Annotated in this window: 52 protein-coding genes and 1 pseudogene (1 of these 53 running past the window's edge); 28 read left to right on the top strand and 25 right to left on the bottom strand. The window is 69.3% G+C overall.

The genetic code is table 11. The features are described from left to right. The 6 genes in view from ACYVIP_RS20630 to ACYVIP_RS20605 are tightly spaced (each overlapping or abutting the next) and all read right to left on the bottom strand, a layout consistent with a single transcriptional unit that may run on beyond the window. Positions 1-433, bottom strand: the 5' end (the start) of a protein-coding gene (locus ACYVIP_RS20630; RefSeq protein WP_460398704.1) for a 4-hydroxybenzoate 3-monooxygenase. Its footprint begins 755 nt before the window's first position; 433 of the gene's 1,188 nt are visible here — the first part of the coding sequence; the start codon lies at positions 431-433; the stop codon falls past the left edge of the window. After that, positions 433-1,890, bottom strand: coding sequence for an aldehyde dehydrogenase family protein (locus tag ACYVIP_RS20625; RefSeq protein WP_460398702.1), 1,458 nt, complete (start codon positions 1,888-1,890; stop codon positions 433-435). The genes ACYVIP_RS20630 and ACYVIP_RS20625 overlap by 1 nt, the downstream gene beginning before the upstream one ends. Next, positions 1,887-2,666 (bottom strand): ABC transporter ATP-binding protein, encoded by a 780-nt coding sequence (locus ACYVIP_RS20620; protein ID WP_460398700.1) that lies wholly within the window; start codon positions 2,664-2,666, stop codon positions 1,887-1,889. The genes ACYVIP_RS20625 and ACYVIP_RS20620 overlap by 4 nt, the downstream gene beginning before the upstream one ends. Beyond that, positions 2,666-3,442 carry an ABC transporter permease gene (locus ACYVIP_RS20615; RefSeq protein ID WP_460398698.1) on the bottom strand — a complete coding sequence of 259 codons (777 nt, stop codon included), beginning with the start codon at positions 3,440-3,442 and terminating at the stop codon, positions 2,666-2,668. Before ACYVIP_RS20615 ends, ACYVIP_RS20620 begins: the two co-directional genes overlap by 1 nt. Then, a complete protein-coding gene (locus ACYVIP_RS20610; protein ID WP_460398696.1) occupies positions 3,439-4,203 on the bottom strand; it encodes an ABC transporter permease in 765 nt (254 codons plus the stop codon). The genes ACYVIP_RS20615 and ACYVIP_RS20610 overlap by 4 nt, the downstream gene beginning before the upstream one ends. Then, complete coding sequence (locus ACYVIP_RS20605; protein WP_460398694.1) at positions 4,200-5,150, bottom strand: ABC transporter substrate-binding protein; 951 nt, start codon at positions 5,148-5,150, stop codon at positions 4,200-4,202. Before ACYVIP_RS20605 ends, ACYVIP_RS20610 begins: the two co-directional genes overlap by 4 nt. 167 nt (positions 5,151-5,317) lie before the next feature. On the opposite strand from ACYVIP_RS20605, the gene ACYVIP_RS20600 reads away from it, so the two are divergent. Genes ACYVIP_RS20600 through ACYVIP_RS20580 form a run of 5 tightly spaced genes read left to right on the top strand, consistent with a single transcriptional unit; the run spans position 5,318 to position 8,874 of the window. Next, a complete protein-coding gene (locus tag ACYVIP_RS20600; RefSeq protein WP_460398692.1) occupies positions 5,318-6,115 on the top strand; it encodes a CoA transferase subunit A in 798 nt (265 codons plus the stop codon). Positions 6,116-6,135: 20 nt separating this feature from the next. Then, positions 6,136-6,867 carry a CoA-transferase subunit beta gene (locus tag ACYVIP_RS20595; RefSeq protein WP_460398733.1) on the top strand — a complete coding sequence of 244 codons (732 nt, stop codon included), beginning with the start codon at positions 6,136-6,138 and terminating at the stop codon, positions 6,865-6,867. Continuing rightward, positions 6,864-7,562 (top strand): protocatechuate 3,4-dioxygenase subunit beta, encoded by a 699-nt coding sequence (gene pcaH, locus ACYVIP_RS20590; RefSeq protein WP_460398690.1) that lies wholly within the window; start codon positions 6,864-6,866, stop codon positions 7,560-7,562. Before ACYVIP_RS20595 ends, pcaH begins: the two co-directional genes overlap by 4 nt. Then, on the top strand, positions 7,559-8,080 hold the full coding sequence (pcaG, locus tag ACYVIP_RS20585; protein WP_460398688.1) for a protocatechuate 3,4-dioxygenase subunit alpha: 522 nt from the start codon (positions 7,559-7,561) through the stop codon (positions 8,078-8,080). Before pcaH ends, pcaG begins: the two co-directional genes overlap by 4 nt. Before the next feature lie 14 nt (positions 8,081-8,094). Then, positions 8,095-8,874, top strand: a complete 780-nt coding sequence (locus ACYVIP_RS20580) for an IclR family transcriptional regulator domain-containing protein (RefSeq protein ID WP_460398686.1) — start codon at positions 8,095-8,097, stop codon at positions 8,872-8,874. Positions 8,875-9,009: 135 nt separating this feature from the next. Here ACYVIP_RS20580 and ACYVIP_RS20575 read toward each other — a convergent pair whose 3' ends face one another. The 3 genes from ACYVIP_RS20575 to ACYVIP_RS20565 form a co-directional block, all read right to left on the bottom strand. Next, positions 9,010-9,315 carry a hypothetical protein gene (locus tag ACYVIP_RS20575; protein WP_460398684.1) on the bottom strand — a complete coding sequence of 102 codons (306 nt, stop codon included), beginning with the start codon at positions 9,313-9,315 and terminating at the stop codon, positions 9,010-9,012. A 75-nt stretch (positions 9,316-9,390) separates the two neighbouring features. Further along, entirely contained in the window at positions 9,391-13,710 is a 4,320-nt protein-coding gene (locus ACYVIP_RS20570; protein ID WP_460398682.1) for an AAA domain-containing protein, read from the bottom strand. Between the two features lie 149 nt (positions 13,711-13,859). Further along, positions 13,860-14,801 (bottom strand): MBL fold metallo-hydrolase, encoded by a 942-nt coding sequence (locus tag ACYVIP_RS20565; protein WP_460398680.1) that lies wholly within the window; start codon positions 14,799-14,801, stop codon positions 13,860-13,862. Positions 14,802-14,942: 141 nt separating this feature from the next. Between ACYVIP_RS20565 and ACYVIP_RS20560 the strand changes: the two genes are divergently transcribed. The 4 genes from ACYVIP_RS20560 (at position 14,943) to ACYVIP_RS20545 (ending at position 17,953) form a co-directional block, all read left to right on the top strand. Continuing rightward, the gene (locus ACYVIP_RS20560; protein WP_460398678.1) at positions 14,943-16,082 is read left to right on the top strand and encodes a S1 family peptidase; all 1,140 of its coding nucleotides are present in this window, start codon (positions 14,943-14,945) and stop codon (positions 16,080-16,082) included. Between the two features lie 115 nt (positions 16,083-16,197). After that, the gene (locus ACYVIP_RS20555; protein ID WP_460398676.1) at positions 16,198-17,121 is read left to right on the top strand and encodes a helix-turn-helix domain-containing protein; all 924 of its coding nucleotides are present in this window, start codon (positions 16,198-16,200) and stop codon (positions 17,119-17,121) included. Positions 17,122-17,223: 102 nt separating this feature from the next. After that, a complete protein-coding gene (locus tag ACYVIP_RS20550; RefSeq protein ID WP_460398674.1) occupies positions 17,224-17,586 on the top strand; it encodes a DUF397 domain-containing protein in 363 nt (120 codons plus the stop codon). 31 nt (positions 17,587-17,617) lie between these two features. Next, entirely contained in the window at positions 17,618-17,953 is a 336-nt protein-coding gene (locus ACYVIP_RS20545; RefSeq protein WP_460398672.1) for a hypothetical protein, read from the top strand. Between the two features lie 135 nt (positions 17,954-18,088). On the opposite strand, the gene ACYVIP_RS20540 is transcribed toward ACYVIP_RS20545, so the two are convergent. After that, the gene (locus ACYVIP_RS20540; RefSeq protein WP_460398670.1) at positions 18,089-18,490 is read right to left on the bottom strand and encodes a rhodanese-like domain-containing protein; all 402 of its coding nucleotides are present in this window, start codon (positions 18,488-18,490) and stop codon (positions 18,089-18,091) included. Then, a complete protein-coding gene (locus ACYVIP_RS20535; protein ID WP_460398667.1) occupies positions 18,487-19,041 on the bottom strand; it encodes a cysteine dioxygenase in 555 nt (184 codons plus the stop codon). Before ACYVIP_RS20535 ends, ACYVIP_RS20540 begins: the two co-directional genes overlap by 4 nt. 245 nt (positions 19,042-19,286) lie before the next feature. On the opposite strand from ACYVIP_RS20535, the gene ACYVIP_RS20530 reads away from it, so the two are divergent. The 5 genes from ACYVIP_RS20530 to ACYVIP_RS20510 all read left to right on the top strand — a co-directional run bounded on the left by ACYVIP_RS20530 (position 19,287) and on the right by ACYVIP_RS20510 (position 25,371). Next, a complete protein-coding gene (locus tag ACYVIP_RS20530) occupies positions 19,287-19,679 on the top strand; it encodes a Na-translocating system protein MpsC family protein (protein WP_460398665.1) in 393 nt (130 codons plus the stop codon). Positions 19,680-19,767: 88 nt separating this feature from the next. Further along, positions 19,768-22,899, top strand: a complete 3,132-nt coding sequence (locus tag ACYVIP_RS20525) for an ATP-binding protein (protein WP_460398663.1) — start codon at positions 19,768-19,770, stop codon at positions 22,897-22,899. 78 nt (positions 22,900-22,977) lie between these two features. Next, entirely contained in the window at positions 22,978-23,535 is a 558-nt protein-coding gene (locus ACYVIP_RS20520) for an NADPH-dependent FMN reductase (RefSeq protein WP_460398661.1), read from the top strand. Between the two features lie 13 nt (positions 23,536-23,548). Beyond that, positions 23,549-24,526, top strand: a complete 978-nt coding sequence (locus ACYVIP_RS20515) for an ATP-binding cassette domain-containing protein (RefSeq protein WP_460398659.1) — start codon at positions 23,549-23,551, stop codon at positions 24,524-24,526. Then, on the top strand, positions 24,523-25,371 hold the full coding sequence (locus tag ACYVIP_RS20510) for an ABC transporter permease (protein WP_460398657.1): 849 nt from the start codon (positions 24,523-24,525) through the stop codon (positions 25,369-25,371). Before ACYVIP_RS20515 ends, ACYVIP_RS20510 begins: the two co-directional genes overlap by 4 nt. 118 nt (positions 25,372-25,489) lie before the next feature. Here the strand turns inward: ACYVIP_RS20510 and ACYVIP_RS20505 are convergent, their stop codons facing one another. From ACYVIP_RS20505 to thrC, 11 genes are read right to left on the bottom strand one after another with little or no spacing between them, the layout of a single operon-like run. Continuing rightward, positions 25,490-26,695, bottom strand: coding sequence for a cation:proton antiporter (locus ACYVIP_RS20505; protein WP_460398655.1), 1,206 nt, complete (start codon positions 26,693-26,695; stop codon positions 25,490-25,492). Beyond that, positions 26,692-27,411 (bottom strand): SDR family NAD(P)-dependent oxidoreductase, encoded by a 720-nt coding sequence (locus ACYVIP_RS20500; protein ID WP_460398653.1) that lies wholly within the window; start codon positions 27,409-27,411, stop codon positions 26,692-26,694. The genes ACYVIP_RS20505 and ACYVIP_RS20500 overlap by 4 nt, the downstream gene beginning before the upstream one ends. After that, a complete protein-coding gene (locus tag ACYVIP_RS20495; protein ID WP_460398651.1) occupies positions 27,408-28,514 on the bottom strand; it encodes a pyridoxal phosphate-dependent aminotransferase in 1,107 nt (368 codons plus the stop codon). The genes ACYVIP_RS20500 and ACYVIP_RS20495 overlap by 4 nt, the downstream gene beginning before the upstream one ends. Positions 28,515-28,526: 12 nt before the next feature. Further along, a complete protein-coding gene (locus ACYVIP_RS20490; RefSeq protein WP_460398649.1) occupies positions 28,527-29,798 on the bottom strand; it encodes an APC family permease in 1,272 nt (423 codons plus the stop codon). Continuing rightward, positions 29,795-31,186 carry an FAD-binding oxidoreductase gene (locus ACYVIP_RS20485; RefSeq protein WP_460398647.1) on the bottom strand — a complete coding sequence of 464 codons (1,392 nt, stop codon included), beginning with the start codon at positions 31,184-31,186 and terminating at the stop codon, positions 29,795-29,797. Before ACYVIP_RS20485 ends, ACYVIP_RS20490 begins: the two co-directional genes overlap by 4 nt. A gap of 7 nt (positions 31,187-31,193) precedes the next feature. Beyond that, positions 31,194-32,795 carry a thiamine pyrophosphate-dependent enzyme gene (locus tag ACYVIP_RS20480; protein WP_460398645.1) on the bottom strand — a complete coding sequence of 534 codons (1,602 nt, stop codon included), beginning with the start codon at positions 32,793-32,795 and terminating at the stop codon, positions 31,194-31,196. Beyond that, a complete protein-coding gene (locus ACYVIP_RS20475; protein WP_460398643.1) occupies positions 32,795-34,009 on the bottom strand; it encodes an ABC transporter substrate-binding protein in 1,215 nt (404 codons plus the stop codon). The genes ACYVIP_RS20480 and ACYVIP_RS20475 overlap by 1 nt, the downstream gene beginning before the upstream one ends. A 14-nt stretch (positions 34,010-34,023) precedes the next feature. Further along, the gene (locus ACYVIP_RS20470) at positions 34,024-35,136 is read right to left on the bottom strand and encodes a sulfotransferase family protein (RefSeq protein WP_460398640.1); all 1,113 of its coding nucleotides are present in this window, start codon (positions 35,134-35,136) and stop codon (positions 34,024-34,026) included. After that, positions 35,133-36,089 (bottom strand): D-2-hydroxyacid dehydrogenase, encoded by a 957-nt coding sequence (locus ACYVIP_RS20465; RefSeq protein WP_460398638.1) that lies wholly within the window; start codon positions 36,087-36,089, stop codon positions 35,133-35,135. Before ACYVIP_RS20465 ends, ACYVIP_RS20470 begins: the two co-directional genes overlap by 4 nt. Further along, on the bottom strand, positions 36,086-37,231 hold the full coding sequence (locus tag ACYVIP_RS20460) for a Glu/Leu/Phe/Val dehydrogenase dimerization domain-containing protein (RefSeq protein WP_460398636.1): 1,146 nt from the start codon (positions 37,229-37,231) through the stop codon (positions 36,086-36,088). Before ACYVIP_RS20460 ends, ACYVIP_RS20465 begins: the two co-directional genes overlap by 4 nt. Positions 37,232-37,247: 16 nt before the next feature. Beyond that, positions 37,248-38,519: a threonine synthase gene (gene thrC / locus ACYVIP_RS20455; RefSeq protein ID WP_460398634.1), complete on the bottom strand. Its 1,272-nt coding sequence runs from the start codon at positions 38,517-38,519 to the stop codon at positions 37,248-37,250. 354 nt (positions 38,520-38,873) lie between these two features. Between thrC and cysC the strand changes: the two genes are divergently transcribed. From cysC to ACYVIP_RS20440, 3 genes are read left to right on the top strand one after another with little or no spacing between them, the layout of a single operon-like run. After that, positions 38,874-39,662 (top strand): adenylyl-sulfate kinase, encoded by a 789-nt coding sequence (gene cysC, locus ACYVIP_RS20450; protein WP_460398632.1) that lies wholly within the window; start codon positions 38,874-38,876, stop codon positions 39,660-39,662. Beyond that, positions 39,643-40,545 (top strand): sulfate adenylyltransferase subunit CysD, encoded by a 903-nt coding sequence (gene cysD, locus ACYVIP_RS20445; protein ID WP_460398630.1) that lies wholly within the window; start codon positions 39,643-39,645, stop codon positions 40,543-40,545. The genes cysC and cysD overlap by 20 nt, the downstream gene beginning before the upstream one ends. Then, the gene (locus tag ACYVIP_RS20440) at positions 40,546-41,826 is read left to right on the top strand and encodes a sulfate adenylyltransferase subunit 1 (RefSeq protein ID WP_460398627.1); all 1,281 of its coding nucleotides are present in this window, start codon (positions 40,546-40,548) and stop codon (positions 41,824-41,826) included. Between the two features lie 51 nt (positions 41,827-41,877). Here ACYVIP_RS20440 and ACYVIP_RS20435 read toward each other — a convergent pair whose 3' ends face one another. Both ACYVIP_RS20435 and ACYVIP_RS20430 read right to left on the bottom strand, forming a co-directional pair. Continuing rightward, positions 41,878-42,423 (bottom strand): MOSC domain-containing protein, encoded by a 546-nt coding sequence (locus ACYVIP_RS20435; RefSeq protein WP_460398625.1) that lies wholly within the window; start codon positions 42,421-42,423, stop codon positions 41,878-41,880. A gap of 68 nt (positions 42,424-42,491) precedes the next feature. Beyond that, the gene (locus ACYVIP_RS20430; protein WP_460398623.1) at positions 42,492-43,478 is read right to left on the bottom strand and encodes a 2-dehydropantoate 2-reductase; all 987 of its coding nucleotides are present in this window, start codon (positions 43,476-43,478) and stop codon (positions 42,492-42,494) included. Positions 43,479-43,752: 274 nt separating this feature from the next. Here ACYVIP_RS20430 and ACYVIP_RS20425 point away from each other — a divergent pair, with 274 nt between their 5' ends. The 9 genes from ACYVIP_RS20425 (at position 43,753) to ACYVIP_RS20385 (ending at position 54,608) form a co-directional block, all read left to right on the top strand. Beyond that, positions 43,753-45,468 (top strand): thiamine pyrophosphate-binding protein, encoded by a 1,716-nt coding sequence (locus ACYVIP_RS20425; protein WP_460398621.1) that lies wholly within the window; start codon positions 43,753-43,755, stop codon positions 45,466-45,468. 11 nt (positions 45,469-45,479) lie between these two features. Next, positions 45,480-46,709, top strand: a complete 1,230-nt coding sequence (frc, locus tag ACYVIP_RS20420) for a formyl-CoA transferase (RefSeq protein ID WP_460398619.1) — start codon at positions 45,480-45,482, stop codon at positions 46,707-46,709. Positions 46,710-46,713: 4 nt separating this feature from the next. Continuing rightward, positions 46,714-48,861: an acetate--CoA ligase family protein gene (locus ACYVIP_RS20415; protein WP_460398617.1), complete on the top strand. Its 2,148-nt coding sequence runs from the start codon at positions 46,714-46,716 to the stop codon at positions 48,859-48,861. Between the two features lie 227 nt (positions 48,862-49,088). Continuing rightward, positions 49,089-50,495, top strand: a complete 1,407-nt coding sequence (locus tag ACYVIP_RS20410) for an Nramp family divalent metal transporter (RefSeq protein WP_460398615.1) — start codon at positions 49,089-49,091, stop codon at positions 50,493-50,495. A 12-nt stretch (positions 50,496-50,507) separates the two neighbouring features. After that, positions 50,508-51,158 (top strand): hypothetical protein, encoded by a 651-nt coding sequence (locus ACYVIP_RS20405; protein ID WP_460398613.1) that lies wholly within the window; start codon positions 50,508-50,510, stop codon positions 51,156-51,158. A 100-nt stretch (positions 51,159-51,258) separates the two neighbouring features. Further along, positions 51,259-52,251, top strand: coding sequence for a TerC family protein (locus tag ACYVIP_RS20400; protein WP_460398611.1), 993 nt, complete (start codon positions 51,259-51,261; stop codon positions 52,249-52,251). A gap of 251 nt (positions 52,252-52,502) precedes the next feature. Continuing rightward, positions 52,503-53,249, top strand: a complete 747-nt coding sequence (locus tag ACYVIP_RS20395) for a GntR family transcriptional regulator (protein WP_460398609.1) — start codon at positions 52,503-52,505, stop codon at positions 53,247-53,249. A 103-nt stretch (positions 53,250-53,352) separates the two neighbouring features. Next, the gene (locus ACYVIP_RS20390) at positions 53,353-53,520 is read left to right on the top strand and encodes a hypothetical protein (RefSeq protein WP_460398607.1); all 168 of its coding nucleotides are present in this window, start codon (positions 53,353-53,355) and stop codon (positions 53,518-53,520) included. A 137-nt stretch (positions 53,521-53,657) separates the two neighbouring features. Next, positions 53,658-54,608 carry an ABC transporter substrate-binding protein gene (locus ACYVIP_RS20385; protein WP_460398605.1) on the top strand — a complete coding sequence of 317 codons (951 nt, stop codon included), beginning with the start codon at positions 53,658-53,660 and terminating at the stop codon, positions 54,606-54,608. Here the strand turns inward: ACYVIP_RS20385 and ACYVIP_RS20380 are convergent, their stop codons facing one another. Further along, positions 54,609-55,952 carry an MFS transporter gene (locus ACYVIP_RS20380; protein ID WP_460398601.1) on the bottom strand — a complete coding sequence of 448 codons (1,344 nt, stop codon included), beginning with the start codon at positions 55,950-55,952 and terminating at the stop codon, positions 54,609-54,611. Between the two features lie 100 nt (positions 55,953-56,052). Here ACYVIP_RS20380 and ACYVIP_RS20375 point away from each other — a divergent pair, with 100 nt between their 5' ends. Together ACYVIP_RS20375 and ACYVIP_RS20370 are read left to right on the top strand one after the other, a co-directional pair. After that, positions 56,053-57,117, top strand: coding sequence for a succinate--CoA ligase subunit beta (locus tag ACYVIP_RS20375; RefSeq protein ID WP_460398599.1), 1,065 nt, complete (start codon positions 56,053-56,055; stop codon positions 57,115-57,117). A 1-nt stretch (position 57,118) separates the two neighbouring features. Further along, positions 57,119-57,374 (top strand): annotated as a pseudogene (locus ACYVIP_RS20370) (succinate--CoA ligase subunit alpha); the annotation flags it as partial.

Here is a 57,374-nt window from a genome sequence, read left to right as displayed (position 1 = left end):
CATTGTGGATATAACGGACGACCGGCGAGTCGGTGAGCCCGTTGACCGCCACCACGGGCGCGTCGAACAGCAGCGGCTCCCCGGTCGCCAGCCGGGCGGCGACCAGATCCCGGACCAGCTCGTGCTGGCCGTAGATGGTCAGCTCCCGGCCGGACAGCTCGGTGAGCGGGATCCGGTGCCCGACCCCGTCGAGCAGCAGCTCGACCCCGTGGTGGATCAGCCGTTCCCGGTGCAGCCGCTCGGCGAGCCCGACCCTGGTCAGCAGCTCGACGCTGCCCTGTTCGAGCACTCCGGCCCGGATCCGCCGCTCGATGTGCTCGCGGGACTGCCGTTCCAGCACCACCGAGTCGATGCCCCGCAGGTGCAGCAGGTGCGCGAGCAGCAGCCCGGCCGGGCCGGCGCCGATGATGGCCACCCGCGTGCGCGCGGTCATCAGAACGGGTACTCCGGGATGTCGGCACGCACGGTGATCCACCGCGAGTCGGTGAACGCGTCGATGTTCGCCGCGCCGCCGAACCTGGCGCCGGTGCCCGAGTCGAGCACGCCGCCGAACGGCGCGACGGCCTCGTCGTTCACCGTCTGGTCGTTGATGTGCGCGATGCCGGTCGGGATCCGCTCGGCCAGCGCGAGCCCGCGCATCGCGTCCCCGGTCAGGATCGACAGCGACAGCCCGTAGGCGCTGTCCGCCGCGAGCGCGACCGCCTCGTCGACCGAGGAGAACCGCACGACCGGCGCGACCGGGCCGAAGACCTCGTTGGCGTAGGCCGGCATGTCCGGCGTGACGTCGTCGAGCACGGTCGGCCGGTAGAACAGCTCCTCATAGGACCCACCGGCGACCAGTCGGGCGCCGGCGTCCACAGTGGAGGTGACCAGGCCGTGGACCTTGTCCCGCTGGCCGGCGTCGATCAGCGGGCCGAGCGCGACCTGGTCGACCGTCGGGTCGCCAACCGGCAGCGCCTTCGCGTGCGCGGCCAACGCCTCCACATAGGACGACGCGATCCGCTCGTGCACCAGGTGCCGGCCGGTGGTCATACAGATCTGTCCCTGGTGCAGATAGGAACCCCAGGCGGCGGCGGACACCGCGCGGTCGACGTCCACGTCGTCCAGCACCACCAGCGCCGAGTTGCCGCCGAGTTCGAGGTGCACCCGCTTGAGATGTCTGGCGGCCAGTTCGGCCACCGCGCGCCCGGTCGCGCTCGACCCGGTGAACGACACCACCCGCACCTGCGGCGCCTCGACCAGCGCGGCGCCGGCGTCCGCGCCGCCGGGTAACACGTGCAGCACGCCGGCCGGCAGCCCGGCCTCGGCCAGCAGCGCGGCGATCGCGAACCCGCCGCTGACCGGGGTGCGCTGGTCGGGTTTGAGCACCACCGCGTTGCCAAGCGCCAGCGCGGGCGCCACCGAGCGGATCGACAGGATCAGCGGCACGTTGAACGGCGAGATCACCCCGACCACCCCGACCGGCACCCGGCGCAGCATCGACAACCGGGGCTGGGTGGTGGCCAGCAGCTCACCCGGCGGCCGGGACGCGAGTGCCGCCGCCTCGTAACACTCCTGTGCGGCCACGTCGACGGCGAACGCGGCGAGTCCCGGCACCGCACCGGTCTCCCGGATCACCCAGCCGCGTAACTCCTCGGCGTGCTGCTCGATCAGCGCGCCCGCGCGGCGCAGCACCCCGGCCCGGTCGGCATAGCTCGCCGCGGCCCACTCCCGTTGCGCGGTCGCCGCGGCGACCGCGGCCCGGTCGACGTCGGTGGCGTCGGCCAGCCCGGTGGTGCCGAGCCGCTCGCCGGTCGCGGGGGCGAGAATCGGGTTACTGCCACCGTGTGCGGTGACCCATCCTCCACTGTAGACATTTCCGGCGAAGGCACTCGGATCGATGACGGTCACTGCGTCTTCCCTTCCAGCTTGGCCTTCTGGATCTGGGCGTACACCAGGCCGCGCAGCTCGGCGAACCGCGGATCGCCCCGGGTGGTCAGCTGGTCGCGCTCGGCCGGCAGGTCGATCGGCAGGTCCTGCGCGACCCTGGTCGGCGAGGACGTCAGCATGATCACCCGCTGGCTGAGGTAGACGGCCTCGTCGATGTCGTGGGTGACGAACACCAACGTCATGCCGAACCGCCGCCACACGTCCCGGATCAGGTCCTCGAGATCCGCGCGGGTCTGCGCGTCGACCGCGGCGAACGGCTCGTCCAGCAACAGAACCCGTGGCTGGTAGGCGATCGCGCGGGCGATCGCCACCCGCTGCTGCATGCCGCCGGACAGCTGCCACGGGTAGGCGCGGTGCGCGTCGGCGAGCCCGACCGCGTCCAGCGCCTCACCGACCAACTCCCGCCGCGCCGCCTTGGCGATCCCGGCCGCCCGCAACGGCAGGTCGACGTTGTCCGCGACCCGCAGCCACGGGAACAGGCTGCGGCCGTACTCCTGGAACACCACGGCGAGTCCGTCCGGCGGCCCGGTCACCGGCGCTCCGGACAGCGTCACCGTGCCCGAGGTCGGCGCCAGCAACCCGGCACAGCACCGCAGCAACGTCGTTTTGCCGCAACCGGACGGGCCGACCACGCAGACGAAGCTGCCGCCGTCGACCTCGAAGGTGAGGCCGCCGATCGCCTCGACCCGCCGCCCGCTGCTGTCATACACCTTGCGCAGCTCGTTGACCGCCAGCATCACCGCTCCCTCGGTACGGTCCGGCTGCCGTGGTACCAGCCGAGCACCCTGCGCTCCACGATCCGGAACAGCAGCGAGAGCAGCACACCGAGCAGTCCCAACAGGATCACCCCGCTCCACATCTGCGGGATCTTGAAGCCGTCCTTGAACTGGATCACCGTGTAGCCGAGTCCACTGCTGGCCGCGAACATCTCGCTGATCACCATCAGGATGATGCCGATCGACAGCGCCTGCCGCGCCCCGGTGACGATCTGCGGGCTGGCCGAGCGGATCATCAGGTGCCACCAGCGCAACCCGCCGCGGATGCGGTACGTGGCACAGGTGTCGGCGAGCACGCCGTCCACCGCGCGCACGCCGTCGACGGTGTTCAGCAGCACCGGCCACAGACAACCGGAGATGATCACCAACACCTTCATGGTGTCGCCGATGCCGGTGACCAGCATGAGGATCGGCACCAGTACCGGCGGTGGGATCGCGCGCAGGAACTCGAGCAGCGGCTCGGTCAGCAGACGCAGTGTCCGGTTCGCGCCGATCAGCAGACCGAGTCCGACGCCGAGCACCAGCGCGGCGGCGTAGCCGATGCCCAGGCGCGCGAGGCTGGGCAGCACGTCGTCGACCAGCCGCGCGGAGAACCAGGTCTGCGGGAACACCTCGACGATCCGCGACAGCGGCGGGAAGTAGAAGTCGGTGCTGCCGGCGCTGGCGAACCACCACCCAGCCACCAACAGCACAGGCAGCGCAAGTGCATACCCGACGCGCCCCAACACCTTGATCATGCCGGTGCCTCCGTCCGCATCGACGGATGCCAGTGCAGCACGCGGCGTTCGGCCGCCCGGGTGGCCAGGTTCGCGAGTACGCCGAGGAGTCCGGTGACCACGGTCAGCGCGTACATGGCGGGCACCGCGCCGGAGGTGCGTGCGGTCGCGATCTCCTGGCCGATGCCGGGGGAGCCGATCACCAGCTCGCCGGTGATGGTCAGGATCAGCGCTACCGTGGCCGCGAGCCGCACTCCGGTGACGACGTAGGGCAGTGCCGTGGGCCACACCAGGTAGCGCACGCGGGCGACGCGGCCGAGGCCGTAGGAGCGGGCGGTGTCCCGGGCGACCGGGTCGACGTCGGCGACCCCGTGCATGACCTGGATGAGCACCTGCCAGAACGCGGCGTAGACGACGAGGACCAGCGTCGAGGTGATGGTGGAGCCGTAGAGCACCACCACGAGCGGAATCAGCGCCACCGACGGGATCGGGCGGAGGAACTCGATCGTCGAGGACGTCGCCCGGCGCACCATCGGGACCGTGCCGAGTGCGATGCCGGTCAGCACGCCGAGGGCGACCGCGATCAGCAGTCCGAGCAACCACGTGCCGAGCGTGTCGAGCAGGGCCGACCAGAACCGTTGCTCGCCGGCCTGTTCGGCGAGCTTGGCCAGGATCGTGCTGGTCGGCGGGGCGTAGCGATCGGACACCAGGCCGACCCGGGGTGCCAGCTCCAGCAGTACGCCGAAGCCGAGCAACCCGGCCACGCCAAGGACAATCCTCACGGCAGTAACGAGTCCACATCGGCGGGTTCGGTGAGCAGGCCGTCCTCAAGCGCGAGGTCGGCCAGTGCCGCGACGGACTCCCGGTTGACCTCGGCGGGCCACTTCGGGAGCGTGACCTGGTCGATCACCTCGGGCGCGATCTCGGTGTAGGTGCCGATGACGGCCCGCGCCTCGTCCGGGTGAGCGTCGGCATAGGACAGTGACTCCCGCATCGCCTCGGTGAACCGCTTGGCGAGGTCCGGGTTCTCGGCGAGCAGCTGCTGGGAGGTGAAGTAGGCGGCCACGGTCAGGTCCGGCGCCGCGTCGACATAGCTGGAGGCGATCTTGCGGCCGCCCTCGGCGAGCACCGCCTGCTGGAAGGGCTCGACCACGAACACCGCGTCCACCTGACCGGAGGCCAGCGCGGCCGGCTGCTCGGGGAAGGGCAGCGCGGTGAACTCGACCTTCGTCGGGTCGCCGCCGGCCTTGCGCACCGACTGGCGGACGCTGGTGTCGACGATGTTCTGCAGGGTGTTCGCGGCCACCGTCCGGCCCTCGAGGTCGGCGGCTGTCCTAATCGGACTGTCCGCCTTGACCATCAGCGCGGCGAAGTCCTCGCCGTCGACGCCGGTGGAGTTGTTGCCGTTGCTCACCACCTTGACCGGGAGGCCCTCGGAGTGCGCGAGCAGCAGCGAGACCACGTTGCTGAAGCCGAACTCGTACTGCTCGGAGACCACCGCGGGCACGATCGCCGCGCCGCCCTCGGCGAGTTCGAGCGTGACGTCGATGTCGCGCTCGGCGAAGAACCCCTTCTCCACGCCGAGATAGATCGGCGCGACGTCGAGGATCGGGATCACGCCGACGGTGACCTGGTCGGGCTCTCCGGGAGTGGTCGGTTCGTCCGCGCCGCACGCGGCCGCGGCGAGCAGGGTCGGGGCCAGCAGGAAGGCGGCGAGGCGTCGGCGCATCGGCGGACTCCATCTCAGGATGCCAACATCGTTGTTCGGAGATCGCACGCTCGTTCTCTGGGAGAACGTAGATGCGCGTGCCGAGGGCGTCAACCGTTGACCCGGTGAGCGGCGGTGCCTATCGTCCGACAGGAGAACAGTCGTTCGTCATGCGAACGGGAGACACAGTGGCCGAGCTGGTTGACCTGGCCGGCGGAATCGCCGAGCTGGTGCGCGACGGGGACACGGTGGCGCTGGAGGGCTTCACCCACCTCATTCCCGCGCGGGCGGCGGTGGAGATCATCCGGCAGCGCAGACGCGACCTGACCCTGGTCCGGATGACCCCCGACATCGTCTACGACCAGCTGATCGGCGCGGGGTGCGCGCGCAGGCTGGTGTTCGCCTGGGGCGGCAACCCCGGTGTCGGCTCGCTGCACCGGCTGCGGGACGCGGTGGAGAACGGCTGGCCGGCGCCGCTGGAACTGGAGGAGCACAGCCACGCCGGGATGGCCAACCGGTACGTCGCTGGCGCGTCGGACCTGCCGTTCGCGGTGCTGCGCGGCTACCAGGGCACCGATCTTGCCGGGCACACCGACACCATCCGCACGGTGGTCTGCCCGTTCACCGGGGAGCGGCTGGCCGCGGTGGCCGCGATCCGGCCGGATGTCACGGTGATCCACGCGCAGCGCGCGGACCGCAAGGGCAACGTGCAGCTGTGGGGCCTGGTCGGGGTGCAGAAGGAGGCGGTGCTCGCGGCCAGACGGTCGCTGGTGACCGTGGAGGAGGTCGTGGACGAGCTCGATCCCCGACCCGGCGCGGTCGTGCTGCCGTCGTGGGTGGTGAGCGCGGTGGCGGTGGTGCCCGGCGGCGCGCGGCCGTCCTACGCGCAGGGCTACTACGAGCGGGACAACGACGCCTACCGCGCGTGGGACCCGGTGAGCCGGTCCCGGGAGCGGTTCACCGCGTGGCTCGCGGAGGTCTCGTGAACCCGTCGGCCGACGAGTTGATGACCGTGACGGCGGCGCGGGCGCTGGCCGGGCACGTGTCGTGCTTCGTCGGCATCGGCCTGCCGAGTACCGCGGCCAACCTCGCCCGCCGGGTGCACAACCCGGACCTGGTGTTGATCTACGAGTCCGGCGCGATCGGCGCGAAACCCTCCCGGCTGCCACTGTCCATAGGGGACGGTGAGTTGGCGGAGACCGCGGCCGCGGTGGTCTCGGTGCCCGAGGTGTTCAACTACTGGCTACAGCCCGGCCGGATCGACGTCGGCTTCCTCAGCGCGGCCCAGCTGGACCGCTTCGGCAATCTGAACACGACGTTCGTCGGCGGAACCTACGCCAGGCCAACGGTTCGGCTGCCCGGCGCCGGTGGCGCGCCGGAGATCGCCGCCGCGTGCGGCGAGGTGTTCGTCATGGTGCGGCAGAACCGGCGCACGTTCGTACCGAAGGTCGACTTCGTCACCTCGGTCGGCTATGGCACCGGCGGCGAGTTCCGCGCCGAGCTGGGCGTGCGGGGTCGTGGTCCGGTGCGCGTGGTCACCGATCTCGGGGTGCTGGAACCCGCCGAGGACACCAGGGAGCTGACGTTGACGATGGTCCATCCTGGAGTGTCGGTGGCCGACGTGCGCGCGGCCACCGGCTGGGCCCTCAGGGTCGCCGAGCCGGTGGCGACGACGACGTCGCCGACCGAGGAGGAGCTGAGCGTGCTGCGCCGGCTCGTGGAAGGGAGTTCGTCGTGACCCTCGCCTATCAGCGGGACCCCGGCGGCACGCATCCGCCGCTGGCCTCGCCTGGCTACCGCTCGACCGTGCTGCGCGCGCCGCACCAGCCGCCGGTGTTGGTGCCGCACACCATGACCGAGGTCACCGGCCCGGTGTTCGGCGAGGGCCGGGTGCTGCCGGCCGACCACGACCTGACCCGCCAGCACGACGGGGAACCGTTGGGGGAGCGGATCGTCGTGCACGGCCGGGTGCTCGACAGCGACGGCCGCGCGGTGCCGGACACGCTCGTCGAGCTGTGGCAGGCGAACTCCGCCGGCCGGTACGCGCACGTGCGCGACCAGCATCCGGCGCCGCTCGACCCGAACTTCACCGGCGTCGGCCGGTGTCTGACCGACTCGACCGGGCGGTACCGGTTCGTCACCGTCAAGCCGGGCGCCTACCCGTGGCGCAACCACGAGAACGCGTGGCGGGCGACGCATCTGCACTTCTCGTTGTTCGGCCGGGCGTTCGTGCAGCGGCTGGTGACCCAGATGTACTTCCCCGGCGATCCGCTGTTCTATCAGGACCCGATCTACAGCGCGGTGCCGGCGGCGGCCAGGTCCAGGATGATCTCTTCGTTCGACCTGTCCGAGACGGTGCCGGAATGGGCGCTGGCCTACCAGTTCGACATCGTGCTGCGCGGGCGCGAACAGACGCCGATGGAGTCGACATGACCGGCGGGCTGACCCCGTCGCAGACCGTCGGGCCGTTCTTCTCCCACGCACTCGCCTGGGTGGACGGTCCGGTCGTGACGGCCGATCCGGCCGCGTTCTGGTTGCGGGGCACCGTCTTCGACGGCGCGGGTGACCCGGTGCCGGACGCGCTGATCGAGAGCTGGCAGCCGGACGGACACGGCCGGTTCAACCACCACGACTTCCGCGGCTACGGCCGCAGCACCACCGACGATGACGGCCGGTGGGGGATCAGCACCCTGCTTCCCGGTCAGGTGCCCGATCTCGCCGGCCGGCCGCAGGCGCCGCACATCGCGCTGTCGGTGTTCGCCAGAGGACTGCTCGACCGGGTGGTCACCCGGGTCTACTTCGCCGACCAGCAGTCCACTGTGGAGGATCCGGTACTGTCCCTGGTGCCGGCCGAGCGGCGAGACACGTTGGTGGCCCGGCCATCAGCGGACGGCTACGAGTTCGACATCCGCTTGCAGGGCGAGCGGGAGACGGTGTTCTTCAGCATCTAGGCAGGGGGTGGGCGGTGGCCGGGCGCGGGCCGGACTTCGTGCGGTCGCTGGAACGCGGGCTGGCGGTGATCCGGGCCTTCGACCACGACCACCCGGAGCTGACGTTGAGCGAGGTCGCCGCGGTGACCGGGGTGACCCGCGCGGTGGCGCGCCGGTTCCTGCTGACGCTGGCCGATCTCGGCTACGTGCGCAACGACGGCCGGTTCTTCTCACTGACCGCGAAGGTGTTGGAGCTGGGCTACGCGTACCTGTCGAGCCTGTCGCTGCCGGAGGTGGCCGAGCCGCACCTGGAGGCGTTGGTCGGCGAGGTGAACGAGTCGTCGTCGGTGTCGGTGCTCGACGGCCACGACGTCGTCTACGTCGCGCGGGTCCCGGTCAGTCGGATCATGACGGTGTCGATCAGCGTCGGCACCCGGTTCCCCGCCTACGCGACGTCGATGGGTCGGGTGCTGCTTGCCGGCCTGCCGGCCGAGGCGCTCGAGGGGTACCTGTCGACGGTGCGCCTCGAGCCGCTCACCGCCAGGACGGTCACCTCGGTGGCGGCGCTGCGGGGCGAGCTGGCCAGGGTGCGCGGCCAGGGCTGGTCGCTGGTGAACCAGGAGCTGGAGGAGGGCCTGCGCGCGGTGGCGGCGCCGATCCGGGACCGCGCGGGCACGGTGGTGGCCGCGCTGAACGTCTCCACGCACGCCAGCCGCACGTCCCTGGAGTCCCTACGCCGAGACCTCCTGCCCCCACTGCTCAAGACCGCCGCCCACGTCGAAGCCGACCTCCCCGGCCGCCGCCCACCGCGATGAAGGCGCCAGCGTCCGCTCACCGCGGCCCGACGCAGCGAAGGAGCCCTTCGCTGCGCCCAGTGCAGTGAAGGAGCCCTTCGCTGCACTCACCGCAGCGATGGGACCCTTCGCTGCACACGGCGTCCTTCAGCGCGGTCACGGGGTGTGGACTGTCCACTCCGCGGTGTGGCCGATGACGCCGGGGATGTCCTCGGTCAGCCGGGCGAAGTCGATGGCCTGGGCGATCAGCCGGTCGGGGTGGTGCTCGATCGCGGCCCAGGCCCTGGCGCGTTCCTGCTCGCTGGCGAAGCGCCCGTGGTCGAAGGCCCTGCGTGCCGCCGCCCGCAGCGCGTCCAGGTCGTGGACGACGATCGAGAGCGAGGCGTCGACCAGATAGCGCCGGCTCGGGTCGGCCGACCTGGTGATGGTTCGCAGCTCGGCGCTGGACAGTTCGTGGCTCATATCGCCATGGTGCGTCGGGAAATCCGGCTCGGCCACGAGGAAGGGCCCAGATGGGGGACTATTCCGGGTCGCCCCCTAGGGAGCGGCCGGGATACCGGGGTGGATGTCCAGCTCCGCCAGTGCCGAGGTGAGCGCGCCGAGCACGGCGGACTCGGCGACGTAGAACGACGACGCGCGGACGCGGAAGAACCGCCAGCCGCACCGTTCCAGGTCGCGCTGGCGGGCGAGGTCCCGCTCGTAGCCCGCCGGGCCGGTCCAGGTGTCGCCCTCGCACAGCACGCCGAGCCTGCCCATGGCGCCGACCACCACGAGGTCGGGGGTGACGGTGTAGCCCAGCGCCAGCAGACGGTTGGCCACGTGTTGGTGGAACAGCGAGTCGAACGGCTCGACCAGCCGGTCCTCCGGCGCGGGCGCGCGCAGGTAGGTCTCCCGCTGGCCGTCGAGGCCGTAGCAGTGGTCGAGCAGCTGGAAGCGCATGTCCTCGGCGTTGTCCAGCGCGCCGGGCGGGATCGAGTGGAACAGCCACATCTGGTCCCTGGCACGGGACGCGGCGACGTTGTACCGCTGCACGTACAGGTCCCTGGTCAGCGGGACCTGCGCCGGGCCGGCGGCGACCATCGACAGGAACATCACATCCCGTTCCGCGCCCTGGAAGTCCGCCGAGTCTCCACATTGGAGCCGACGCGCCGCCCAGTCCTCCGGCGCGATCCGTTCCAGCAGCCGCTTCTCGATCGCCTTGGCCTGCGCGGTGCCGAGCAACGAGATCACGCCGAAGGTCAGCCCGTCGTAGCGCGGGTCGGCGACGCACTTCGCCAGCTGGTCGGCGATCGCGGCCACCTCGACCGGGTTGACCTTGTTCGTGGTGCCGGTGACGTACCCGTCCGGCAGGTACACCGGCCGCAGCGGCTCGAGCCGGTCGGCGCCGTACTGGCGGACCGGGACCAGCCGCACGCCGTCTGGCTCGTAGGCCACCCGGTTGGCGAAGGCGATGATCTCCGGCACGCAGCGGCGGTGCTCGGTGAGCGTGAGCAGGCCGCGGTAGCGCATCTTGGCCTCGTCGAACAGGCTGCGCTGCGGGTCCTGCCAGGCCGAGCGGTACGGGTCGTCGGCCAGGTACTGGCCGGCCAGGTCGCGCAGCTGCTGCTGGTCGACGCCGACCGCCGATGGCGAGACCTGCTTGTCGTCGCCGATCACCACCATGCGCGGTGCCAGGTACTGCAGGAACGTGGCCTCCAGCCCGGCCTGCGACGCCTCGTCGACGATCACCACGTCGAACATGTCGCGGCGGATCCGCAGCTGCTCGGCGATCCGGTAGATCGGCATGATCCACACCGGCACCGCCGGCCGGCAGCGGTCCATCGCCTGGCGGACCTCGACCCGGCGCTGCGCGGCGTAGCGGCCGGTGCCCTTGCCCAGCCGGCGCACCAGGTACGCATAGTGCTCCAGGTTCGCGCGTGCCTGCCCGGTCAGCCGGTCGGGGGAGACCGCGTGCCGCCAGGCCCTGGTCGCGGCCAGACGCTCCACTTCGGACCGGATGCGGGTCTCGGTGAGCCCGATCTCCGACTGCAGCGCGTTCACGTCGGTCACGCCCTTGGTGAGCACCCAGGCCCCGGTCGCCGCCCACGACCAGGCCTCGGTGAACGACGCCAGCTCCGTCCAGTCCGAAGTGGACGTCTCGACGGCGGTGCGCAGCCGGGGCGCGGCCGCGCCGAGCCGGTCGCCGAGCTCGTCGCGGCGCGCGGTCAGCGACCGGACCTCGTGCAGGCGCTCGATCCGGCGGTGGGCGGCGGCGTACTCGGTGAGGTCGCGGTCGCGGGCGGCCTGGCGCAGCCGGCGCACGCAGGGGGCGGCTTCGGCATGCCCGGCGGCCGAGGAGAGCGCGGCCTCGATCCGGCGCAGCGGCACGGTCGCCGCCGCGTGCGCGTCGGCCGCGGCGGCCACGTCGACCAGATCGGCGTAGCCGCGGACGGCGTCCAGGTCGGTCCAGTCCGGCCGGGGCAGGCCGGCGTCGGTCAGCCCGCGCTGCTCGGCCGCCAACTTTTCGGACAGCCGCAGGACTCGGTGCAGCTGGTCGAGCTCGGTGCCGTGCCACTGCGCGCGTTCGTGCACCGAACCGGCGGGCGGGGCGACGCCGGCCGGCCAGGTGCGCTCCAGCGCGGCGAGCACCTTGGTCAGCTCGGCCCACTGGAGGAAGGCGGCGACGGCCCCGGCGTCGGTCGGCGGCAGGCCGTCGACCCGGACCGTGGCGAACAGCGCGGCGGCCTGCTTGACCGGTTTCGGGGTGAGCGCGCCGAGTTTGGGCATGCCGTCCGGCTGGGTGCGCAGCGACCCGTCCTTGAGGTGGGCGTGCAGCTGTTGTGCCTGGGGGACCAGCAGCGTCGGGTTTCCGTCCACTTCGACCGTCCGAAGTGGACCAAGTTGGGCGGTGAGCCTGGTCGCCTGGCCGACCAGGGTGCCGAGCTGGTCGGCGCGCGCCTGCCAGGCCCGGCCGCGCCCGGAGCGGATGTCGGCGAGGGCGTCGTTCATCCAGGTCTCGCGGCGGCGGGCGAGGTCGTCGGCCTCGTCGGCAAGCTCCCGCAGCCGCCGCCGCAGCTGGCCGCGGGCAGTGGAGTCCAGGCGGCGCAACGACTCGAAGGCCAGGTGTGCCTTCTGCTCGGTGTGCCGGCCGTCGGCGGCGGCCGTCTCGTGCTCGGCGGCGACCAGGTCGGCGAACCCCGGCGGGGGTGGGATCACGGCCAGCTCGACCAGCCGGCCGCACGACTCCAGCTCGTCCTCGACCAGCGCCCGGTCGGTCAGCAGGCCGCGCCATTCCAGGATCTCGGCGGTGGACAGCGGCGCCGGCCGGTCCGGCCGGACCTCGACGTGCGCGCGCAGCCAGCCGTGCCGGGGAGCCAGGGCGGCGAGCTGGCGGGCGATCGCGGCCAGCGTGCCCCGGTAGCCGGCGTGCTCGTGCTCGCGGACCTCGTCGGCCCTGGCGGTGACGAGCTGGCGGTGCAGTTCCGCACGACGCAGCCGCAGCCGCTCGACCACCGCGAGACAGTCCTCGATCGTGCGCCGCGCCTGGGTGTCGTCGTGTTCGGTCGCCATCGCGGCGATCCGCTCGACGGCCACCTTGAGGTCGGACATGTCCTCCCGCGAGCTGCCGACGACCGCGACCGACAGCGGCTTGATCGCGGCCGGCAGCTTGTCCCGGACCTCGCGCAGGGCGCGGTCGGTGTGCGCAGTGACCAGGACACGCTTGCCCTGGGCGAGCAGGTGGGACAGCAGCGCGGCCGCGGTGTGCGTCTTGCCGGTGCCCGGCGGGCCCTGGACCAGGGTCTGGGCCTGGGTGTCGACCTGGCGGACGATCCGCAGCTGGGTGTCGTTGACCGGCAGCGGCAGGAAGTCGTCGTCGTCCACGGTGACCAGCGCGCCATCGGGTGGCGGCGCGGTGTCCTGGCGCGGATGGTGGTCGGGGTCGATCAGCGGGCGCAGCCCGTCGGGGATCTCGCCGGTCTCGGTGAGCTGGTCCACGATCGTCTCGAAGATCTCGACCAGACCCTGCTGCGAGCGCCGGCGGAGGATGACCGCGGGAGCGAAGGTGGCGACCGCGTGGGCCGCGGCCGGCGGCACGGTGTCCACGTCGTGGTACTCGCCGCCGGCGTCGAGGGTGTGCACCACCCGGCGGACCAGCGCGCCGGTCTCGGTGCGCCGCAGGGGATGGGTGGCCAGCGCGTCGGCGATGGCGCGGATGTCGTTGACGTGGCGCGGGTTCGGGACGTGGCCGGGGTCGAGCATGTCCAGCTCGACGTCCGCGGCGTCGACCGGGCCCACCCTGGTGACCGACAGCCGTCCGGTGTCGTCGTCGAGGTCGATGGTGACCGGCGCGGTGACCAGGTGCCGGCGCACCTCGGGGTGGCCGGCGGGCGCCCAGGCCAGGCAGCCGGTGCCGACGACGAGCTCGACCTCCTCCGGGTTGCCGGTGGCGGCCACGAAGGTGGCGAACAGCTGGCCGTAGCAGGCGCGTGCGGCCCGGTCGGTGACCTCCTGGTCGGCCCAGGCCTGCCAGGTGGGCAGCCAGGTGTCGTAGTGCTCGCGCAGCACCGGGTCGGCGGGTGGCGCCGGGATGATGGCGGGGTCGTCCCAGCCGTCGAGGGTGAACCCCTCGGGGGCGGGCGGGTCGACGCGCACGACGCGGTCGATGGTGAGGATCGGGTCGTCCAGGGCGGGTTCCGCGTGGTGGGTGGCGGTGACCGCGGGATGTGCCGGCAGGTCGTGCAGCCAGTGCACGGCTCGGTAGGCGTCGACGGTGCGGGGCGGAAGGTTGCGCAGCTGTTGAGTGCGGCCGAGGAACTCGAAGAGCCGGATGGCACGGCCGACCAGGGGAGTCTGCGCAGCCTGGTCAGCTTCTGGCACCTGGCCACGCTACCGCGCCTGGCCAGGCCCGGGCAGGTCAGCGGCTTCGCCGGTAGGCGAACGGCGCTCGTCAGGCGCTTGTCAGGCCAGGCAGGTCAGGGTTGCCGCCGTTATCGGCGGATGACGTTGGCGGCGCGGGAGGTGCGGTGTCAGGCCAGGCAGGTCAGGGGCTTGCCGCCGTTGTAGGAGATCATGTCGCGCAGTGCGGCGAGCGCGTCGATCTGGCCGCCGGGCGGCGTGCCGTCCAACTCGGCGATGGCCCGGTGCAGGTTGCCGACCAGCCGTTCGGGGTCGCTGAGCGCCGCGTACTCGCCGAGGTCGGTGTCGCGCGCCGCGGCCAGCGGTGAGACGCCCTCGGCGTGCGCCGAGCGGGCGATCGCGTCCACGAACCGCAGATAGCCGCGCACCCGCTCGATCAGCTCCGGGCCGGCGACCGGGCCGTGGCCGGGCACGATGGTCTCCGCGCCGAGCGGCTCGAGCACCTCGGTCAGCACCCGTAGCGCGCCGGTCACCGAGCCCTGCAACAGGAAGGGCGTGCCCCCGTTGAACAGCAGATCGCCGCAGAAGAGGACCTTGCGGTCGGGCAGCCAGACGATCGAGTCGTTGGTGGTGTGCGCGGGGGTGCCGGTGTGCCGGACCTCGCAGCGCAGGTCGTCCACCCAGATCGTGACGCCGTCGGTGTAGGTGAGGAACGGCGGCTCCAGCTCGACCTCGCCCCAGTCGACCTTGGTCCAGATCGGCTCGTCGACCGGGTTGCCCCAGTCGAGGATGCCGGTGCGGGTGGCCTCGTGGGCCACGATCGTGGCGGTGTCGAACAGGAAGTTGCCGAACGTGTGGTCGCCGTGGTGGTGGGTGTTGATCAGCGTGCGCACCGGCCGGGGCGTCACCCGCGCGATCGCGTCCAGGTAGGCGCGGGTGCGGCGCACGGTCGCACACGCGTCGACGCTCACCACGCCGCGCCGCCCGACCAGGAACCCGGTGTTGTTGATCCACCAGGTGCCATCCGGCTGGGTGTAGGCGAAGACGCCGTCGCTCACCTCCTGGGTCCTCGGCGGACCCGGGGTGTCGATGTCCCGTGCGGTGCTCGTCATCCGCACAGCCTAGAACGCAAATTTGGTCTAGACCTTGACGTGGCTATGCCGGACACACCACGGTGGACGATGAGAGCGCTCTCAACCTCTCCGGTCGGGTCATGGCCCGGCCACCCCTGCACAGGAGACAGCGAGGGCACCATGAAAACAGGCGTGCGAAAAGGAAGGTTGCTCGTGTCGGTGGGCGCGTGTGCGCTCCTGGCACTGGGCCTCACCGCGACACCGTCGGTGGCCGAACCGGCCGCCGAGCCGGTCAGCGTGTCGAACGGGTTGGTCACGTCGATGTCGCGGGATCTCGGGCTGACCGAGGAGCAGGCGACCGCGCGGGTGCGGCACGAGGCGGCCGCGATCCGGCTGGAGCCGGCGGCCAGAGCCGCGGCCGGCGCGGACTTCGGCGGCTCCTGGTACGACCAGGAGCGCGGCGCGCTCGTGGTCGGGCTGACCGGCGACGCGCACGCCGAGGCGGTGCGGGCGACCGGTGCCGAGGTCCAGACAGTCGAGCACACGCTGGCCACGCTCGAGGCGGCGAAGGCCAGGCTGGACCGTGGCGGCGCGCCCGCCGACGTGGCGAGCTGGCATGTCGACCCGATGGCCGGTCGCGTTGTCGTGTCGGTGGTGCGTGGGTCGACGGCCGATGCCGAGGTCAGGGCGTTCCTCGGCCAGGCGGGGCCGGTGAAGGTGGTCGAGGTGGCCGCGCGGCCCGAGCCGTTCGCCGCGGGCACCGTCGGCGGCGATCCCTTCTACATCAACGGGAACACCCGTTGCTCGATCGGGTTCTCGGTGAACGGCGGGTTCGTCACGGCCGGTCACTGCGGTGGCACCGGCTCGTCGGTGGCCGGCTGGGACGGCTCCGCCATGGGGTCCTTCGCCGGCAGCTCGTTCCCCGGCAACGACTACGCCTTCGTGCGGATCGGCAACGGCTGGTGGACCGTGCCGGTCGTCCTCGGTTGGGGCACGGTGCCCGACCAGTTGGTTCGCGGGTCCGGCGAGGCGCCGGTCGGCTCCTCGATCTGCCGGTCGGGTTCGACGACGCACTGGCACTGCGGGCAGGTGCTGGCCAAGAACGAGACCGTCAACTACGCGCAGGGCGCGGTGCACCAGATGACCAAAACGAGTGTGTGCGCCCAACCGGGTGACTCCGGTGGGTCATTCATTACGGGTGATCAAGCACAGGGCGTGACCTCCGGCGGCTGGGGCAACTGCTCCACCGGCGGCGAGACCTGGTTCCAGCCGGTGAACGAGATCCTCGGCGTCTACGGGCTCAGCCTGGTCACCGCCTGACGCGGCAGTCGCACCGTCGTTTTCCAGTGCACAAGCAATGGAGAACGGCGGTGCTACTCCCCAGTCGGCCGACAGGCGCGTACTCTGAGTTGTCGACAGCGACTTGATCTCGATCATGGAGGGCGGAGATGTGGCCGCGGAAGACCTGCGCGGTGACTCTGAGGGCTCTGCCAAAGGCAACAACGCCGAGCTGAGCGGTGCGCCGACCGCGCGCCGCATCGTGCTCGGCGCTTCGCTGCGCAGACTGCGCGAGGCCGCCGACATCTCCCGCGCCGCCGCCGGTTACGCCATTCGTGGCTCCGACTCGAAGATCAGCCGGATGGAGCTCGGCCGGGTCGGCTTCAAGGAACGCGATGTCGCCGACCTGCTGACGATGTACGGCGTGACCGAGGACCGCGAACGCGAAGTGTTCCTCGAGATGGTGCGCAAGTCCAACGAGCGCGGGTGGTGGCACCGCTACACCGACCTGATGCCGGACTGGTTCCAGGACTTCGTCGGTCTCGAGGAGTCCGCTTCGCTGATCCAGAACTACGAGCTGCAGTTCGTGCCGGGGCTGCTGCAGACTGAGGAGTACTCCCGCGCGGTCGCGAGCCACGGGCGGCCGGAGCGGCTCGACGAGCCGACCGAGCGCCGGGTGCGCCTGCGGTTGCAGCGGCAGAAGGTGTTGTCGCGGCCCGGCGCGCCCCGGTTGTGGGCGGTGGTGGACGAGTCGGTGCTGCACCGGCCGATCGGTGGGCCCGCCGTGCTGCGGCGCCAGATCGACCACCTGCTGGAGATGACCAGGCAGCCGAACATCACGTTGCAGATCGTGCCCTACGCGATGAGCGGGTACGCCGCCGAAGGCGCGTTCAGCATGTTGCGGTTCGCCGAGCCCGCGCTGCCCGACATCGTGTACGTCGAGCACCTCGGTGGCGCGCTGTACCTCGACCGGTCCAACGAGATCGAGCTGTACGGCCGGGTCATCGACCGCCTCGCGGTGGACGCGGAGACGCCGGACAACAGCCGCCAGCTACTGACCAAGATCCGGTCGGCCATCTGAGCCGCCGGCCCCGGGCCGCATCGCCCGATCGGGACACGCCAACCCAAAGTAGTTTCGCCGCACACGTGCGGTAGTGATCGCGCGCCTACCTGGGCGAACACAATGGGTCACCATCGTGACCAGTTTTGTCACCGCCCGACCCGTCTGCACGTGCATTTACCGCTGCACCCGCAGGTGCTACGGTTCCGACCATGCAACTGCACGTGCAGATGCACCCACCGAACCGGGGTCGAGAAAGTGGGGAACATGCTGGGCAATGTGCGTAATGGAATGTCCGCGGACGAACTCGCCGGTGCCAGCTGGCGCAAGAGTAGTCGCAGCGGAGCGGTCGGCAACTGTGTCGAGTTGTCCTGGCCGGGCTCGGAGGTCGTGGCGGTACGGAACTCGCGTGATCCGCGCGGTCCCGTCCTCGTGTACCCCCGGGCCGATCTGGTGACGTTCCTGGCTGGCATGACAACCGCCTGACGGCCTGACAACGGCGTAAAGGAGACCCGAGATGGCCGCCAGGGGGAGATCGTCCGCCGATGGGGCGACCGACACCGATGCTCAACTCCGCACCCTCGTGGCGCGTGGGTTCCGGTTCATCGACCCTCGGGACGACAACGGCGACATCCTCGCGGTCGTCGGGATTCGAGCCCACGACGACGTCATCGACGTGGTCCGGCTCAACAGCGAGGACGACGTGGTCGCCAGTCGGATGCCAGCCGACGACGATGTCATGGCGCCCCGTCGGCTGTTATGGCAGGAAGCCGGGTCGGCTGACCTGGTGCTCGGCGCGATGCTCGCGCTGCCGGACCGGCAGCTGATCGTGCCTGGCCGGGTCAGCGCCTGAAACGTCGGAACTACCTTGGGGGGCGGTACCTGACCGGTCGGACGTGGACGACAGGTCAGGCATCGGCTGGGGCGTTCCCGTGAACCACTGGGTCGCGTAAAGCCTGGTTCACGGGAACGCCCTGGCGGGATTTCCCTACTCGCCGAGCCGGGACACCGTCGGCAGTCCGCTCGCGTGCCAGGCGGTGTAGCCGCCGACCACGTCGGTCACGTTCGCCAGGCCAAGCTGGGACATCAGCTGGTGGGCGGCCAGGCTCGAGGTGTACCCCTCGTTGCACATCAGGATGATCGCCCGCTCGTGGTCGCCGAACGCCAGTTCCTTGAGCCGGTGCTCGCTGGTCACGTCCAGCCGCCATTCCAGCACGTGTCTGGACACCGCGATCGCCCCCGGCACCTCGCCGAACCGCCACCGGTACTCCGTCGGCCGCAGGTCCACCAGCACCGCGCCGCGCCGCATCTCCTCGGCCGCCTCCGCCGGCGCGTACCGGGTGATCCGCGCCCTGGCCGCCGCCAGCAAGGCCGATATCCTGTCTGTCACGCCGAGACCTCGCGGAGGATGGTCGCCTCGGCTTCGAGCACGGTGGTGTCCGGTTCCGGGGTCTCGCACGCGATCTCACGCAGGTGGTGCATGCCCGTCGGCAGCCAGCAGTAGAAGTTCATCGACCGCAGCGGTGGCGAGTAGGCGTGGATGGACACCGTCGGCTCGGTGCCCACGTTGACCAGGTTGTGCAGGTAGTCGGCGCCGAAGCCGACCGTGTCCCCGGCGACGTGCCGCCTGGTGGCCAGGCCGGTGTGCCGCACGGAGCCGTGGTCCTCGGTCAACGAGCCGCTGGCCACGGTGAACGCGCCGACACTGCCGCCGTGGTCGTGCAGCAGCGTGTCCTGGCCGATGTCCCAGCAGATCAGCCAGACCTCGACGGCGTCGTCGACGTGCAGCCTGGCGTAGAACCGCCGGTTCAGGTCGAACCGAACCGACGTCGACCATTTGTTGGGGGATTCGGAGATTTCTTTGACGGTCGCCTGTAATTCTTTGGGCGTCCACGGTCGCGGCGAAGAATTCGGCGCGCCGAAACTAGCAGGAATACTCACGAGACAAGCCCTTCCGCTTGCAGCTCGCGGTGTCCTCGTTCGCCGGCTCCGCACGCTCGCGGTGGCCTTCGCTCGAGGCCACCACGAGTGGTGTCTCGCTCGAGTCGCGCCGCCGCGCGGCCAGCCAAAATGCCCGGTGGGCACACTGCGGCACGGCCCGATCAGCCACTATGGTTTCCGATGGGTGAGCGATACGCTCGCCACGAGCTTATCCGGCGGGGGAGTCGGGACACAACGTGTCCCACATGCCGGTGAAGGGAAACGGCGCCATGCGGATAACCAGGGCGCAGCGCAGCGCGGTCGCGGAGAAGATCACCAGCCTGGAACGCCAGTTCTACGGTCGTGGTCCACGCAGCGTCCAGGTCTCGGTCAGCGACGACGAACCGGTCAGTCTTGTCGTGCTGTCCATCGACAGCCTCACCGTCGCCGACGCCATCCTCGGCGAGCGCGGCCACCGCGAGGCGGTGATCCGCCACCACGAGGCACTGCACGAGGCCACCAGGACCGACTTCCTCGAGGCCGTGGAGAGCATCGTCGGCGGCCAGGTGACCGCCTACCTCGCCCAGGTCCACCCGACCACGGGCACCGCGATCAGGGTGTTCGTGTTCTCCGACCACATCCCGGAAGAACCGGCCTGAACCTGCGCATAGGCGTTTTGTCGGTGGTCCTGCCTAGTATCGGAATCTCCTCAACCGGTCGAACCACGCACGAGACGGCTTACCCGACATGCCAGTTGCAGAGCTCATCGGGCGGGACCACCCCGCCGCACTGTTGCGCGCGGAGATCACCCGCGCCACGGACAGTCACGGCGGTCTGGTGCTGGTCACCGGCGAGGCCGGGATCGGCAAGACGACCCTGGTCACCGCCGCGGTGGGCGGCGCGCGCCGGGCGGGTGCGCTGGTGCTGTCCGGTTCCTGCTGGGACGGGGCGGCCGCGCCGGGCTACTGGCCGTGGACCCAGGCCATCCGCGCGTTGCGCCGGCAGGCCACCGCGCAGGAGTGGGCGGCGGCCGAGCAGGCCGCCGGCACGCCGCTTGGCCTGCTGCTCGGCGGCGCCGTCGCCGACGAGCCGGTCACCGGCTTCCAGCTCTACGACGCGGTGACCAACGCGCTGGTCGCGGTCGCCGGGCAGCGGCCGGTGGTGGTCGTCCTGGAGGACCTGCACTGGGCCGATCCGGAGTCGGTGCGGCTGCTGGAGTTCGTCGCGCAGCACACCTGGTTCGAGCGGTTGCTGCTGGTCGGCACCTATCGCGACGTCGAAGTGGAGGCCACCGGCCACCCGCTGGCGCCGTTGCTGGTCCAGCTGCTCGCGCGGGCCACCACGATCACGCTGACCGGGCTGGCGCAGGCCGAGGTCGGCGCGCTGATCGCGCGCACCACCGGCACCGAGCCGGCCGAGGAGCTGACCACCGACGTACACCGGCGCACCGGCGGCAACCCGTTCTTCGTCGAGCAGACCGCCCGGCTGTGGCACAGCGGGAGCGCGCCGAACGCGGTCGCCCCCGGCGTGCGCGACGCGGTCCGCCGGCGGCTGTCGTTGCTGGCGCCGGTGGTGTCCACGCTGCTCACCGGGGCCGCGGTGCTCGGCAGGGAGTTCGACCGGCGGGTGCTCGCGGCCACCGTGGCCGCGCCGGTGCCGCAGGTGGCGCGGTTGCTCGACGAGGCGGTCACCGCCCGGCTGGTGGTCGCGCGGGGTGACGGCCGCTTCGCCTTCGCCCACGATCTGGTGCGCGAGGCGCTGTACGAGTCGCTCGACGACGACCAGCGCCGCCGCCGGCACGCGGCCGTGGTCCGCGCGCTGGACAACACGGCGCTGGCCGAGCGGATCTTCCCCGGCGAGCTGGCCAGGCACGCCTACCTGGCCGGCGCCGAGCTGGCGCCGGACGGCGTGGTCGACCTGCAGGTGGCCGCCGCCAAGGACGCCCGCCGCCGGATCGCGTTCGAGGAGGCCATCGGCCACTACCGCCGGGCGCTGGAGCTGGTCGGCCGGGACGACCCGCGCCGGGTGCGGATCTGTCTCGAGGCCGGCAGCGTGAGCTACCACTTCGGCGAGTTCGCGGCCACCAGCGCGCACTTCCAGGAGGCCGCCGAGGTGGCGCTCGGCATCGGCGATCCGGAGATCCTGGCCAGGGCGGCGCTGACGCTGTACGGGATGGACGACAAGGTGACCGATCCGGCGCTCAAGGCCGACCTGCTGCGCCGGGCGCACGCCACGCTGGTCGTCGGCGGTTCGCCGGACCAGCCCCTCGACCAGCTGGCCCAGGAGCTGTTGCGCCAGCTCATCGCCAGGGCCCGCAGCGAGGAGGACCACGAGCAGCTCGGCTTCAGCCTGTGGACCATGCACGACCGGCTGTGGGGTCCCGGCTACGCCGCCGAACGCCTCGAGCTGACCGACGAGCTGGTGTCCATCGCGGGCAAGTCCGGCGACGTGGAGATGGAGCAGTGGGCCAACTCGCTTGGCTGGGTGGCCGCGCTCGAGCTGGGCAGCCCCGGCTACCTCGACCGGTTCACCGAGTTCGTCCGGCTCGCCGCCAAGCACCAGAGCGAGCCGACGCTGGTCATCGGCGCCGATGTCGACCAGTGCATCATCGGGGCCATGCACGGCCGGTTCGCCGAGTCGGCCGCCTATCTCGCCAGGGCGTTCACCTTCGTCGAAGCCAGCGAGCACCCCCACTTCCGGTACACGAAACATCACCTGAAATGGGCACTGGCCGCACTTCAGGGTGATTTCGCGGTGCTGGACGAGCTGCGCCAGCAGGCGGACGAGGCGCACTATCCCTACAGCGAGCTGCTGGACGGGATCACCGCGGCCATCCGCGGCGACGCCGAGACCGCGGCCCGCTGCCTGGCCGTCGCCGACGCCCGCGCCAAGCCGGTCAGCCAGACCTTCCGCCCGCTGCTGATGCGGCTGCGGGCCCAGGTGGCGGCGCTGACCGGCGACCAGGAGCAGTGCGCGCGGTCGGTGGCCGAGCTGACCCCCTACGCCGACACCTGGCTGGCCGCGCTGTTCGGCTGCGACATCGGCGGCCCGGTGCGGCTGTGGCTGGCCATGGTCGACACCGCGCGGCGGCGGTGGCCGGCGGCCGTCGACGGCTTCACCGAGGCGCTGCGCTCGGCCGACCTGCTCGGCGCGCGGCCGTGGGCGATCGAGGCGAAGGTCGGCCTGGTGGCCGCGCTGCGCGGGCGGGGCTCGCCGGCGGACACGGAGCTGGCCGACACCCTGGCCGAGGAGGCCGCCCGTGAGGCGGCCGAGCTCGGCATCCGTCACCGCGCCTCGCCGGACGTGCGCCGGCCGGCTCTCCCGCGCCCGGCGGTCAACGAGTTCCACCACACCGGCACCGTGTGGACGCTGACCATGGCCGGCCGGACGGTCTCCCTGCCGGACGCGAAGGGCCTGCGTGACCTGCACGTACTGCTGTCCTCGCCGGGCACCGAGATCCCCGCGGCCCGCCTGCTGAACCCGGCGGGCGGGGAGGAGGTGGTCGCCGCGTCCCGGCTCGGCGGCGACGAGGTGCTGGACGCGACGGCCCGCGCGGCCTACCAGCGCCGGCTCGCGCAGCTCGACGAGCGGATCGACGACGCGACCCTGGCCGGCGACGACCGGGCGGCGGTCGCGCTGGACCAGGAGCGCGCGGCACTGCTGGCCGAGCTGCGCGCCGCGGCGGGGCTCGGTGGGCGCACCCGCCGCCTCGGCGACGAGACCGAACGCGCGCGCAAGACGGTCACCGCGAGGATCCGCGACATCCTGCGCAGGCTCACCGACAGCCACCCGGAACTGGCCGCGCACCTGCGCGACTCGGTGTCCACCGGCACCACCTGCAGCTACCGACCCGCCAGACCGACGACCTGGCGCCTGTAGCGATGACCAACGACGCGCCAGATCCGATCTGGCACCCGATCTCGCGCCTTCGGAGTGAGGACCGAGGAGGGCTTGCTGATGGGCACACGGCTACGCGTCGCGGTGATCATCGGAAGTACCCGGGACGGCCGCGTCGGCGAGTCGATCGGAAACTGGTTTGTCGACGCGGCCACTCGGCGTGATGATGTCGAACTCGACGTCGTCGACCTCAGAGGGTTCGATTTTCCGGATCACTACCCGGAGGGGGTGACAGCCGACATGCGGGAGTTCACCGCGGCCATCGACCGCGCGGAGGGTTTCGTGGTCGTCACGCCCGAGTACAACCGGAGCTTTCCCGCGTCGCTCAAGCAGGCCATCGACTTCGCCTACGACGAATGGCACGCCAAACCGGCGGGGTTCGTCTCCTACGGCTGCCGCAACCGAGGGCATTACGCCGTGGAGGCGCTGCGCGATGTGTTCACCGAACTACACGTGATGACCGTGCGCGACGAGGTCGCGATCGACCTGCTCGCGCTGCGGGCGGACGGGATTCCCGGCGACGAGGCCGAGATCGCCGTGCGCACCATGATGGACCAACTCGTCTGGTGGGGGACCGCGCTGCGGGAGGCGCGCGCCAGGCGACCGTACACGGAATGAAAGGGACGACAGGATGACCGAGTTGGCCATCGAGACCTCGGGGCTGATCAAGACCTTCGGCAGGACCAGGGCGGTCGACGGCGTCGACCTCGCCGTGCCGGCGGGTTCGGTGTACGGCGTGCTCGGCCCGAACGGTGCCGGCAAGACCACCGCGGTGCGCATGTTGGCCACCCTGCTGCGGCCGGACGGGGGTGAGGCGAGAGTCTTCGGGCACGACGTGATCCGCTCGGCGGACAAGGTGCGTTCCCTGGTCAGCCTCACCGGGCAGTACGCCTCGGTCGACGAGGACCTGACCGGCGCCGAGAACCTGGTGCTCATCGCCAGGCTGCTCGGGCACCGCAAACCGGCCGCGCGGGAGCGCGCGGCCGGGCTGCTGGCCGCCTTCGGCCTGACCGAGGCCGCCGACAAACAGGTCAAGAACTACTCCGGCGGCATGCGGCGGCGGATCGACATCGCCGCGTCCATCATCCGCACCCCGGAGGTGCTGTTCCTCGACGAGCCGACCACCGGGCTCGACCCGCGCAGCCGCAACCAGGTGTGGGACATCATCCGGATCATCGTCGCGCAGGGCACGACGGTCATGCTGACCACCCAGTACCTGGACGAGGCCGACCATCTCGCCTCGCGGATCGCGGTCATCGACCACGGCAAGGTCATCGCCGAGGGCACCCCCGGCGAGCTCAAGGCCTCGGTCGGCGCCGGGTCGATCCACGTCCGGCTGCGCGACGGCGCGCAACGGGAGGCCGCCCTGCGGGTGCTCACCACGGTGCTGGGCGACGGCGTGCAGGTCGACCCCGACCCGGTCGCGCTCACCGCACAGCTGTCCGGCAAGGACACCGACCGGGAGGCCGCCGAGCAGGCGTCGCGGGCGCTGGCCGAGCTGGCCGCCGCCGGCATCGTCGTGGACAACTTCGCCCTCGGGCAGCCCACCCTCGACGAGGTGTTCCTCGCCCTCACCGACCACCCAGCCACCGAGGAGGTCGCGGCATGACCGCCGCCACTACCGACAAGACCACCACCACCTACACCCCGGCGGCGGAGAGCCTCAGTGCCGTGCTCGCCGCCGGTGAGCCGCCGCCGAGACCGTCGGCCTGGTCCGCGTCGCTCACCTTCGGCTGGCGCACGATGCTCAAGATCAAGCACGTGCCGGAGCAGATGTTCGACGTCACCGCGTTCCCGATCATGATGGTGCTGATGTTCACCTATCTGTTCGGTGGGGCACTGGCCGGCTCGGTCACCGAGTACCTCCAGTTCCTGCTGCCGGGCATCATGGTGACCAGCGTCGTGATGATCACGATGTACACCGGCATGGGCGTGAACATCGACATCGAGAAGGGCGTGTTCGACCGGTTCCGCACGCTGCCGGTCTGGCGCCCGGCCGCGCTGGTCGGCGCCCTGTTCGGCGACGTGTTCCGCTACATCACCGCGGCGATCGTGATCCTCATCGTCGGCCTGATCCTCGGGTTCCGGCCGGACGGCGGGGTTGCCGGGGTGACGATCGGGATCGTGCTGCTGGTCGGGTTCTCGTTCGCGTTCTCGTGGATCTGGACGATGTTCGGGTTGCTGTTACGTTCGGAGAAGTCGGTGATGGGCGTCAGCATGATGGTGCTGTTCCCGCTGACCTTCCTGTCGAACGTGTTCGTCGAGCCGGAGACCATGCCGGCCTGGCTGCGGGTGTTCACCGAGGTCAACCCGATCACCCACCTGGTCGCCGCGACGCGTGGGCTGATGCAGGGCAACCCGGACGCCGGCGAGATCATCTGGGTGCTGGTCGCGTCGGGCGTGATCATCGCGGTGTTCGGCACCCTGACCATGCGGCTGTACAACCGGAAGTGACTCGCCGGCCGGCGAGGCTCCCTTTTCGGGGGCGGAGCCCCGCCTCGCCTGAGGCGGGGCTCCGATCGCACTACCAGCCAAGCCAGACGCGCGTCCGCCAGTCCACCGCAGCAGGACCCTACGGGTTCGGCCGGTCGTGAACCGTGCTGGTCGAGGTGGCCGTCGACCTCGACCAGCGCATCGCCAGGTGCCCGCTGAGCAACGTGGTCGTGATCGACATGACCAGCAGCGAGGTGTAGGCGCCAGGTGTGAGCAGTCCGGCGGTGAGCCCGATCTGGATCACCACCAACTCTGTCAGGCCGCGGGTGTTCATCAACGCCGCCAGCAACCCGGACTCGCGGCGCGTCAGGTCGGTGTTCTTTACCGCCCAGTACACCGCGCCCATCTTCGTGACCACAGCCAGCGTCGTGACCAGCCCGATCGCAACCCACGTCGGCGCATCTGGCACGTGGAGCCGAACGCCCAGCGCCGAACTGAAGAAGTACAGCGGCAACAGCACCCCGCCGCACCGGGACAGCCACCGCGTGACCTCCATCCGCGGCAGGGCCACGCCGAGCAGGAACGCGCCGATCAACGCGGGCATGTGCAGTCGCTCCACCCCGACGCCCGCCAACACGACGGTCGCGCCGAGGACAAGGGCCATCGGGATCGGGAACTGTTGCTCGGCCCTGGCGAGACCGCGGTTCCCGCGCAGCAGCCGGGCCAACCCGAGCGTCGCGACCACCAACGACACCAGCACACCGACGCCGGTCAAGGCCACAGTCGCCGCGCCGGCGCCGGACGCCAAAGCAAGACCAACGGACAGTAGCAACCAACTGATCGCGTCAATGGTGGTCGCCGATGTCATGCTCACCACGCCGATGCGGGTGTGGAGCAGGTTGGTTTCGGTGAGGATGCGGGACAGCACCGGCACTGCCGTCATCGTCATCGCCACTATCCCGAAGATGACCAACGCGGGCAGCGGTGCGTCACCGCGCAACGCCCCGGTCCAGTTGGCGAGCAACGCCAACCCCGCACCCGCCAGCCCGGCCGGGACAACGGCCGCCAGCAGGACTCGCCGCACCAACGGCCGGTCCGCGCCGAGCGTGCGCGGCTCCAGATGCTGCCCGATCGCGAAGATGAATAGCAGCACCCCGACCTTGCCCACCCAACCGAGTACGGGCGCGCCGGGAATGCCGGACGGCACCACCGCGGCCACGACCGAGCCGAGCAGGATGGTGGCGACGACCTCGCCCATGATCGGCGCCTGCCCGACCCGGACCGCGAATCGGCCCACCAGCCGCGCCGTGAGCAGGGCCGCGGCGGCGACGAGAACGGTGATCACGCCAGCCCGAGCCCGCCGCTGAGGGTGATCGTCTCACCGGTGAGCGAGTCGCCCGCGCGCAGCACGAGGAAGGCCACGGTTTCGACGACCTCCTCAGCGTCCACCAAGCGCCCCAGCGGAACACGCGCCCGGTAGGTGGACATTGCCTCATCCCGCGACGGCGACATCGTCGCCAGCACCTCGTCGCGCAGTCCCGTGTCGACCAGCGCGGGCGCGACCGCGTTGCAGCGCACTGCGATCCCGTTGCGCGCACAGTGCAACGCCACCGACTTGGTCAGGTGCAGCACGGCCGCTTTCGCCGCGCCGTAGGCGACCATGCCGGGGGTGGCCAGCATCCCGGCTGTCGACGACAGGTTCACAATGGACACCGGGTGCGCGAAGCCGCGGGCGACGACCTCGCGGCACCCCAGCCACGTGCCGACCACATGAGTGTTCAGCACTTCCAGCCATTGCTCGGGTTTTGCCGTCAGTACGCCCTGCTCGGTGCCGCCGAGCGTGCCGGCCGCATTCACCAGCGCGTCGATTCTGCCGTGGCGGGTCAGCACTTCGTCCACCGCGCGGCTCCAGTCGGCCTCCTTCGTCACGTCCAGCGCGATGCCGTCACCGGTCGGCTCGCGCGAGGCGGCGACGGTGGTCACGCCCTCGCGGGCCAGCCGCTCGACCAGGGCAGAGCCGATGCCGCCACTGCCGCCGGTGACCAGGACGACGGCGCTCATACTCGGCTCCCGAGTCGCTGCGCGGCGGCTTCCAACGTGCCGCGTTTCTTACACACCGCGAAGCGAACCGTCGTATCGACAGCCGGGACCGGTGCGGAGTAGAAGACCGACAACGGCAGCGCCGCCACACCACCGTCGCGGACCATGCGGTCACACCACCCATCGGCGGGCTCGCCAACGTCCGCCAGCAGGTAGAACGGGCTTGCCTCCACCGTGGTGGGCAAGCCCAACGCGACCAACCTGCCAGCGAACCAGGCGGCTCGTTCGTGCAGCTCCGAGGCAACTCCGCCGACGATGTCCGGGAATTCCGGACTGGCCATGATCTTGGCCACCGCGTGTTGCAGCGGAACGGCCGGGCAGAAGGTGACGTACTGGTGCACCGCCCTGATCCGCCGGGTGAGCTCTGGCCCAGCCACGGCCCAGCCGACGCGCCATCCCGTGGCGGCTAACGACTTCGACACTGAGGAGATCTTGACCCGTAACTCCGGGTCGGTGATGGCGTCCAGGACGCCGTGATGTCGCGCGCCGCCGGCCAGCAGGTGCTCGTAGGTCTCGTCGGAGATCACGACGGCCCCGGTCCGATGTGCGATGTCGGCCAACGCTGCCCACTCGTCGGCGTTGAGAGTGCGCCCCAACGGGTTCCACGGGCTGTTGACCACCACGACCCGTGTGCGCGCGGTGCACGCCGCGTGCAGCAGGTCGGCGAACGAGGCGTCCAGGTCGGTCAGTCGCAACCGGACCGCGGTCGCCCCGGCGGCGGCGATGGCGGGCGCGTACTGCTCGTAGGCCGGTTCCACCACGATCGCCTCGTCGCCTGCGCTCAGCAGTGCGGACATGGTGCAGTGCAACGCTTCCGTCGCGCCCGCGGTGATCGTGACCTCGGTGTCCGGATCGCTACCGGTGCGCGCGGCGACGGCCTTTCGCAGACTGGCCAAGCCCGCGCTGGGCGTGTACTGGTGCACAGCCTCGCTTTCACCGGCCGCGACCAGCGCGCGCAGCAGCGCGGCAGGTGGACCGTGGTCGAAGACACCTTGCGCCAGGTTGATCGCACTGTGTTGGGCGGCAAGTGCGGGAATACGCACGAACATTGACTCCGCGACCACGGTCACGCTCCACTACCTCTCGGTTCGGCGGTGTTGGACTACCTGGACGGCAAGGGCGATGGCGAGCACGGCGACCGCGTACAGCGACCGCCAGCCCGACTGGATCAGGCTCGCACCGAGGACCGCGAGCAGCAACAGGTTCAGCACTGAGCGCACGGTGAAGCCGCGCACCCGCGCATAGGACACGATGCTCAGCAGGTACAGCACGATGAAGATGGCACTGGCGGTCGCCACGGCGTCCACGATCGCGTCCGGCTTCAGCACCAGCACGACGCCGACGACCCCGAACAGCCCGGACAGCAGGAAGATAGCCCGTCGCGGCACGCCGCTTTCGGTGGTGACGGCCAACTTCCGTGGCAGGATGCCGCTGTTGGCCGCACCGACGACGAGCCGGGACACCCCCCACACCCACGCGACCGCGTTGAGCACCATGGCGCCGAACGCGATCACGGTCACCGCGATCACCACCAGCTGGCGCGGCTGGATGGTCTGCGCCAACTGCAGAAGTCCGGTGACATCGTCCACTTCGGACCGTGGGATGCGCACCGCGATGGCAACCGTGAGCAGGATCGTGAACAGACCGTACACGCCCAGCGCCGTTACGCTCACCGGTAGGAAGTCGCGGTGCGGGTCGCGGAACTCCTTGCTCAGGAACGTCAGGTTCTCAAATCCGGCGAACGCCCAGAACGCCAGCAGCACACCGGGCAACAGCACACTGAGGGTGGAGAAGTCCGGTGTGACGGCCGGAAGTCCGGTCGACACCGCGGGAATCGCCGCCACGATCAGCACCGCCGCCATCGCCACCAGTGCCCACGTGCCCGCGTTCTGCACCCGCGCGCTCGTCTTGACACCCGCGAGGTTCGACGCGACGGCGGCGGCCAGCACCATCGCCGCGGCCACCACCGCGACCACGGCGTTGGCCCCGAGTGCCTGCGCCACATAGCGTCCGGCGACCATCGCGCCCGAGGGCAGGCCGACGATCACCAGCGACACGAACATCAGCGGCACGCACCGGCCGAACACCTTGCCCAGCCCGGCGCGGATGAAAGCCTCGATGCCGTCGCCGTCGGGGTTGGCGCGCACCATGTCCTCGAACATCAACAACATGGGCAGGCAGATGACGGTCGACAGCAGCCACACCAGCAGGCTGTTTGACCCGGCCTCGGCGTACACCGCCGATGGCAGGAACAGAATGCCAGAGCCGGCGACCGAACCGATCGCCAGCGGAATCGCCTGCCGCCTGCTCAGTCCGTGCCGTGTCACGTCAACGTGCCCGTCGGTCATGAAGTTTCGCCACCCCATCGGATCATCCGATCCCGGTTGAGGATGCCGTGTGGATCAAGCAGGGTCTTCAGTCGAGCCATCAACTCGATCTCCTCCTCGGATCTGGTGTATCCAAGGAAAGACCGTTTCTCGAATCCCACGCCGTGCTCAGCCGAAATCGAACCGCCACTATTAGTGACTAGACGATACACAATGTGTTCGACCTCGGATTTGCGGTCCCGAGTGGTTTCCCCGGTGATGACCGCGATGTGCACGTTGTCGTCGCCCAGATGGCCGAACACCAGCAGCCGCACCGCTGGCCAGGACCGTTGGAGCTCGGAACGCATGTCCCGCAAGCACATCGCGAGCTGACCGGCGGGCACGCTCACGTCGAACCCGAACAGCGGCTGCATCCGCAGGATCTCCGCCGGTATGCGCTCACGGGCTGCCCAGAACCCTGCCAGCTCGTTGACGTTCGACGCGACCGCCGCGGCCAGGAGGTTGTCCGCCACCTCGGCCATACATTCGGCGAACCGCACGGTGTCGGTCTCGGGGTTCGCGCCTCGGCTCTCCACCAGCACATATAGCGGATGGCCAACAGGCAGCGGCAGCCGGATACCGGTCGGCTCCAGCACCCGGTAGGCGTCGTCCCAGATGACCTCGAATGCTGTCACCGCGCCGGGGAGCCTGCGCTGCAACGTGTTCAGCAGTCGCAACGCGGCATCCACATCGGCCACCGCGCAGAACGCGCCGGTCCGGGTGATCGAGCCCGGCTGCAGCGCCAGCGTCGCCGACGTGACCACGCCGAGCAGGCCTTCGCTGCCGATGAACAACTGCTTGAGATCCATGCCCGCGTTGTCCTTCACCAACGCCGTGGACAGCGTCATCACCTTGCCATCGGCCAGTGCCACCTCCAGCGACCGCACGTGCTGACGGGTCATGCCGAAACCGACGACGTTGACGCCACCCGCGTTGGTCGCCACACAGCCGCCGATGGTCGCGCTGCCCTTGGACGCCAGGTCGATCGGCAGCAGCAACCCGTGCGCCGCCGCGGCGTCCTGCACGTCCGCCAGCGTCGCGCCGGCGCCCACCGTCACCGTGCGACCCGCGAGGTCCACCGGCCGGATGTCGTTGAGCAGCTCTGTGGACAGCACCATCTCGCCCGCGTCCGGCACCGCGCCGGATACCAGCCCGGTCATGCCGCCCTGCACGACCACCGGCTGCCGGTGGCCGTCGCAGTACTTGAGAATCGCCGCGACCTCGGCCGCGGTGCGCGGCCGGACGACCAGTTCGGCGTGGCCGACCCGGTCGCTGCCCCACAGGTCCTGCACGTGACGGGCAGGCACGTCCTCGCCCGTGAGGACGTTGTTCGCGCCGACGATCGCGGCCAGCTCCTCCTGGTGCCGCATGCGCACATCATTGATCAACGGAGTCCGCCTTCTCCCACTCGTTGTTGGCATGCCCGGCGCGCAGGCTCGCGCGCACGTGCAACAGGTAGCCGTCGTCACCCGCGGCGAGCGCACGACGGACCGCGCCCTGCGCCTCCTGCGACGTGTGCACGGTTTCCCCCGGCACGCCGAACGCCTCCGCCCACCTCACCAGGTTCGGCGTAACGAGACTCGTGCCGCAGTACTGGCCAGCGAACTTGCGGCGAGCGTGCTGGTCGATGGTGCCGTAGCCGCCGTTGTCCGCCACCACGACGATCGGGCAGCGGCCGTGCGCCCGTGCGGTGGCCAACTCGTCGCCGGTCATGAGCAGACCGCCGTCACCTACCACGCACACGACGGTCCGGTCACGGAACCGGTTTGCCGTCGCGACCGCCGCCGGGACGCCGAAACCCATCGCGCCGTTGCCCAGCGCCAGCATCAGCCGGTCCGGGCCGGCGTGCACGTGTCGGTGGATCCAGCTGGAGAAGTTGCCCGCGTCGAACGTGATCACCGCGTCGGCAGGCAGATCCTCGTCCAACGCCGCCGCGATGTGGGTGAGGTCGATGCCGTCGTCGAAGTGCCGCGGCTGTGGCTTCGCGAGGCGGTCGGCCAGTTCGTGCCAGTCGCTCACCCACTGGCGGCGTTGCGCGGACGGTTCGGGCCACCGCACGCCGGCGAGCGCGTCGAGGACGGCTCGCGGATGCGCCGACTCCTTCTCCGGGTACACGACGTGGACGCGCGGACCGGTCCAACCTGACAGGTGGATCTCGTCGGGCGCTTCACCAAGCAACACCACCAGATCGGCCTGTGCCAACCGGTCCCGCACCGCACGGGGTGTGCCCAGGTGCAGGTGCCCGGCGTAGTGCCGGTGCCGGTTGTCCACGAGGTCCTGCTGCTTGTTGCCCACCAGTACCGGCAGCGTGGCCGCTTCGGCCAGCGCGATGAGCTTGCCGCCAGCCACGCGGTCGGTGTGGCTGTGCCGCAACAGCCGCCCGGCCAGCAGGACCGGCCGTTCCGCCCGCTCCAGCTCGGCCCCAAGGTCCGCGATGTCCACATCGGACTCAGTGGTCGAGAAGGACGGCACGTTGCCCGAGACCGGTACGGTCCACAGGTCTTCCGGCACAAGCAGGACGACCGGCTGCGGTACGGGTCCGGTGAGGACTTCGGTTGCCTGGGCGAGCTGTTCGGCCAGCCGCGCCGCGGCCAGCGTGATGACCGTGGCCAGCGCGCCGAACATGCCGGCCAGGTCCGCGCCCTGGAACGCCGTGTGCTGGTCGGCGTCGGTGGGGATGTCGCCGACCAGCACCAGCAGCGGCGTCGGGTCCGCCGCGGCCGCGTCCACCGCGATGGCGGCGTTGCAGCTGCCAGGGGAGCGGTTCACCGCGACGACACCGGTATTGCCTGTCATCCTGGCGGCGGATATCGCCATGAAACCCGCGCCGCTCTCTTGCCGGGTGGTCACGGTGCGCATGCCGTGTTCGCCCGCTGTCGCGAGCAGTGGCAGGAACGCCTCGCCGGGCACGGTGTACAACTCGTCCGCGCCAAGCGTTCTCGTCATCCACCGGCACAGCAGGCTGACGACCGTGCTCATCAACGCGTCACAGACGGGTGGCGGAACTCGCCCGTCACCGACTCCTCGGGCCAGACGACAACGGCCTTGTCCGCGGTGTCGCCGACTTCCTGGTAGTGCATCAGCACGATCTCCGGCGGCTGGTGGTGGTCGGTCGCGCCGAACCGGACCGGGCCACGCCACGTGCGGAAGCTGCCGGACTCCAGGGCGTTCTGCAGCGCGGCGCGTTCGTGCGATCCTGCCAGCGCGGCCGCCTGGGTGAGGATCACCACGTCGGTGAACGAGCTTAGCGCATTGTCCGGCGGGTAGCTGCCGAACTCGTTGTAGTACGTGTCGACGAACCACCGACCGACCCAGGTCAGTCCGGTCCACTCCGGACTGAACCGGGTAGCCGGCCACACCACACCAGCACCGGCCTGCCCGGCGAACTTCCAGTAGTCCTGTGATCGCATCGGGAACGGGAAGCACGCCATCATCGGCACCTTCGGCAGCAGCCCGGTCTTCGCGGCGGCCTCGACGATCATGTAGTTCGTCCGCACCACGCCCGCGTTGACCAGCAACTCGGGGCCGAACTCGGCGGCGCGCGCGAGCGGCGCGTCCAGGTCGCGCACGCCGTCCTGCGCGAAATCCTCCCGGAACAGCTCCAGGTCCGGGATGGCGTCCTGGAGCGCCTCGCAGACCGTGTCCGCGAGCATCTGGCCGAACACCGTGTCGGCCGCGACCACCGCCACCCGTCGCCAGCCCTGCTTTGCCGCGAAGGCCGCCATCAGCGGTGCGCGGTCGGCGATGGAGAAGTAGGTACGGAACAGGTGTTTGCGGCCTACGGTGATGGTGTTGTGCCCGTTCTCGATGAACGTCGGCACGCCCCAACGCTCGGCAAGGTCCGCGACTACCGGGCTGGTGCGCAGGTGCCACTGGCCGACGACGGCGCTCACGTTGTCCAGCATCACCAGCTTGGCCATGCCGCCGGCCGCCGAGCGGGACATGTGCTCCACCTCGGCGCTGCGCTGGTCGTTCTCCAGGAACAGCCGCACCGACCGGCCGGAGAAGTCGCCGGAACGCTCGGCCACGAACCGCGCACCCAGCACCGCACCGCGCACCACCAGCTCACCGGCGGTCGGGTCGCCGGGCGGGCTCAGCGGTGTCAGCACACCCACCGGCATCGCGGCACCCGTCACCGTCGCGTTGTGCTCCTCGACGAGGGCCTTCGCCCTGATCTCGTTGTCGCTTTCCATCGCACTTTCTCCGTTCAGACGTCGAAACGCTTGCGGTAGGCCGAAGTCGCGGTGCGCAGCGCCTCGGAGTCGAGCCCGAACTCCGCGGTGGAGTACCGGTGCACGCCATGGCTGCGCTGCCCGTTGGCGGCCAGATACGTTCGGATCTCATCGAGGAAGCGGTCGGTCATCGGCAACTCGAGGAAGTCCAGTACGCGGCGCATGGTGCCCTCGGTGTCGGTGATCAGTTCCCGGTAGCGCAGGTCCAGCGTCGGCCGCCCGGCCACCAGCTCGTCCCGTTCGTCGGCCAGCCGATCGGTCAGCGGGACGATCCGGTCGCGCCAGAACCCGCCGATCTCCGGCAGGTCCAACTCGTCCGAGCGGGCCCCGCGGACCGCGCGGCACAGGCTCGCTGTGGATGAGATCGCCTCGGCCGGGTCGCGGTGTAGGTGCACGAACCGCGCGTTCGGGTAGGCGCGCACCAGTTCCGGCAGGAACCAGGTGTGAAACGGGCACTTGAGCACCGGCGTCAACGGCCCGCCGTCCTCGGCCGTGCGCCTGCTCATCAGCAGCTCGAGCTGGTTGCGGTGCCACTGGTAGGGCACCGTCAGGTCCTGCTGATGCAACCAGTCCCCGTAGGAGGGCACGTGGTAGCGCATCTCCAACACCATGCTGTGGAAGGTGTTGGCCAGCAGCCGGTGGCACTCGTCGGGTCGGTCGGCGTCCAGCAGGTGGATGCCGTGCAGGTCCGGCGCCTTGGCGTTGTAGTCATCGACGTACCGCTGCGCCTGGTCGCGCACCTCGGCGTAATGCGCCGGGTCACCGCCGGCGGCCACCGGGTCTGACAGCTCCCACAGCTTCGGGCCGTGCGTCCGCTCGTGCAGGGCGAGCAGGTTGTGCAGCAGAGTCGTGCCGGTCCGCAGCAGGCCGATGATCGCGACCGGCGCGGCCACCGGTGGCGGGGTGACGGTCTCCCGCGCCCGCACCACGTCCGCGATCACTTGTTTGCCACGGTCGATGGATCCCAGCACCACGGGCACGTCCTGGTCCCGCAGCCGCGCCTCGGCCAGCAGAGCGGCGCGGAACTTCTCCGCGCCAACGTCGACCCCGGGGTCCGGCCACAGGGTTGGGACGGACGTTGTGGTCACTGATCCTCCTTTGTGGATACTTTGACCGCGTCACGCGGCGGCCGACCTGCCCGCAGGTCGGCCAGGTTCTCCAGGAACGCTTTGCCCACCTCGGTGGGCTCACCGGGGAAGGCGAACGCGCGGTGCGGCGACACCACCAGATTGGGCACTGTCCACACGGGATCGTCTGCTGGCAACGGCTCTGTCCGGTGCACGTCGAGGAATGCGCTCCTGATCTGCCGTTCCCGCAACGCCTCATGTAGCGCTTCGTCGTCCACCGTGGATGCTCGGCCGACGTTGACGAGCGCGGCGTGCGACGGCAACGCGGCCAGTACCGCCTTGTCGACCAGGTTCGCGGTCTTCTCGGTGCCGGGTAGGCAACAGACCATGTGGTCGGCGGACGCGGCGGCGTCGATGAGCCGCTCGACGCCGATGGTGCGTTCCGCTTCCGGCACAGGGACCTCGCCGGTACGGGTCACCGCGACACACCGGGCGCCAAGCACCGCCAGCCGCCGCACTACCGCGCGCCCGATCCGTCCCGCGCCCAGTACGAGCACCACCGATCCGTGCAGCATCACCGCCTGCGACGAGTACCACGGTGGCCGGTGGGCCAGCTCGGGGAAGTCCTTGAGCAGCATGAGCAGTCCCGCGACGGCATACTCGGCGACCGAGTCGACCGGCACTCGCGCGGAGTTGGTCACCAGTACGTCGGGCCGCAGGCCGGCCTCCGCGAGGTGGTCGGTGCCCGTGCCGGTGAGGTGCAGCCACCGCAGCGAAGGCAGCTCGGCGAGGACGCCCGGCGGAAACTGGTAACCCACCAGGACATCCACTCCGGCTCGGATCTCCGGGTCGAGGTCCGCCACGGTGTCCGCGTGCAGCACGGGCACCTCGGCCTCGATCCGTGGCAGCAGTCGCGGAGCCATCTTCGAATGTGCGACGAGCACGGTCGGGCGCCGCCAGTCGCGGCCGGTCAACACTCGATGTTCCGGTCCGCCAGCAGTTCGACGACGGGGTCAGCGCTGCTCGAGGCGGCCAGCTCCTGGATCAGCTCGCAGTTCTTTGTGATCTTCTTCGAGATCCAGTCGCGCAGCCATGCCGACAGTTGCTTGATGCCCAGCCCGGATGGCGCGACGCCCGCGATGATCGACCCGGTGACCGCTGCGGCGCCAACGTTCACGACCACGTCCGGCAGCACGGTGTGGCCTGCCATACGAAGCATCCGTCGCGCGGGCTTGGTGCAGCTCATGTTGCCGCCCTCGACGATGAGGCCCGCGCGGACCGAAGGAACCACGGACTCGTCGATCGCGTCGGCACCCGCCGCCAGCACGATCACGTCGGAGTCGACCTGCAGCCAAGCGCGGTCGCCGTCGCGTACGCGAACCGAGGAAGGCAGCTTGCTCCGGTCGATCGTGCCGTTGGTGCTGGTGAACTTGATCAGATCGTCGATGGGCAGCCCAGCGGGGTCCTCGACCATGCCGGCCACGTCCGCGACGGCGACGACCAGGTGGCCATGTGCGGCCATGTGCTGAGCCACCGCCCGGCCGACTGTGCCGAAGCCCTGTAGGACAACGCGTTGCGGTGTGTCCGCACCAGCGGCGCGCAAGGTGCTGAGCGCGGCGGTGGCCACGCCGAAGCCGGTGACATCGACCATGGTCCGCCAGAACTCCGGCCAGTGGACGTCCAGCCGGGTGGCGCCGGGTCGGGTGGCGATGTCGTAGCCCGCGGCGGCGAAGAACTCGTCCCGGTCGGGGTGCGTAGTGCCCTGATCGCAGCCCAGGTACACCCCGCCGTGCAGCAGCGGTCGGGTGACCTGGCCGAACGTGCGCATCAGCGCCTTGCGGTCGTGGATCGGCCTGCGCGGGCGGATACCCGCCTTCGCGCCGCCGATCGGTAGGTCCACCAGGGCTAACTTGTGCGTCATCGCCCTGGCGAGCAAAGCAAGTTCGGCCTCGTCCACAGTGGTCGTCATCCGGGTGCCACCCATAGCCAGGCCGTCGACCATGCTGTCGACCACGACCCAGCCGTCGGCGTCGCAGCCCGGCAGGGACAGGGTGGTGCTGAACAGTGGGGACGATGCACTGGCGGTGTCGTCGTTGTGTAGCAGCGTCTGGTTCATACGGCGGTGTCCTGCCTCACAGGTCGAGGGCCTTCTGCACGGCTTCGATGGACGGTGGGACGTTGGCGCGCGGACCGACCTGGTCGCCGAGCGCGTCGAGGGTTTTGAGACCGTCGCCCGTGATCATCAGCACGGTTTCGGCGTCGGGGTCCAACTGGCCGGTGTCGATGAGCTTCTTGGCGGTCGCGACCGTGACGCCGCCCGCGGTCTCGGCGAAGATGCCTTCGGTGCGGGCCAGCAGCCGGATGCCGTCGACGACTTCCTCGTCGCTGACGTCCTCGATCACTCCGCCGGTACGGCGAACGGTGTCCAGGGCGTAGGGGCCGTCGGCAGGTGCGCCGATCGCCAGGGAGCGGGCGATGGTGTCGGGGCGGACGGGGCGAACCACATCGTGGCCGGCCTTGAACGCCGAGGAGACGGGGGAACAGCCGGTGGCCTGCGCCCCGAACACCCGGTAGGGCGACGCTTCGACGAGGCCGAGTTGGCCGAACTCACGGAAGGCCTTGTCGACCTTGGTCAGCTGCGAGCCGGAGGCGATCGGGACCACGATCTGGTCCGGGAGGCGCCAACCGAGTTGTTCGGCGACCTCGTAGCCGAGGGTCTTGGAGCCTTCGGCGTAGTAGGGGCGGACGTTGACGTTGACGAACGCCCAGTCCTCGTGTTCCGCGGCGAGTTCCTGGGCGAGGCGATTGACGTCGTCGTAGGTGCCGTCGACGGTGATGAGTGTGCTGTCGTAGACGGCGGTCATCAGGATCTTGGCCCGCTCCAGAGTGGAGGGCACCAACACGACGGACTGCCAGCCCGCGCGTGCCGCCGCCGCGGCGACGGCGTTGGCCAGGTTGCCTGTTGACGGGCACGCGAGGACCGTGAAGCCGAGTTCGCGGGCAGCGGCCAGCGCGACGCCGACGACGCGATCCTTGAACGAGTGCGTGGGGTTGCCGGTGTCGTCCTTCACCCAGATCTTGCGCGCCCCCAACGCTTTGGCCAGCCGGTCGGCCTCGACCAGGCGGGTCGTGCCGGGGTTGGTGCTCGGGTGGTTCTCGACGGTGGTCGGCACGGGGAGCATGCCGCGGTAGCGCCAGATCGACCTTGGGCCTGCCTCGATCTCCGCACGGCGAACCGTGCCGAAGTCGTATGCCACCTCCAGCGGTCCGAAACACTCCTGACAGGCGTATTCCGCGGCCAGCGCGGTTTCCTGCCCACATTCACGGCAGGCCAGGGCACGTGCTGGTCCGAGGTTCGGGCCAGCAGCGACCACATCAGCGACCACATCGGATGTTGATGTCATTCACAGAGCTCCCATTGACTTGCGGGCAAGCAGGCATCGCATTACGAAAGGGAGAAGTCGCACGTTGGTTCACCCCAGGAGCGGGGCCTATAAGATCACCGGACGCCGAGTCTCCTATACCGCCAAAAGGGTGAATGTATTCGAGGTCCCCAGCGCCCACTAAGGCAATAATAAAGGGAAATATAGGTGACCACATTTCCTCGTGATCGACGGAGTGTGAGCGGAATCGTGGTTACCTCAGCGGAGGGTAGTAGGCTCTCTGTGTTAACACGTTTTTTTCGCTACATCCGGTTTTCCCAGCTCAGGTGTCAATGTGACAAGGGTTCGCGGTATGTCCGGACTAAGGGTGCACCGGTGCTCCTGGCAGCATTTCCGCTGCTCATCATTGTGCTGCGTGGTGATCTTCTGGATGGTGGTGGCAGCGCTCGCGTCAGAGAGCTCGCCCGAGGGGTCATCCTGAAGGGTGGACAGGTCTTGACACCCTGCTCTAGCCTGGCGCAGCAGATGCTGAAAGTTGCGTATCTGCGGGTAGTCCACGTTGGGAAGATCCATTTTATGATGCCCTCGGTCCGACAAGTGAAGGAGGTCGCGTTGGGGGGCACGGTCTGGTTGACTGGATTGCCGAGTTCTGGTAAGTCCACGCTCGCCGCAGGGCTGGCGGAAAGGCTTTCCAAGAGCCGGTCGGTTGAAGTGCTCGACGGGGATGTGATCCGTCGGAACCTTTTTCCTGAGCTTGGTTTCAGTAAGGATGACCGCACCGAGAATGTCCGCCGTACTGGCGTTATCGCTCGAATGCTCGCCAGTCATGGGGCGTTTGTCATCACGCCTGTAATCGCACCGTATCGAGCTGCTCGGGAAGCGGTCAGAAAAGAACACGGAGACCATGGTCTCCTCTATGTCGAAATCTTCGTCGACGCGGCTCCGGAGATATGCGCGGAACGCGATGTCAAAGGATTGTATGCGCGGGCGAAACGTGGCGAGATTACCGGTTTGACCGGTTTTGACGACCCCTACGAATCTCCGATACAACCCGAACTGCATCTGCGCACTGATCAACTCTCGGTGTCGGAGTGCCTGCACCGAATGATCCAGCTCGTTGAGACTATCGCCAGTCGGAGGGCGGATGGCCACGACCACGCGTGACATCGCCGACCAGTTGGAGTCCGAGGCGATTCACATCTTCCGCGAGGTGGCGGGAGAGTTCGACCGGCCGGTGATCCTGTTTTCCGGTGGTAAGGACTCCACCCTGTTGCTGCATCTGGCGGTCAAGGCGTTCTGGCCCGCTCCAGTGCCGTTCCCCCTGTTGCACGTGGACACTGGTCACAACTTCGACGAGGTGATCGAGTTCCGGGACGCCGCGATGGCGAGGTACGGGTTGCGGTTGGAGATCGCGAGGGTGCAGGACTATCTGGACGACGGCCGGTTGGCCGAGCGTCCAGATGGGCTGCGGAACCCGTTGCAGACGGTGCCGTTGCTGGACACGATCACCGCGCACAGGTTCGATGCCGTCTTCGGTGGCGGGCGCCGCGACGAGGAGCGGGCGCGGGCGAAGGAACGAATTTTCAGCCTGCGCAACACCTTCGGCCAGTGGGAGCCCAAGCGGCAACGACCGGAGTTGTGGAACCTGTACAACGGGAAGCACCGGGTGAACGAGCACGTACGGGTGTTCCCGTTGTCCAACTGGACCGAGTTGGACGTCTGGCGCTACATCGCCCGCGAGCGGATCGAACTGCCGTCGATCTACTACGCCCACCGGCGTGATGTGTACCTGCGCGACGGCATGTGGCTCACGGAAGGCCCGTGGGGAGGTCCACGCGCGGGTGAACAGCTGCTCTCGAAGACGGTGCGGTACCGCACCGTCGGTGACGGCTCCTGTACCGGGGCGGTCGAATCGGAGGCGGCCGACATCGAGACTGTCATCGCTGAGGTGGCGGCGTCGCGACTGACCGAGCGTGGGGCGACGCGGGCCGATGACCGGATGTCCGAGGCCGCCATGGAGGACCGCAAGCGGGAGGGCTACTTCTAGATGAGTGACCTGTTGAGGCTCGCGACAGCGGGCAGTGTGGACGACGGGAAGTCCACCCTCGTCGGACGCTTGTTGTATGACACCAAGTCGGTTCTCGCGGATACGTTGGACGCGGTGCATCGGGCGAGTGCGGAGCGTGGGTCGGCGACGCCCGACCTGTCGTTGTTGGTGGATGGGTTACGGTCGGAGCGGGAGCAGGGCATCACGATTGATGTCGCGTACCGATACTTCGCGACTCCGAAGCGTTCGTTCGTGTTGGCGGACACTCCGGGGCATGTGCAGTACACCCGCAATACGGTGACCGGGGCGTCCACCGCGCAACTCGGGGTGGTGTTGGTGGACGCGCGCAAGGGTGTGGTGGAACAGACCCGCAGGCACGCGGCGGTGCTTGCCCTGCTCGGCGTCTCCCAACTCGTGGTGGCCGTCAACAAGATCGACTTGGTCGACTACGACGAGGCCACGTTCATCCGTATCGCCAAGGAGTTCACCGCCCACACCATCGCGCTCGGCTATGCGGCGGCCGCCGTGACCGAGATTCCGGTGTCCGCTCTCGTCGGTGACAACGTCGTGGAGCGCTCGGTCCGCACGCCGTGGTTCACCGGCCCGACCTTGTTGGAGCACCTGGAAACCGTGCCCGTCGAGCCGGACCCGCACGACGCGCCGTTCCGCTTTCCGGTGCAGCACGTGATTCGGCCCCGCACGCCCGAGTATCCCGACTACCGAGGCTACGCTGGCCAGATCGCGGCGGGCATCGTGCGGGTCGGTGACGAGATCACCGTGCTGCCCGTCGGACTGCGCAGCACGGTCGCCGGCATCGACACCGCGGACGGACCGCTCGACGAAGCCGCCTCGGGGCAATCGGTCACGCTGCTGCTCGCCGACGACCTGGACGTCTCGCGCGGCGACCTCGTCGCTGGCGATGCCAACATGCCTACGGTCACCGACGAGTTCGATGCCACCGTCTGCTGGCTGTCCGACAAGGCGCTCACCCCCGGTATGCGGGTGCTGGTCAAGCACGGCACCCGCACCGTCCAGGCCATCGTCACCGAACTCCGCCACCGGTTCGACGAACAGGCGCTGTCCAGTGTGGACATGCCGGGATCGTTGCGGCTCAACGAGATCGGTCAGGTCACGGTTTGCACAGCAGAGCCGGTCGCGCTTGACGACTACTCGACAAGCCGCCGTACCGGTGCCTTCCTGATCATCGACGCGGGCGACGGCGGCACTCTCGCGGCCGGACTCGTGGGAGCCCCGCTGCCGATCGTGGCTGCCAACCGCTGACGGTTCAGCCAATCAGCCCTTTCCAGCGGTGGTCACCGCCGTGCGCCGCACTCATACCCGCGCGAGCGGGAAGTGCGGAAGGGGAGGTGGGGCGACCTCGACCCGGTCACCAGGGCGCACCTGCCCTGAGCGGGACACGATGCCCATCACGCCGGCCAGCCGCTCGGCGACGCCGGCCTCGGTGGTGCGGACGACCTGTTTGAGCAGGCCGGCCCGGAACGCGTTGATCTGTAGGCAGGGGTTGCGCAGCCCGGTCACCGTGATCACCGCGTCGCCGATGGTCAGCCGGGTGCCGACCGGTAGCGCGAGCAGGTCCAGGTGCCGGGTGGTGACGTTCTCGCCGAGATCGCCTGGCAACACCGTGAACCCCGCGTCGGCGAGCAGGTCGAACAGCTCCACCTGGATCAGGTGTACCTGGCGCAGGTTGGGCTGGGACGGATCGGCGGCCACCCGCGACCGGTGCTGGACGGTGGCGCCGTAGTGCGCGTCGCCGTGGACGCCGAGACCCTCGTGCAGGGTGATCGACGACCGGGCCTCCTTGCTGAAGGTGTGGTCCACGCTCGCGTGGACGGCCAGCACCACCGGATTCTCCGCCATACCGCCATTATCCGGGCGCGTGCCCCGGCGGGGGCCCGCCGGGGCACACGCCCGGTCGTGCATCGGGATCAACCGCTGGGCGGTGGTTTCTCGACCTGTTCGTTGAGCAGGTCGGCCAGTGCGCTGACCACGCGCACCGTCGGCGCCTCGGCGCCGGTCAGATCGGCCAGCTCGACCACCGCCTTGAGGATCACGTCCAGCTCGAGCGGCTTGCCCTTCTCCAGGTCCTGGAGGGTGGAGGTCTTGTGCTCGCCCGCCCGTTCGGCGCCGGCCAGGCGCCGTTCGATGGAGATCTCCGGATGGGCGTCGAGTCTGGCCGCGACGTCCAGGGTCTCCCGCATCATCTGGATCACCAGCTCGCGGGTGCTCAGGTGCCGGCAGATGCCGGCCATCGTCGCCCTGGTCAGCGCGCTGATCGGGTTGAAGGCGATGTTGCCCATCAGCTTGAGCCAGATGTCCTTGCGGAGGTCCGGCTCGACCGGACACTTGAGGCCGCCGGCGACCATCGCCTCCGCGAACTCCGTGCATCTGGTGGAGATCTCGCCGCTCGGCTCGCCGATGGAGAACCGCGTGCCCTCGAGGTGGCGGATCACGCCGGGGGAGGCGATCTCGGTGGCCGCGTAGACCACGCAGCCGATCGCGCGCTCCACCGGCAGCGCGGCGGACACCGCGCCGTCGGGGTCGACGCTGTCGATGCGGTGCCCGGCGAACCTGCCGGGCACGCCGTGGAAGTACCACCAGGGAATGCCGTTCTGTGCCGCGATGATCGTGGTGCCGTCGTGCAGCAACGGCTTGATCATCGGACCGGCCTCGGCGTACCGGTTGGCTTTCAGGCCAAGGAAGATGTGGTCGACCGGTCCTACCTCGGTCGGGTCGTCGGTCGCGTGTGGACTGGCCGTGAAGTCGCCGCGCGGGCTCAGCACCCGCACGCCGGCATCACGGATCTTCTCCAGATGGGGTCCTCTGGCTATGAGATGCACCTCGGCTCCCGCCCGGTGCAACGCGGCACCGACGTAAGCGCCGATGGCGCCGGCCCCAAGAACAGCAACTTTCACCGCGTAAGCTCCGTTCTTGTGTTCATTTGGTATGCAGCATACAGTATGAGATGTTGCGGCAAACGAGAAGAGATGAGCACAGAACTGCTGGTCAACAGGCATGCGGCACCCTCGGGGTGACCTGTGCGAGACCGGCGCGGACGGGATCAGACAACACCTTCGACAGGCGCGGATGACAAAACGTAGACCGGGACGCTGGCCGTCATTAGAGTCATACGGTATGCAGTATGCGCCACCTCTCACCCACGGCTGACATGAGGAGATGACAAGTCACATGGCTTCAACGGTCCGGGAGACGCCGGGCGGCGACGGTCAGGAGAACCCGGAGATGATCTCCGGCGGTCATCTGGTGGCCAAAGCGCTCAAGGCAGAAGGCGTGGATGTGATCTTCACGCTCTGCGGCGGGCACATCATCGACATCTACGACGGTTGTGTCGACGAGGGCATCGACGTGATCGACGTACGCCACGAACAGGTCGCGGCGCACGCGGCGGACGGCTACGCGCGGGTGACCGGCAAGCCGGGCTGCGCGGTGGTCACCGCGGGCCCCGGCACCACCGACGCGGTCACCGGCGTGGCCAACGCGCTGCGGGCGGAGAGCCCGATGCTGCTGATCGGCGGTCAGGGCGCGCTCAGTCAGCACAAGATGGGCTCCCTGCAGGACCTGCCGCACGTGGACATGATGACCCCGATCACCAAGTTCGCCGCGACGGTGCCGAGCACCGAGCGGGCGGCCGACCTGGTGTCGATGGCCTTCCGCGAGTGCTTCCACGGGGCGCCGGGACCCTCCTTCCTGGAGATCCCGCGCGACGTGCTGGACGCCAAGGTCCCGGTGGACAAGGCCCGCATCCCGAAGTCGGGTGCCTATCGGGCGTCCACCAAGTCCGCCGGGGATCCGGCGGCCATCGAGCGGCTGGCCGACCTGGTCGTCGGCGCGGAGAAGCCGTGCGTGCTGCTCGGCAGCCAGGTCTGGACCACCCGGGGCACCGACGCGGCGACCGAGTTCGTCCGCGCGCTCAACGTGCCGGCGTTCATGAACGGCTCCGGTCGCGGCACCCTGCCCCCCGGCGACCCGCACCACCTGCAGCTGGCCCGCCGCTACGCGTTCCAGAACGCCGACCTGATCATCATCGTCGGCACCCCGTTCGACTTCCGGATGGGTTACGGCAAGCGGCTTTCCCAGCAGGCCACCGTGGTCCAGGTGGACCTGGACTACCGCACCGTCGGCAAGAACCGGGACATCGACCTCGGCATCGTCGGTGACGCCGGCGCGGTGCTGGCCGCGGTCACCCAGGCCGCCTCCGGCCGGACCGACAACGGCGCGGTCGGCCGCAAGTCGTGGCTGGAGGAGCTGCGCGCGGTGGAGACCCAGGCCTTCGAGAAGCGCCTGCCCCGCCAGCTGTCCGACACCTCGCCGATCGACCCGTACCGCCTGGTGCACGAGATCAACGAGTTCCTCACCGAGGACTCCATCTACATCGGCGACGGCGGCGACATCGTCACCTTCTCCGGTCAGGTCGTGCAGCCGAAGTCGCCAGGTCACTGGATGGACCCGGGTCCACTCGGGACACTCGGGGTCGGCGTGCCGTTCGTGATGGCGGCCAAGTACGCCAGGCCGGACAAGGAGGTCGTCGCCCTGTTCGGGGACGGCGCCTTCAGTCTCACCGGGTTCGACTTCGAGACCCTGGTCCGGTTCAACATGCCGTTCGTCGGCATCGTCGGCAACAACTCGTCGATGAACCAGATCCGCTACGGCCAGATCCAGAAGTACGGCGCCGACCGCGGCCGCGTCGGCAACACCCTCGGCGACGTCCGCTACGACGAGTTCGCCCGGCTGCTCGGCGGGTACGGCGAGGAGGTCCGCGATCCCAAGGACATCCGGCCTGCGCTGGAGCGGGCGCGCGACAGTGGGCTGCCGTCGCTGATCAACGTCTGGGTCGACCCCGAGGTCTACGCGCCGGGGACGATGAACCAGACCATGTACAAGTAAAGGGGCTTGGCATGCGCAAGGCACTCGAGGGTGTTCGGGTCCTCGACATGACGCACGTCCAAAGTGGACCTTCCTGCACGCAGATCCTGGCGTGGCTCGGGGCGGACGTGGTCAAGATCGAGGCGCCGAGCGGTGACATCACGCGCAAGCAGCTGCGCGATCTGCCCGATGTGGACAGTCTGTATTTCACGATGCTGAACTGCAACAAGCGCAGCATCACGCTCAACATGAAGTCGGCGAAGGGCAAGGAGCTGTTCACCGAGATGGTGAAGGGCTTCGACATCCTCGCGGAGAACTTCGGCCCCGGCGCGATCGACCGGATGGGCTTCTCCTGGGAGAAGCTCCAGGAGATCAACCCGAAGCTGATCTACGCCTCGATCAAGGGGTTCGGCGAAGGCCCGTACACCCACTTCAAGGCATACGAGGTGGTCGCCCAGGCGATGGGCGGCTCGATGTCCACCACCGGTTTCGAGGACGGGCCGCCGCTGGCGACCGGTTCGCAGATCGGCGACTCCGGCACCGGCATGCACACCGTGGCCGGCATCCTGGCCGCGCTCTACCAGCGCGAGCACACCGGCCGGGGCCAGCGGGTCACCGTCGCCATGCAGCACGCGGTGCTCAACCTGTGCCGGGTGAAGCTGCGCGACCAGCAGCGGCTCGCGCACGGCCCCCTCAACGAGTACCCGAACAAGGAGTTCGGCGAGGCGGTGCCCCGCTCTGGCAACGCCTCCGGCGGCGGCCAGCCTGGCTGGGCGGTCCGGTGCGCGCCGGGTGGCCCGAACGACTGGATCTACGTGATCGTGCAGCCGGTCGGCTGGGAGCCGATCGCGAAGCTGATCGGCCGCCCGGAGCTGATCGACGACCCGGAGTGGGCGACCCCGGACGCCAGGCTGAACAAGCTGGACAAGATGTTCCAGCTGATCGAGGACTGGACGACCAACCACGGCAAGTGGGACGTGCTCGCGACGCTGAACGAGCACAACATCCCGTGCGGGCCGATCCTGTCCACTCAGGAGATCATCGAGGACGAGTCGTTGGCGGACAACGGGATCGTCGTCAAGGTGGATCACCCTGAGCGCGGCGAGTTCACCACGGTCGGGATGCCGATCAAGCTGTCCGACTCGCCGGCGGACATCCAGCGCTCCCCGCTTCTCGGCGAGCACAACAACGAAATCTACGGCACTGAGCTCGGTGTGTCCGAACAGGAGCTGTCCGAGCTCAAGGCGAATGGAGTGATCTGAGCCAATGTCCGAAGTAGACAAGGCGGCCGTCCGCGAGGTCCTGGACAGCGTCCGGGCCGAAGGTCGGGACTCGCTCACCGCCCCCGAGGGCAAGCGGGTCTGCGACGCGTACGGTATCCCGACCCCACGAGAGGGTCTCGCCACGACGGCGGACGAGGCGGCGAAGCTCGCCGAGGAGATCGGCAAACCGGTCGCGGCCAAGATCGTGTCGCCGGACATCCTGCACAAGACCGAGGCGGGCGGCGTCGTCATCGGTGTGGACGGCGCGGACGCCGCGCGGGCCGCGTTCGCCGAGATCATCGCGAATGCCAAGGCCTACAAGGAAGACGCGACGATCGCCGGGGTGCAGATCCAGGAGATGGTCGGCGCTGGCGGCACCGAGGTCATCGTCGGCGCGACCACCGACGGCACGTTCGGCAAGATCGTCGCGTTCGGTCTCGGCGGCGTGCTGGTCGAGGTGCTCAAGGACGTGACCTTCCGGCTGGCGCCGGTCGACCAGGCGGAGGCCAGGTCGATGGTCACCGGGATCAAGGCGGCCGAGGTGCTCCAGGGTGCCCGCGGCGCCGTGCCGGCCGACCTGGACGCGTTGGCCGGGGTGATCAGGCTGGTGTCCCAGTTGGTCACCGACTTCCCGGAGATCAGTGAGTTCGACCTCAACCCGGTGTTCGCCTCGGCGAGCGGCGCGGTCGCGGCCGACGTGCGGATCCTGCTGGAGACCGAGGCGCGCTCGGAGCCGGTGCGCTACGGCCAGGAGGAGATCCTCCAGGCGATGAACACCATGATGAACCCCCGCTCGGTGGCGGTCATCGGGGCGTCCGACCAGGTTGGCAAGATCGGCAACTCGGTGATGAAGAACCTGATCAACGGCGGGTTCGCGGGCGAGATCTATCCGATCAACCCCAAGGCCGACCAGATCATGGGCCGCACGGCGTACAAGTCGGTCGGCGACGTGCCGGGCGAGGTGGACGTCGCGGTGTTCGCGGTGCCGGCGAAGTTCGTGCCGGCGGCGCTCACCGAATGCGGCGAGAAGGGGGTCACCGCGGCGGTGATGATCCCGTCCGGGTTCGCCGAGACCGGCAACCAGGAGCTGCAGGACGAGGTCGTGGAAATCGCCAACAGGTACAAGGTGCGGATGCTCGGGCCGAACATCTACGGCTACTACTACACCCCGCAGAACCTGTGCGCGACGTTCTGCACGCCATACGACGTGCGCGGCGGCGTGGCGCTGACCTCCCAGTCCGGCGGCATCGGGATGGCCATTCTCGGCTTCGCCCGCACCACGAAGATGGGGGTCTCGGCGATCGTCGGGCTCGGCAACAAGTCCGATGTGGACGAAGACGATCTGCTGACGTTCTTCGAGCAGGACGACAACACCCAGTGCGTCGCCATGCACCTGGAGGACCTCAAGGACGGTCGTGCGTTCGTGGAAGCCGCGCAACGCATGACGAAGAAGAAGCCGGTTGTCGTGCTCAAGGCGGGCAGGACCGCTCTCGGTGCGCGGGCGGCCAGCTCGCACACCGGGGCGCTGGCCGGCGACGACAAGGTGTACGACGACATTCTCCGCCAGGCGGGCGTGGTTCGGGCGCCAGGGCTGAACGAGATGCTGGAGTACGCGCGGGGTCTGCCGCTGTTGCCGACCCCCAAGGGCGAGAACGTCGTCATCATCACCGGCGCAGGCGGTTCCGGAGTGCTGTTGTCCGACGCCTGCGTCGCGGAAGGACTGTCCCTTATGGACATTCCGCCCGACCTCGACGAGTCGTTCCGCGCGTTCATCCCGCCGTTCGGGGCGGCGGGCAACCCGATCGACATCACCGGCGGCGAGCCACCTTCGACGTACGAGGCGACCATCCGTCTCGGCCTGGAGGACCCGCGCATCCACGCGCTGATCCTCGGTTACTGGCACACGATCGTCACGCCGCCGATGGTGTTCGCCGAGCTGACCGCCAAGGTGCTCGCCGAGGCGCGTGCCAAGGGGATCGACAAGCCAGTGGTGGCGTCGTTGGCCGGTGACACCGAGGTCGAGCAGGCGTGTGACTACCTGTTCGAGCACCGGGTGATCGCATATCCCTACACCACCGAGCGACCAGTGGCGGTCCTCGGTGCCAAGTACCGGTGGGCGCGGGCCGCCGGCCTGGTCGGCGAGGGCAGCTAGTCAGGTCCTCGGTTGCGGCATCGACGCCGCTGACCATTCTTCGCAAACGGGGGTGGCCGCCGGGCGGAAATCGGCGGCCACCCGCAGGGGTCGACAGGCAGGCAGGCGGTAGTACACCGAACACTGGAGGTCCAATGGTGGATTCTCACAACCCTCCTGTCGCCGGCAGTGGCGAAGCCACTGTCGACGGGGAGGAACGGGTATGGCGAGCCGGGGGGCTCGACCCGATGCCCATTCGCCCGCTACCAGACGCGCCACCGTCCATTCACCTGCTCGGCCCGACCGTGTTCCTGGTCGCGCTGGGCGTCGGTATGGGCGAGTCCTACATGTGGCCGCGCCTGGTGCTGGTCTTCGGACCCGAGATTCGCTGGCTGTTCCTGATCGGCGTCACCCTGCAGGCCGTGGTGATGCTGGAGATGGCCAGGTACGCGATGGCGACGGGGGAGAGCATCTTCTCCGGCGCGGCACGTGTTTTCAAACCCCTGATGTGGTTCTTCTTCGTCACGGCCATTCTCGTCTATATCTGGCCGGGGCACCTGTCGGCGGGTGCGGCGGCGTTCGAGGAGATAACGGGTATTCCGTGGGTCGTGACCGCCTGCGTTGCCCTGATCCTGGTCGGGATTCTGTTCAGCCTGGCCAGTGTCATCTACGACCTGCTGGAGAACGTGCTGGCCATTCTCATCGGCACGCTCGTGGTCGGCACCGCGGTGATCGCCTCCATCGTCGGCAGTTGGGAGGATCTGGGCAGCACGCTGGCCGGCATGTTCGCCTTCGGCTACCTGCCGGACGACATGTTCACCGAGGCCTGGTTCCCGGTGATCGTCGGCTCCATCGCGTTCGCCGGTCCGTCCGGCATGCAGCAGATGTGGTACACGCTCCACCTCCGGGACTCCGGCGCCGGCATGGGCTCGCACGTGCCCAAGATCCGTGGCCTGCGGTCGGCGAAGGAGGAGGAGGAGATGCCGGCCCGCGGGTTCATGTTCGACACGGAAAACCAGCAGGAGATGGAGAAGTGGCGCGGGTGGCGTAAATGGGTCACCTTCGACGCGTTGCTGTTGTTCTGGGGCATCACGATGCTCGTGACGATCTCGTTCACCGTGCTGGCCCAGGCGGCGACCAGAGAGAACCCGAACGTCAAGGAGCTGATCGAGGGCGGCGACCGGGACGCGGCGCTCTCGGCGATGTCCGACGCGTTCGCCGCGGCCGGCTCTCCGGCGCTGGGCACGTTGTTCTTCGCGTTCATCGCGTTGATCGGGTTGAACGCGACGCTCGGCCTGTTCGACTCGTTCTCCCGAGGCCAGGCGGACATGACCTACTTCCACGTGCCAGGCGCGCGCCGGTTCCGGATGTCGCATCTGTACGCCGGGTTCCTGTGGGGTGTCATCACCTTCGGCATCATGATCCTGCTGTTCGGACCCGCCGACGGACCGGCCGGCATCCTGGACATGCTGGCGTTCCTGTCCTCGTTCGCCATGGGCGCCTACTGTGTGACGTTGTTGTTGGTGAACAACAGAATGTTGCCCAAACCGATCCGGCCGAAGTGGTGGTCGAACGCGATCATCGGCTTCGGCGCGGTGTTCTACCTCGGCATGCTGTTCTACAGCCTGTTCAGGTACGGCGTGGTACTGGACTAGGGGATGACCGCGATGCGCCTCTACCGTTTGGCCGAGCTCACTCTTCCCGGGCTCGCAGTTGGGTTCATCGCCGGCGTCGTCGCCGGTGGGCTGGCCGGATTCATCGGCCAGCCCGCCGGTTGGGCGCTGGTGACGGGTCTGGCACTGGGTATCCCGCTGGCGCTGCTCGGCGCCGGCTACACGATGTTGCTCGTGCAGAACAAGGTTCGGCTCGGCGGGTTCGCCCCGGCGGCGCTCTACTGGCTGATCGGCTACCCGGCGGCCCGGCTGCTGCACGAGGTGCTCACCACGACGATTATCGGTGGGTCGCCACAGCTGCCACCCGACGTGCTCGGATTCCTTGCCTACCAGGGGATCGTGAGCGCCGGTTTCGCGATCGGCTTCCTCTGGCTGCACGAGCGGGTCGCGCCGAGGTACTGGCAGCGGATCGCCGGGCGCAACCCGATGGCCCGCGAGGTCTACCTGCGCTACGCCGAGTACGCGCGGGTGATCTTCGAGGCCAAGGAGCGCCGCAAGGCGATGCGCGACGAGGTCCGCGCGGTGCGGCGACGCGCCCGCAAGCCGTCGGCCGCCTCGTCGCCGACGGCCGACCGGCCGCCGGCGCGTCCCGGCAAGTCGTCGGTCAAGCCGCAAGGTAGGAAGGCGACCTCGACGACGCGTTGACTACGCTCGAGTAGACAAAGTCCCCGGGAGAACTCGTCGACGCGCCGTTGCTGGCGACGGCGTGTCGACGGGTCGTGCTCGCGCGGGCGAAAGGTAGCCGATGAACGTGCCCCTGTGGTTGTGGCTGGTCACCATCGTTGGGTTGACCGCCGTGATCTGTCTCGACTTCTATCTCATCTCGCGCAACCCGCGTGACCCGTCGCTGCGGGAGTGCGGCATCTGGATCGCGTGTTACGTCGGGCTCGCCGTGCTCTTCGGTCTCGGCATCCTGGTCTTCGAGGGCCCTCAGTTCGGCGGTGAGTTCTTCGCCGGCTGGATCACCGAGTACTCACTCTCGGTCGACAACCTGTTCGTGTTCGTGATCATCATGTCTTCCTTCGCGGTGCCACGAGAGTACCGGCAGAAGGTGTTGTCGATCGGGATCGTGATCGCGCTGCTGATGCGCGGCGTGTTCATCATGGTCGGGTACGAGGCGATCACCCGCTTCGACTGGCTCTTCTACGTCTTCGGCGCCTTCCTCGTCTACACCGCGTGGAAGTTGATGACCCACGACGACGACGAGGAGGAGTTCAAGGAGAACGCCATGCTGCGGGTGGCGAAGAAGTTCCTGCCCGCGACCGACAAGTACGACGGCGCCCGGATCACCACCCGGATCGACGGCCGGCGGATGGTCACCCCGATGCTGATCGTGATGGTCGCCATCGGCACCACCGACCTGCTGTTCGCGCTCGACTCGATCCCGGCGATCTTCGGCCTGACCAAGGAGCCCTACCTGGTCTTCACCGCCAACGCCTTCGCGCTGATGGGGCTGCGGCAGCTGTTCTTCCTGATCGGCGGGCTGCTGGACAAGCTGGTGTACCTGAGCATCGGGCTGTCGGTGGTGCTCGGGTTCATCGGGCTGAAGCTGATCATGGAGGCGCTGCACCACGACGGCGTCTCCTGGGCGCCGGAGATCCCGATCCTGGTGTCGCTGGGGATCATCGTCGGTACGCTGGCGCTCACCACGATCGTGAGCCTGCTGAAGGTGCGCCGGGACCGCGACCGGGAGATCGCCACCGTCAGCCAGGACGAACGCCCGGCGGAGGTCGACTGACCGAACGCCGCGCACGAACATCGGTGGACTGGGCCACACGGACCGTGGCCCAGTCCACCGATCCATGTGCGGCACTTATTCCCAGGTCGAGGGCCGAAACACCCATTCGGGGTAGTGGCTTTCGTCACGCATTGTGAAGGCGCTCACGAGAACACGTAATCGGACAGTGGATCGCTGTATGCTGTAGACAAGCGAGGATCGGTGTCCTGACAGCCGCCACGTGCTTCCACATCAACCTGATGGAGCCAACCATGCAGTCCAACGAGTTGCCGAAGGAGCTGGCGGCTCGCCGGATCGACCGGCCGGTTCCCCTGCGGGAGCACGTCTACCAGGCGATGCAGGAGCTGATCATCTCGCGCCGGCTCGCGCCGGGTCAACATCTGGTCGAGAGCGAGTTGGCCCAGATGCTGGGCGTCTCGCGCCAGCCGGTGCGTGAGGCGCTGCAGTGGTTGAACAACGAGGGTTGGGTCGACCTGCGGCCCGGCTACGGCGCCTTCGTGCACGCCCCGACCGAGGAGGAGGCCGACCAGCTGTTGGCCGTCCGCTCGTTGTTGGAGAGCGAGTCCGCGCGGCTCGCGGCGTTGCACGCGGACGCCGACGGCATCGCGCGGCTGCGCGACCTGAACCGGCAGGGCAGCGAGGCCCTGGAGAACGACGATGTGGACACCGCCGTCGCGTTGAACGCGGCCGTGCACCGCTGTGTCACGGAGTTGTCCGGCAACAAGGTGCTGCTGGACTTCGCCACCCAGGTGGACCGCCGGGTTCGCTGGTACTACACGCCGATCGCGCGGCAGCGCGGTGAGCAGTCCTGGCGGGAGCACGCCAAGCTGATCGACGCGATCGAGAGTCGCGACGCGGACGGCGCGGCCCGCATCATGCACGAGCACACCGAGCGGACGAGGAAGTCCTACCTCGAGCAGCGAGTAGCCGAGGGCGACGCCGACCAGCAGCTGATCGCGTTGCCCGCCCGCCGCCGCCGGAAGCCGTCAAAGGCCTGACGCTCGTCGCTGGCTCACCGGAGTCGTTGAGCACACGCACGCCCTGATTCGCGCTGACGCGAACGAGGGTATTTCCCGATGCCTCGAAGGAGGTGAATGAACTATGCGTAACTGGCTGAAGAAGCTCGGCTCGTTCAACGCCGACGGCCGCCCGCTCGGGCTCGGCCTCGCGGTGGCGATGGCCAAGCAGCGCGAGCTGAACACGCGCCAGGTGGAGGAGTACCTGCGCCACGACGCGGAGCAGCGTCCGGCGGTGACCACCTCGGCGTAACCCGAGGTGGGGACCGAGCCGTGGTCCGTACGGCTCGTGACATCGTCAGGGGACTGGGCAGCGGGTCCGTGCCGCCCAGTCCCCTGATCATTTCCCGTGACATTGACGTTACTGAGCGCTACCAGTACGTTCGAGTGGTGGTGCGCCAGCGGGTTATCGCGGTGATCGGTGCGCTCGGACTGGTGGTGGCCGGCTGTGGTGCCGGCGAACCCACCGGGTCCGACGGGCCGGACGAGGTGACGGTCGGCCTGATCTCCATCCTCGACGTGGCGCCGATCTACCTCGGCAAGCAGCAGGGGTTCTTCGCCGAGCGCGACATCGAGCTCACGCTCGAGCCGGCCGAGGCCGGCACCGAGACCATTCCCGCGGTGCTCAACGAGCACCAGCAGTTCGGGTTCAGCAACGTGGTCACGTTGCTGGTGGCCAGGGCGCAGGGGTTGCCGGTCACCGTGGTCAGCAACGGCATCAACTCCACCGGCGTCGTCGGTGGCGACTTCGGCTCACTGATGGTGAACGCCGACAGTCCGGTGAGGACAGTGCGGGACCTCGCCGGCCGGAAGGTCGCGGTCAACGTGTTGGAGAACGTGGTGGAGCTCGGCGTGCGGGCCTCGGCGCGGGCGGGCGGCGTCGACCCGGACGCGATCGAGTACGTGAAGCTGCCGTTCCCGGAGATGCCGGCCGCGCTGGCCGCCGGGCAGGTGGACGCGGCGTTCGTGGTGGAGCCGTTCCAGCAGGTGGTGCGTGCCCAGGGCGGTCGCGAGGTCGCCTCCAGCATGGTCGACATCGCGCCGGACCTCACCGTCGCCATGTACTTCACCGCCGAGCGGCTGGCCGCCGAGAACCCCGACCTGGTCGCCCGGTTCACCGAGGCGATGGCCGAGTCCCTCGCCTACGCCGACGCCCATCCCGACGACGCCCGCGCGATTCTGCCGTCCTACACCCAGATCCCGCCCGAGGTCATCCCCGAGCTGACCCTGCCCGAGTGGCCGGCCGAGATCAACCGGGACTCGGTGACCGCGGTCGCCGAACAGGCCGTCCGGGAAGGCATCCTGCCCACCGTCCCCGACCTGGACGCCCTCCTGCCCTGATCAGGCGGGGAGGGGGGAGGGGAGGCGGCCGGGTTGGCGGAGTTTGAGGCAGAGGATGCCTGAGGCGATGGCCAGGGCGGTGGCCAGCAGGAAGACGGTGGGGTAGCTCCAGGCGGGGACCACGATGGCGGCCAGGCCGACGCCGAGGACGCCGCCGAAGGCCTTGGCGCTGTAGACCGCGGCGTGGGTCTGGCGCGCGCCCGCGCTCTGGTCGCCGAAGAACTCGCGGGCGAGGTTGGCGAACAGCGGGTAGAACGCGCCGCCGCCGATGCCGGCCAGGACGGTCGCCAGCAGGAGCAGGACCACCGAGCCGGTGGTCGCGGCGCTGGCCAGGAACAGTTGGCCCACACCGAGAACGGCGAGCACCCAGCCGAGGGTCCTGGTGCGGCCGAGGCGTTCGGACACGCGGATCGCGAGTGCCCGGCCGGCGCCGTTGGTGCCGAGCAGCAGGCCGGTGCCGATGGCCACGGTGAACAGCGCGGCGTTCATGTCCGCGCCGAGCACGGCGAGGAACGTGATGTCGAACAGCGAGACCGCGCTGGCACAGAACAGGATCAGGTACATCAGCGGCGCGACGCCGGTGCGCATGGCCTCCCGCGGGGAGTACTGCCGCACCGCGTTCACCGGTGACCGCTTGCCGTCCAGCGCCCACTCGCGCGGGTCGACGGTCGCCGGCCACCAGTGCGCCGGCGGGTCGCGCAGGACCAGTCCGGCGCCGAGCACCACCAGGAAGACGAGTGCCGCGGTCACGTTGAGCATGCCGACCAGCGGGCCGCCGTCGGCGGTGAACAGGAACGCGATCGCGAAGGGCACCGAGCCGTAGGCGAACGCGCCGGTGGCCAGGCTGACCTTGGCCGCGGTGCGTTCCGGGTACCACTTGGCCACTGTGGACGAACAGGTGGCGTAGACCAGGCCGGCGCCGGTGCCGCTGAGCACCGAATACCCGATCAGGGCAACGAGTTCCGAGCCGTGCGCGAGCGCGAGCGGGCCGAGGGGGAGCAACACGGCCCCGGCGATCATCGCGCTGCGCGGACCGATCCGGCCGCGTTCGCGCAGGAACGCCACCGGGAACCCGGCGCAGGCCTGGAAGACGGTCCAGACGGCCAGCAGCCAGAACACGTCGACCGGCGCCCAGCCGCGCTGCACGAGCGCGGGCACGAGCGAGCCGAACCCGTACTGGAGGATGCCGATCGCGGCCATCGCCGCCCACGGCAGCCAGAGCATCCAGGCCCTGCTCCGGCCGAGCAACTCCTCGGGGGACGGGCCGACGAAGTAGCGCCTGCCGAGGAAGTCGATCGTCTCGCCCGCCGCGGCGGGTGGCGCCGGTTCGGCTGAGGTCCTCATCACTGGCCTCCAGGTTCCCTGGACAAGTTGTTCCATACTGCATACAGTCTACAACACATGGTGGCCCCGGTCACAGACCTGAATTGGAGGGATCGGGCGCGTGGACCTGTACGAGTACCAAGCGAAGGACCTGTTCGCACGACACGGTGTGCCGATCGGGCCGGGACAGCGCGTCGTCGAGGACGCCGCCGGCGCGAGCGCCGCCGCAGCCGAGTTCGGTGTGCCGGTGGTGATCAAGGCGCAGGTGAAGGTGGGTGGCCGCGGCAAGGCGGGCGGTGTGAAGCTGGCTGATGATCCGGCTGACGCTCAGGCGAAGGCGGAGAAGATTCTTGGTCTGGACATCAAGGGTCATGTGGTGCGTCGGGTGTTGGTGACCCCGGCGTCGGACATCGCCGAGGAGTATTACTTCTCGTTCTTGTTGGACCGCACGAACCGCACGTTTCTCGCGATGGCGTCGGCTNTCGTGGCGGAGGCCAGGTTCCCTGAGGCGATCGCGGAGAAGGCGGCTGCGGTGGTCGTGACGTTGTGGGAGACCTTCGTGGCTGAGGACGCCACGTTGGTTGAGGTGAACCCGTTGGTGCGGGATCCCCAGGACAATGTGATCGCGTTGGACGGCAAGGTCACGTTGGATGACAACGCGGCGTTCCGGCACCCCGCCCACGCCGAGTTGGTGGATGTGGCGGCGGAGGACCCGCTGGAGGCGGCGGCGAAGGCCAAGGACCTGAACTACGTCAAGTTGGATGGTCAGGTCGGGATCATCGGTAACGGCGCGGGTCTGGTGATGTCGACCCTGGATGTGGTGGCCTACGCGGGTGAGGCGTTCGGTGGGATGCGGCCGGCGAACTTCCTCGATATCGGGGGTGGTGCGTCGGCTGAGGTGATGGCCAATGGGTTGGAGATCATCCTGTCGGATCCGGATGTGCGGAGTGTGTTCGTCAACGTGTTCGGTGGGATCACCGCGTGCGACGCGGTCGCCAACGGCATCGTGCAGGCGTTCGACCTGCTCGGCACGGTCGACAAGCCGATCGTGGTTCGCCTGGATGGCAACAACGCCGCACTGGGGCGGCAGATCCTCGAGGACGCCGGCCTGCCCGGACTGTCCCAGATGGACTCCATGGACGGTGCGGCCACGCGGGCCGCCGAGCTTGCCGCGCAGGGGGCGTGAGATGGCGATCTTCCTCAACGAGGACAGCAGGATCATTGTTCAGGGCATGACCGGTGCCGAGGGCCGCAAGCACACCGCGCGGATGCTCGCCGCGGGATCCACCGTGGTCGGCGGGGTGACGCCCGGCAAGGGCGGCCAGACCGTCGACATCGGCGGGGAGTCCCTGCCGGTGTTCGACTCGGTGGGTGAGGCGATGGGTGCTACCGGTGCGGATGTGTCGGTGGTGTTCGTGCCGCCGAGGTTCGCGAAGGCGGCGG

This window comes from Actinophytocola sediminis (assembly GCF_054779715.1).
The sequence above is the reverse complement of the archived record's forward strand: the minus strand, read 5'-3'. Positions and strand labels throughout refer to the sequence as shown.

Bases quoted from the DNA above. Each gene is read 5' to 3' on its own strand.
- ACYVIP_RS20620 (WP_460398700.1), bottom strand. From the start codon at position 2,666: ATGCTGGCGGTCAACGAGCTGCGCAAGGTGTATGACAGCAGCGGGCGG.
- ACYVIP_RS20525 (WP_460398663.1), top strand. From the start codon at position 19,768: ATGCCAGTTGCAGAGCTCATCGGGCGGGACCACCCCGCCGCACTGTTG.
- ACYVIP_RS20575 (WP_460398684.1), bottom strand. From the start codon at position 9,315: ATGAGCCACGAACTGTCCAGCGCCGAGCTGCGAACCATCACCAGGTCG.
- ACYVIP_RS20440 (WP_460398627.1), top strand. From the start codon at position 40,546: ATGAGTGACCTGTTGAGGCTCGCGACAGCGGGCAGTGTGGACGACGGG.
- ACYVIP_RS20485 (WP_460398647.1), bottom strand. From the start codon at position 31,186: ATGCGGCACCAGGAGGAGCTGGCCGCGATCGTCGGCGCGAACAACGTC.
- thrC (WP_460398634.1), bottom strand. From the start codon at position 38,519: ATGACATCAACATCCGATGTGGTCGCTGATGTGGTCGCTGCTGGCCCG.
- pcaG (WP_460398688.1), top strand. From the start codon at position 7,559: ATGACCGGCGGGCTGACCCCGTCGCAGACCGTCGGGCCGTTCTTCTCC.
- ACYVIP_RS20425 (WP_460398621.1), top strand. From the start codon at position 43,753: ATGGCTTCAACGGTCCGGGAGACGCCGGGCGGCGACGGTCAGGAGAAC.
- ACYVIP_RS20405 (WP_460398613.1), top strand. From the start codon at position 50,508: ATGCGCCTCTACCGTTTGGCCGAGCTCACTCTTCCCGGGCTCGCAGTT.
- ACYVIP_RS20400 (WP_460398611.1), top strand. From the start codon at position 51,259: ATGAACGTGCCCCTGTGGTTGTGGCTGGTCACCATCGTTGGGTTGACC.
- ACYVIP_RS20615 (WP_460398698.1), bottom strand. From the start codon at position 3,442: ATGATCAAGGTGTTGGGGCGCGTCGGGTATGCACTTGCGCTGCCTGTG.
- ACYVIP_RS20490 (WP_460398649.1), bottom strand. From the start codon at position 29,798: ATGACCGACGGGCACGTTGACGTGACACGGCACGGACTGAGCAGGCGG.
- ACYVIP_RS20415 (WP_460398617.1), top strand. From the start codon at position 46,714: ATGTCCGAAGTAGACAAGGCGGCCGTCCGCGAGGTCCTGGACAGCGTC.
- ACYVIP_RS20395 (WP_460398609.1), top strand. From the start codon at position 52,503: ATGCAGTCCAACGAGTTGCCGAAGGAGCTGGCGGCTCGCCGGATCGAC.
- ACYVIP_RS20550 (WP_460398674.1), top strand. From the start codon at position 17,224: ATGGGTCACCATCGTGACCAGTTTTGTCACCGCCCGACCCGTCTGCAC.
- ACYVIP_RS20605 (WP_460398694.1), bottom strand. From the start codon at position 5,150: ATGCGCCGACGCCTCGCCGCCTTCCTGCTGGCCCCGACCCTGCTCGCC.
- ACYVIP_RS20555 (WP_460398676.1), top strand. From the start codon at position 16,198: ATGGAGGGCGGAGATGTGGCCGCGGAAGACCTGCGCGGTGACTCTGAG.
- ACYVIP_RS20565 (WP_460398680.1), bottom strand. From the start codon at position 14,801: ATGACGAGCACCGCACGGGACATCGACACCCCGGGTCCGCCGAGGACC.
- ACYVIP_RS20480 (WP_460398645.1), bottom strand. From the start codon at position 32,795: ATGAGCACGGTCGTCAGCCTGCTGTGCCGGTGGATGACGAGAACGCTT.
- ACYVIP_RS20520 (WP_460398661.1), top strand. From the start codon at position 22,978: ATGGGCACACGGCTACGCGTCGCGGTGATCATCGGAAGTACCCGGGAC.
- ACYVIP_RS20515 (WP_460398659.1), top strand. From the start codon at position 23,549: ATGACCGAGTTGGCCATCGAGACCTCGGGGCTGATCAAGACCTTCGGC.
- ACYVIP_RS20595 (WP_460398733.1), top strand. From the start codon at position 6,136: ATGACCGTGACGGCGGCGCGGGCGCTGGCCGGGCACGTGTCGTGCTTC.
- ACYVIP_RS20560 (WP_460398678.1), top strand. From the start codon at position 14,943: ATGAAAACAGGCGTGCGAAAAGGAAGGTTGCTCGTGTCGGTGGGCGCG.
- ACYVIP_RS20435 (WP_460398625.1), bottom strand. From the start codon at position 42,423: ATGGCGGAGAATCCGGTGGTGCTGGCCGTCCACGCGAGCGTGGACCAC.
- cysD (WP_460398630.1), top strand. From the start codon at position 39,643: ATGGCCACGACCACGCGTGACATCGCCGACCAGTTGGAGTCCGAGGCG.
- ACYVIP_RS20380 (WP_460398601.1), bottom strand. From the start codon at position 55,952: ATGAGGACCTCAGCCGAACCGGCGCCACCCGCCGCGGCGGGCGAGACG.
- ACYVIP_RS20475 (WP_460398643.1), bottom strand. From the start codon at position 34,009: ATGGAAAGCGACAACGAGATCAGGGCGAAGGCCCTCGTCGAGGAGCAC.
- ACYVIP_RS20410 (WP_460398615.1), top strand. From the start codon at position 49,089: ATGCCCATTCGCCCGCTACCAGACGCGCCACCGTCCATTCACCTGCTC.
- ACYVIP_RS20510 (WP_460398657.1), top strand. From the start codon at position 24,523: ATGACCGCCGCCACTACCGACAAGACCACCACCACCTACACCCCGGCG.
- frc (WP_460398619.1), top strand. From the start codon at position 45,480: ATGCGCAAGGCACTCGAGGGTGTTCGGGTCCTCGACATGACGCACGTC.
- ACYVIP_RS20460 (WP_460398636.1), bottom strand. From the start codon at position 37,231: ATGAACCAGACGCTGCTACACAACGACGACACCGCCAGTGCATCGTCC.
- ACYVIP_RS20390 (WP_460398607.1), top strand. From the start codon at position 53,353: ATGCGTAACTGGCTGAAGAAGCTCGGCTCGTTCAACGCCGACGGCCGC.
- ACYVIP_RS20545 (WP_460398672.1), top strand. From the start codon at position 17,618: ATGGCCGCCAGGGGGAGATCGTCCGCCGATGGGGCGACCGACACCGAT.
- ACYVIP_RS20500 (WP_460398653.1), bottom strand. From the start codon at position 27,411: ATGAGCGCCGTCGTCCTGGTCACCGGCGGCAGTGGCGGCATCGGCTCT.
- ACYVIP_RS20530 (WP_460398665.1), top strand. From the start codon at position 19,287: ATGCCGGTGAAGGGAAACGGCGCCATGCGGATAACCAGGGCGCAGCGC.